56 protein-coding genes, 4 pseudogenes, 1 riboswitch and 1 other annotated feature (2 of these 62 cut by a window edge) are annotated in these 57,671 nt (G+C 32.0%); of the genes and pseudogenes, 13 read left to right on the top strand and 47 right to left on the bottom strand.

What is annotated here, in order from left to right:
• A protein-coding gene (locus ILT06_RS23670; protein ID WP_064475359.1) for a cytochrome P450 crosses the window boundary here: on the bottom strand, positions 1 to 264 show its 5' end (the start). Its footprint begins 951 nt before the window's first position; only the first 264 of its 1,215 coding nucleotides appear in the window; its start codon is at positions 262 to 264; the stop codon falls past the left edge of the window.
• Positions 265 to 404: 140 nt separating this feature from the next.
• Here ILT06_RS23670 and ILT06_RS23665 point away from each other — a divergent pair, with 140 nt between their 5' ends.
• Positions 405 to 902, top strand: coding sequence for a PadR family transcriptional regulator (locus ILT06_RS23665; RefSeq protein ID WP_222655594.1), 498 nt, complete (start codon positions 405 to 407; stop codon positions 900 to 902).
• 102 nt (positions 903 to 1,004) lie between these two features.
• On the opposite strand, the gene ILT06_RS23660 is transcribed toward ILT06_RS23665, so the two are convergent.
• From ILT06_RS23660 to ILT06_RS23630, 7 genes and pseudogenes are all read right to left on the bottom strand, one after another.
• A complete protein-coding gene (locus ILT06_RS23660) occupies positions 1,005 to 1,160 on the bottom strand; it encodes a DUF1540 domain-containing protein (protein ID WP_000046093.1) in 156 nt (51 codons plus the stop codon).
• A gap of 73 nt (positions 1,161 to 1,233) precedes the next feature.
• On the bottom strand, positions 1,234 to 1,863 hold the full coding sequence (locus ILT06_RS23655; protein ID WP_064475357.1) for a Vat family streptogramin A O-acetyltransferase: 630 nt from the start codon (positions 1,861 to 1,863) through the stop codon (positions 1,234 to 1,236).
• Positions 1,853 to 3,136 carry an MFS transporter gene (locus ILT06_RS23650; protein ID WP_064475356.1) on the bottom strand — a complete coding sequence of 428 codons (1,284 nt, stop codon included), beginning with the start codon at positions 3,134 to 3,136 and terminating at the stop codon, positions 1,853 to 1,855. Before ILT06_RS23650 ends, ILT06_RS23655 begins: the two co-directional genes overlap by 11 nt.
• Before the next feature lie 266 nt (positions 3,137 to 3,402).
• Positions 3,403 to 4,638: a cytochrome P450 gene (gene cypA / locus ILT06_RS23645; protein ID WP_064475355.1), complete on the bottom strand. Its 1,236-nt coding sequence runs from the start codon at positions 4,636 to 4,638 to the stop codon at positions 3,403 to 3,405.
• A 158-nt stretch (positions 4,639 to 4,796) separates the two neighbouring features.
• On the bottom strand, positions 4,797 to 5,201 hold the full coding sequence (locus ILT06_RS23640; RefSeq protein ID WP_064475354.1) for a hypothetical protein: 405 nt from the start codon (positions 5,199 to 5,201) through the stop codon (positions 4,797 to 4,799).
• 148 nt (positions 5,202 to 5,349) lie between these two features.
• Positions 5,350 to 5,631, bottom strand: a pseudogene (locus ILT06_RS23635) (hypothetical protein); the annotation flags it as partial.
• A 177-nt stretch (positions 5,632 to 5,808) separates the two neighbouring features.
• The gene (locus ILT06_RS23630; RefSeq protein ID WP_098101525.1) at positions 5,809 to 6,810 is read right to left on the bottom strand and encodes a DUF1835 domain-containing protein; all 1,002 of its coding nucleotides are present in this window, start codon (positions 6,808 to 6,810) and stop codon (positions 5,809 to 5,811) included.
• Between the two features lie 228 nt (positions 6,811 to 7,038).
• On the opposite strand from ILT06_RS23630, the gene ILT06_RS23625 reads away from it, so the two are divergent.
• The gene (locus tag ILT06_RS23625; protein ID WP_000409414.1) at positions 7,039 to 7,251 is read left to right on the top strand and encodes a hypothetical protein; all 213 of its coding nucleotides are present in this window, start codon (positions 7,039 to 7,041) and stop codon (positions 7,249 to 7,251) included.
• 249 nt (positions 7,252 to 7,500) lie between these two features.
• On the opposite strand, the gene ILT06_RS23620 is transcribed toward ILT06_RS23625, so the two are convergent.
• From ILT06_RS23620 to ILT06_RS23560, 13 genes and pseudogenes are all read right to left on the bottom strand, one after another.
• Positions 7,501 to 7,704, bottom strand: a complete 204-nt coding sequence (locus ILT06_RS23620) for a hypothetical protein (protein WP_000878362.1) — start codon at positions 7,702 to 7,704, stop codon at positions 7,501 to 7,503.
• Between the two features lie 139 nt (positions 7,705 to 7,843).
• The gene (locus ILT06_RS23615) at positions 7,844 to 8,260 is read right to left on the bottom strand and encodes a DUF3995 domain-containing protein (RefSeq protein ID WP_098102616.1); all 417 of its coding nucleotides are present in this window, start codon (positions 8,258 to 8,260) and stop codon (positions 7,844 to 7,846) included.
• 130 nt (positions 8,261 to 8,390) lie between these two features.
• The gene (locus tag ILT06_RS23610) at positions 8,391 to 9,155 is read right to left on the bottom strand and encodes a DUF3959 family protein (protein ID WP_064475350.1); all 765 of its coding nucleotides are present in this window, start codon (positions 9,153 to 9,155) and stop codon (positions 8,391 to 8,393) included.
• 204 nt (positions 9,156 to 9,359) lie between these two features.
• Positions 9,360 to 11,750, bottom strand: a complete 2,391-nt coding sequence (locus ILT06_RS23605; protein ID WP_222655593.1) for an RNaseH domain-containing protein — start codon at positions 11,748 to 11,750, stop codon at positions 9,360 to 9,362.
• Positions 11,751 to 12,079: 329 nt separating this feature from the next.
• A pseudogene (locus tag ILT06_RS23600) lies at positions 12,080 to 12,349 on the bottom strand (thiaminase II/PqqC family protein); the annotation flags it as partial.
• Between the two features lie 386 nt (positions 12,350 to 12,735).
• Entirely contained in the window at positions 12,736 to 14,268 is a 1,533-nt protein-coding gene (locus ILT06_RS23595) for an alpha/beta hydrolase (RefSeq protein WP_222655592.1), read from the bottom strand.
• Between the two features lie 831 nt (positions 14,269 to 15,099).
• Positions 15,100 to 15,432 (bottom strand): DUF898 family protein, encoded by a 333-nt coding sequence (locus ILT06_RS23590; RefSeq protein WP_000402399.1) that lies wholly within the window; start codon positions 15,430 to 15,432, stop codon positions 15,100 to 15,102.
• 516 nt (positions 15,433 to 15,948) lie between these two features.
• Positions 15,949 to 16,263 (bottom strand): heterocycloanthracin/sonorensin family bacteriocin, encoded by a 315-nt coding sequence (locus tag ILT06_RS23585; RefSeq protein ID WP_154131494.1) that lies wholly within the window; start codon positions 16,261 to 16,263, stop codon positions 15,949 to 15,951.
• Positions 16,264 to 16,708: 445 nt separating this feature from the next.
• On the bottom strand, positions 16,709 to 17,398 hold the full coding sequence (gene tenA, locus ILT06_RS23580) for a thiaminase II (RefSeq protein WP_098112046.1): 690 nt from the start codon (positions 17,396 to 17,398) through the stop codon (positions 16,709 to 16,711).
• Positions 17,399 to 17,522: 124 nt separating this feature from the next.
• Positions 17,523 to 17,628, bottom strand: a riboswitch (TPP riboswitch).
• Positions 17,629 to 17,700: 72 nt separating this feature from the next.
• Complete coding sequence (gene ddlB, locus ILT06_RS23575) at positions 17,701 to 18,615, bottom strand: D-alanine--D-alanine ligase (RefSeq protein ID WP_222655591.1); 915 nt, start codon at positions 18,613 to 18,615, stop codon at positions 17,701 to 17,703.
• Positions 18,616 to 18,619: 4 nt separating this feature from the next.
• Complete coding sequence (pdxR, locus tag ILT06_RS23570) at positions 18,620 to 20,068, bottom strand: MocR-like pyridoxine biosynthesis transcription factor PdxR (RefSeq protein WP_000471626.1); 1,449 nt, start codon at positions 20,066 to 20,068, stop codon at positions 18,620 to 18,622.
• 160 nt (positions 20,069 to 20,228) lie between these two features.
• On the bottom strand, positions 20,229 to 21,272 hold the full coding sequence (locus ILT06_RS23565; protein WP_064475345.1) for a homoserine dehydrogenase: 1,044 nt from the start codon (positions 21,270 to 21,272) through the stop codon (positions 20,229 to 20,231).
• Positions 21,273 to 21,360: 88 nt separating this feature from the next.
• Positions 21,361 to 22,602 carry an esterase/lipase family protein gene (locus ILT06_RS23560; protein ID WP_222655590.1) on the bottom strand — a complete coding sequence of 414 codons (1,242 nt, stop codon included), beginning with the start codon at positions 22,600 to 22,602 and terminating at the stop codon, positions 21,361 to 21,363.
• A gap of 268 nt (positions 22,603 to 22,870) precedes the next feature.
• Between ILT06_RS23560 and ILT06_RS23555 the strand changes: the two genes are divergently transcribed.
• A complete protein-coding gene (locus tag ILT06_RS23555) occupies positions 22,871 to 23,212 on the top strand; it encodes a DUF3914 domain-containing protein (protein ID WP_098102331.1) in 342 nt (113 codons plus the stop codon).
• Positions 23,213 to 23,287: 75 nt separating this feature from the next.
• On the opposite strand, the gene ILT06_RS23550 is transcribed toward ILT06_RS23555, so the two are convergent.
• The 5 genes from ILT06_RS23550 to abc-f all read right to left on the bottom strand — a co-directional run bounded on the left by ILT06_RS23550 (position 23,288) and on the right by abc-f (position 29,224).
• Positions 23,288 to 23,959, bottom strand: coding sequence for a lipoprotein BA_5634 family protein (locus ILT06_RS23550; protein WP_142328896.1), 672 nt, complete (start codon positions 23,957 to 23,959; stop codon positions 23,288 to 23,290).
• A 68-nt stretch (positions 23,960 to 24,027) separates the two neighbouring features.
• A complete protein-coding gene (locus ILT06_RS23545) occupies positions 24,028 to 25,962 on the bottom strand; it encodes an ABC transporter permease (protein WP_064475341.1) in 1,935 nt (644 codons plus the stop codon).
• Entirely contained in the window at positions 25,937 to 26,707 is a 771-nt protein-coding gene (locus ILT06_RS23540) for an ABC transporter ATP-binding protein (RefSeq protein ID WP_222655589.1), read from the bottom strand. The genes ILT06_RS23545 and ILT06_RS23540 overlap by 26 nt, the downstream gene beginning before the upstream one ends.
• Before the next feature lie 274 nt (positions 26,708 to 26,981).
• Positions 26,982 to 27,575: a GNAT family N-acetyltransferase gene (locus ILT06_RS23535; RefSeq protein WP_098102334.1), complete on the bottom strand. Its 594-nt coding sequence runs from the start codon at positions 27,573 to 27,575 to the stop codon at positions 26,982 to 26,984.
• Positions 27,576 to 27,595: 20 nt separating this feature from the next.
• On the bottom strand, positions 27,596 to 29,224 hold the full coding sequence (gene abc-f, locus ILT06_RS23530) for a ribosomal protection-like ABC-F family protein (protein WP_222655588.1): 1,629 nt from the start codon (positions 29,222 to 29,224) through the stop codon (positions 27,596 to 27,598).
• Between the two features lie 516 nt (positions 29,225 to 29,740).
• Between abc-f and ILT06_RS23525 the strand changes: the two genes are divergently transcribed.
• The gene (locus tag ILT06_RS23525; protein WP_222655587.1) at positions 29,741 to 30,730 is read left to right on the top strand and encodes an aldo/keto reductase family protein; all 990 of its coding nucleotides are present in this window, start codon (positions 29,741 to 29,743) and stop codon (positions 30,728 to 30,730) included.
• Between the two features lie 72 nt (positions 30,731 to 30,802).
• On the opposite strand, the gene ILT06_RS23520 is transcribed toward ILT06_RS23525, so the two are convergent.
• The gene (locus ILT06_RS23520) at positions 30,803 to 31,702 is read right to left on the bottom strand and encodes a LysR family transcriptional regulator (RefSeq protein WP_222655586.1); all 900 of its coding nucleotides are present in this window, start codon (positions 31,700 to 31,702) and stop codon (positions 30,803 to 30,805) included.
• A gap of 367 nt (positions 31,703 to 32,069) precedes the next feature.
• On the opposite strand from ILT06_RS23520, the gene ILT06_RS23515 reads away from it, so the two are divergent.
• Positions 32,070 to 32,696 (top strand): DUF6518 family protein, encoded by a 627-nt coding sequence (locus tag ILT06_RS23515; protein WP_098111716.1) that lies wholly within the window; start codon positions 32,070 to 32,072, stop codon positions 32,694 to 32,696.
• A 465-nt stretch (positions 32,697 to 33,161) separates the two neighbouring features.
• Here ILT06_RS23515 and ILT06_RS23510 read toward each other — a convergent pair whose 3' ends face one another.
• The 3 genes from ILT06_RS23510 to ILT06_RS23500 form a co-directional block, all read right to left on the bottom strand.
• Positions 33,162 to 34,145: a sensor histidine kinase gene (locus ILT06_RS23510; protein WP_064475336.1), complete on the bottom strand. Its 984-nt coding sequence runs from the start codon at positions 34,143 to 34,145 to the stop codon at positions 33,162 to 33,164.
• Complete coding sequence (locus tag ILT06_RS23505) at positions 34,142 to 34,849, bottom strand: response regulator transcription factor (protein WP_088046637.1); 708 nt, start codon at positions 34,847 to 34,849, stop codon at positions 34,142 to 34,144. The genes ILT06_RS23510 and ILT06_RS23505 overlap by 4 nt, the downstream gene beginning before the upstream one ends.
• Positions 34,850 to 34,975: 126 nt before the next feature.
• Positions 34,976 to 35,890, bottom strand: a complete 915-nt coding sequence (locus ILT06_RS23500; RefSeq protein WP_098111717.1) for an acetamidase/formamidase family protein — start codon at positions 35,888 to 35,890, stop codon at positions 34,976 to 34,978.
• 156 nt (positions 35,891 to 36,046) lie between these two features.
• On the opposite strand from ILT06_RS23500, the gene ILT06_RS23495 reads away from it, so the two are divergent.
• Positions 36,047 to 36,475, top strand: coding sequence for a cell wall hydrolase (locus tag ILT06_RS23495; RefSeq protein ID WP_064475333.1), 429 nt, complete (start codon positions 36,047 to 36,049; stop codon positions 36,473 to 36,475).
• A 57-nt stretch (positions 36,476 to 36,532) separates the two neighbouring features.
• On the opposite strand, the gene lysS is transcribed toward ILT06_RS23495, so the two are convergent.
• Together lysS and ILT06_RS23485 are read right to left on the bottom strand one after the other, a co-directional pair.
• Complete coding sequence (lysS, locus tag ILT06_RS23490; protein ID WP_064475332.1) at positions 36,533 to 38,086, bottom strand: lysine--tRNA ligase; 1,554 nt, start codon at positions 38,084 to 38,086, stop codon at positions 36,533 to 36,535.
• Between the two features lie 83 nt (positions 38,087 to 38,169).
• Positions 38,170 to 38,426 (bottom strand) — a binding site (T-box leader).
• Between the two features lie 66 nt (positions 38,427 to 38,492).
• Positions 38,493 to 38,657, bottom strand: a complete 165-nt coding sequence (locus ILT06_RS23485) for a DUF2197 domain-containing protein (RefSeq protein WP_064505453.1) — start codon at positions 38,655 to 38,657, stop codon at positions 38,493 to 38,495.
• A 236-nt stretch (positions 38,658 to 38,893) separates the two neighbouring features.
• On the opposite strand from ILT06_RS23485, the gene ILT06_RS23480 reads away from it, so the two are divergent.
• A complete protein-coding gene (locus tag ILT06_RS23480; RefSeq protein ID WP_064475331.1) occupies positions 38,894 to 39,595 on the top strand; it encodes a class I SAM-dependent methyltransferase in 702 nt (233 codons plus the stop codon).
• A 146-nt stretch (positions 39,596 to 39,741) separates the two neighbouring features.
• On the opposite strand, the gene ILT06_RS23475 is transcribed toward ILT06_RS23480, so the two are convergent.
• From ILT06_RS23475 to ILT06_RS23450, 6 genes are all read right to left on the bottom strand, one after another.
• Complete coding sequence (locus ILT06_RS23475; protein ID WP_064475330.1) at positions 39,742 to 40,374, bottom strand: type 1 glutamine amidotransferase family protein; 633 nt, start codon at positions 40,372 to 40,374, stop codon at positions 39,742 to 39,744.
• Between the two features lie 54 nt (positions 40,375 to 40,428).
• Positions 40,429 to 41,910, bottom strand: a complete 1,482-nt coding sequence (locus ILT06_RS23470) for a UDP-N-acetylmuramoyl-L-alanyl-D-glutamate--2,6-diaminopimelate ligase (RefSeq protein ID WP_064475329.1) — start codon at positions 41,908 to 41,910, stop codon at positions 40,429 to 40,431.
• Between the two features lie 283 nt (positions 41,911 to 42,193).
• Positions 42,194 to 42,823: a class I SAM-dependent methyltransferase gene (locus tag ILT06_RS23465; RefSeq protein WP_064475328.1), complete on the bottom strand. Its 630-nt coding sequence runs from the start codon at positions 42,821 to 42,823 to the stop codon at positions 42,194 to 42,196.
• Positions 42,824 to 43,140: 317 nt separating this feature from the next.
• Positions 43,141 to 43,638 (bottom strand): DUF421 domain-containing protein, encoded by a 498-nt coding sequence (locus ILT06_RS23460; RefSeq protein ID WP_064475327.1) that lies wholly within the window; start codon positions 43,636 to 43,638, stop codon positions 43,141 to 43,143.
• A 211-nt stretch (positions 43,639 to 43,849) separates the two neighbouring features.
• On the bottom strand, positions 43,850 to 44,017 hold the full coding sequence (locus ILT06_RS23455) for a hypothetical protein (RefSeq protein ID WP_048560991.1): 168 nt from the start codon (positions 44,015 to 44,017) through the stop codon (positions 43,850 to 43,852).
• Positions 44,018 to 44,234: 217 nt separating this feature from the next.
• Complete coding sequence (locus tag ILT06_RS23450; RefSeq protein WP_064475326.1) at positions 44,235 to 45,161, bottom strand: zinc-dependent alcohol dehydrogenase; 927 nt, start codon at positions 45,159 to 45,161, stop codon at positions 44,235 to 44,237.
• Between the two features lie 111 nt (positions 45,162 to 45,272).
• On the opposite strand from ILT06_RS23450, the gene ILT06_RS23445 reads away from it, so the two are divergent.
• Positions 45,273 to 45,515, top strand: a complete 243-nt coding sequence (locus tag ILT06_RS23445; RefSeq protein ID WP_081257247.1) for a hypothetical protein — start codon at positions 45,273 to 45,275, stop codon at positions 45,513 to 45,515.
• Positions 45,516 to 45,542: 27 nt separating this feature from the next.
• On the opposite strand, the gene ILT06_RS23440 is transcribed toward ILT06_RS23445, so the two are convergent.
• The 3 genes from ILT06_RS23440 to ILT06_RS23430 all read right to left on the bottom strand — a co-directional run bounded on the left by ILT06_RS23440 (position 45,543) and on the right by ILT06_RS23430 (position 47,661).
• The gene (locus tag ILT06_RS23440) at positions 45,543 to 45,746 is read right to left on the bottom strand and encodes a hypothetical protein (protein WP_064475325.1); all 204 of its coding nucleotides are present in this window, start codon (positions 45,744 to 45,746) and stop codon (positions 45,543 to 45,545) included.
• 176 nt (positions 45,747 to 45,922) lie between these two features.
• Positions 45,923 to 46,270, bottom strand: coding sequence for a hypothetical protein (locus ILT06_RS23435; protein ID WP_064475324.1), 348 nt, complete (start codon positions 46,268 to 46,270; stop codon positions 45,923 to 45,925).
• A gap of 11 nt (positions 46,271 to 46,281) precedes the next feature.
• On the bottom strand, positions 46,282 to 47,661 hold the full coding sequence (locus ILT06_RS23430) for an aminotransferase-like domain-containing protein (protein ID WP_064475323.1): 1,380 nt from the start codon (positions 47,659 to 47,661) through the stop codon (positions 46,282 to 46,284).
• A 127-nt stretch (positions 47,662 to 47,788) separates the two neighbouring features.
• On the opposite strand from ILT06_RS23430, the gene ILT06_RS23425 reads away from it, so the two are divergent.
• Both ILT06_RS23425 and ILT06_RS23420 read left to right on the top strand, forming a co-directional pair.
• Positions 47,789 to 48,727 (top strand): DMT family transporter, encoded by a 939-nt coding sequence (locus ILT06_RS23425; protein ID WP_064475322.1) that lies wholly within the window; start codon positions 47,789 to 47,791, stop codon positions 48,725 to 48,727.
• Between the two features lie 17 nt (positions 48,728 to 48,744).
• Positions 48,745 to 50,436 carry a M3 family oligoendopeptidase gene (locus ILT06_RS23420; RefSeq protein ID WP_064475321.1) on the top strand — a complete coding sequence of 564 codons (1,692 nt, stop codon included), beginning with the start codon at positions 48,745 to 48,747 and terminating at the stop codon, positions 50,434 to 50,436.
• A 14-nt stretch (positions 50,437 to 50,450) separates the two neighbouring features.
• Here ILT06_RS23420 and ILT06_RS23415 read toward each other — a convergent pair whose 3' ends face one another.
• Positions 50,451 to 51,539 carry a helix-turn-helix domain-containing protein gene (locus ILT06_RS23415; RefSeq protein ID WP_154131493.1) on the bottom strand — a complete coding sequence of 363 codons (1,089 nt, stop codon included), beginning with the start codon at positions 51,537 to 51,539 and terminating at the stop codon, positions 50,451 to 50,453.
• 192 nt (positions 51,540 to 51,731) lie between these two features.
• Between ILT06_RS23415 and ILT06_RS23410 the strand changes: the two genes are divergently transcribed.
• Positions 51,732 to 52,679 (top strand): phosphotransferase enzyme family protein, encoded by a 948-nt coding sequence (locus ILT06_RS23410; protein ID WP_064475319.1) that lies wholly within the window; start codon positions 51,732 to 51,734, stop codon positions 52,677 to 52,679.
• 83 nt (positions 52,680 to 52,762) lie between these two features.
• Here ILT06_RS23410 and ILT06_RS23405 read toward each other — a convergent pair.
• Together ILT06_RS23405 and ILT06_RS23400 are read right to left on the bottom strand one after the other, a co-directional pair.
• A pseudogene (locus tag ILT06_RS23405) lies at positions 52,763 to 53,513 on the bottom strand (aminoglycoside phosphotransferase family protein).
• A 116-nt stretch (positions 53,514 to 53,629) separates the two neighbouring features.
• Positions 53,630 to 54,424, bottom strand: a complete 795-nt coding sequence (locus tag ILT06_RS23400) for a VOC family protein (RefSeq protein WP_064475318.1) — start codon at positions 54,422 to 54,424, stop codon at positions 53,630 to 53,632.
• A 250-nt stretch (positions 54,425 to 54,674) separates the two neighbouring features.
• Here ILT06_RS23400 and ILT06_RS23395 point away from each other — a divergent pair, with 250 nt between their 5' ends.
• Positions 54,675 to 55,118: a carboxymuconolactone decarboxylase family protein gene (locus ILT06_RS23395; RefSeq protein ID WP_064475317.1), complete on the top strand. Its 444-nt coding sequence runs from the start codon at positions 54,675 to 54,677 to the stop codon at positions 55,116 to 55,118.
• Positions 55,119 to 55,258: 140 nt separating this feature from the next.
• Here the strand turns inward: ILT06_RS23395 and ILT06_RS23390 are convergent.
• From ILT06_RS23390 to ILT06_RS23380, 3 genes and pseudogenes are all read right to left on the bottom strand, one after another.
• Positions 55,259 to 55,426: pseudogene (locus ILT06_RS23390) on the bottom strand (alpha/beta hydrolase); the annotation flags it as partial.
• Positions 55,427 to 55,468: 42 nt separating this feature from the next.
• Entirely contained in the window at positions 55,469 to 56,221 is a 753-nt protein-coding gene (locus ILT06_RS23385) for a class I SAM-dependent methyltransferase (protein WP_064475315.1), read from the bottom strand.
• Between the two features lie 266 nt (positions 56,222 to 56,487).
• Positions 56,488 to 56,826, bottom strand: a complete 339-nt coding sequence (locus tag ILT06_RS23380) for a winged helix-turn-helix transcriptional regulator (protein WP_088047089.1) — start codon at positions 56,824 to 56,826, stop codon at positions 56,488 to 56,490.
• Positions 56,827 to 57,011: 185 nt separating this feature from the next.
• Between ILT06_RS23380 and ILT06_RS23375 the strand changes: the two genes are divergently transcribed.
• A protein-coding gene (locus ILT06_RS23375; protein WP_222655585.1) for an SDR family oxidoreductase crosses the window boundary here: on the top strand, positions 57,012 to 57,671 show its 5' portion. 57 nt of this gene lie beyond the right edge of the window; 660 of the gene's 717 nt are visible here — the first part of the coding sequence; the start codon lies at positions 57,012 to 57,014; its stop codon lies beyond the right edge, outside the window.

The following is a 57,671-nucleotide window of genomic DNA, read 5'->3' as shown; positions in this document are numbered from 1 at the left end:
AGTAGAGTTTATATTTATCCTAGTTTCTAAAGGAGGGATTGAGAATTGCCTTCGCTCCCTTCTACTTGAAAATAAGCGATAATCCGATAAAACTCGATTTACATCATCGTATAAAAAAACATTCCATACATCCTGCTCCTCATCATAATGAACCGGATGATTATCCCTCATAAATTGATACCATTCATACGGATTCCACAATTCTTCTTTTGTTTTCAGCTTTGAAATTTCATGAACTAAAATCACATTTTCCGGCGAAGCCATAGTTCTTTCCTCCCTTTTCTTTTACAATAAAAGTGATAGGTCGGCAGTTCAAAGTTGTATAATCTAACATATGTTATTTTAACATATACAAAAGGAGATTTTTCATTGGGGAACTTGAGAAATATATAAGGGGGATTTTTATGTACGTTGACATTTTACTATTAGCAGAATTAACAACTGGACCAAAACATGGATATGAAATAAAGAAAAATGTTCAAAACCGGTTAGGTGAGAATTTCGAATTAAATCATAACACACTTTATCCCGCTCTTCGGCGCTTCGAAAATATGGGTGCTATAACGAAAAAAATACATAAACAAGTCGGAAAGCCAAACCGAAATATGTACGATATAACTGAAACAGGTGAAGAAATTTTTTCAGAAATGTTAAGAAAGTTTCCTGAAAAAATTGCGACAAATAACGCTGAGTTCCTTGTACGTATCGCTCTATTTGAAAAACTTGATTACGAAGGTAGAAAAGAAATTTTAACAATACGCCAAGACGTACTACATAAACAGCTTACTGCTATTCAATCTTTAGATGTTAGCTCATCTTTTATTACAGAAGTCATTGCATTTAGTAAATCACGTATTGAACATGAATTGCTCTGGATTACATCACTTATGAACAAAATATGAAAAAATAACAAGAAAAGTTAAAAACAATGAATGAAAATGATATTTATTATCAATACTATAATTAATAAAAGGGCAACCACGATTTGGCTACCCTTTAAAAGTTTATATTTCTGGATCGAAAGTTTTGCAATCTGTTTCTTCCGTAGTTGATGCTTGTTTCCCTTTATTACTTACTACATAAATTGCATCTGCACTACATTTATTGCCGTTAGCCCAAAATTTACAGTTGTTTACTTCACATAAAACGTCTTGTGCCATAGTATCACACCTCCTTGTTCTATTATCATTAACAAAATTCGGAGGTATGATACTCTTTGTCATGCATTTTTTATTACCTTTTTAGCTTTCTTAATGGTTCAATATCTCCTCGTACAATAGCATCTATATTTTCTGTTATTTTTTCAATGTCAAAATGCCACCATTGAATTTGCAATAATTCTTCTATTATTGTATTTGTAAATCGTTCCTTTATTTTATTTGCAGGGTTTCCGCCAACAATTGTATATGGTGCTACGTCTCTAGTCACAACAGATTTAGCTGCAATAATTGCACCATCCCCTACTTTTATTCCTGGCATAATAGTTGTATCCATACCAATCCAAACGTCATTTCCTATAACTGTATCACCTTTGTAAGGTAAATCAGACAAATTAGGTGTATACTTCTCCCACCCATTTCCAAATATATTAAATGGATATGCCGAAAATCCATCCATCCGATGATTCGCTCCGTTCATAATAAAGGTAACTCCATTTGCAATACAACAAAACTTTCCAATAGTAAGATGATCTCCAAGAAATTCATAATGATGTAATACTCGATCTTCAAATGTTTCTCCATCTTTCGCATCATAATAAGAATAGTCACCAACAAGTATATTAGCTTTCGTTATTGTATTTTTTATAAAATGGACATTTTGATTTCCTTCAATAGGATATTTAACATTTGGATTAGGATTCATGTTGTACAGCACTTCCTTTACCATTTATTTCACTTTCTACAGCTATTACTGGTTTTAAATTGTATATAGGTAAAATAAATAATAATCCAATTATAAATAGTAAAGCTGTGCCCTCATACATCGTACTTAATGAGAACACCTCTTTTAATGAACCAGCAATACTCATTGTTACTACCATTGAACCGGTGAATAGTGGACTTAAAATGCCATTTACACGACCAATAAAATCTGTATCGCTGTTTTGAATAATGAGCGTATTAATACCTATTTGGATACATGGAAGAGCTAACCCACTAAAAAGTTGTGCTGTAAGTGTCACCCATAAATTCGTCGAATAACCTATAATACCAATGCCGATCGCCTGACCGAACATCCCTACAATTAACATCTTTTGCGGAGCAACATTTTTCGCAAATACCATCGCTAAAGCGCCGCCAACAATCATTCCTGCACCATTTACTGTTAGTAACCATTGTAAACTCTCTTTTGATAGTCCTAACTGCTCAGTTACAATAAATATACCAAGTGGCTGAATTAAACCAATACCGAGTCCTGCTGCCATAAAACAAAGCCCTAGCAAAGTTAATGCTTTTTTCTTTTTTACGTATTTAATACCGTCTAGCATTTCCTGTAACAACGTGATTTCTTTTTTCTCATTTTTATTCTCAAGATCTTTCGGGAGAAATAACAACACAGCTGCTGCCAGTAAAAAAGCGATACCTGTTATGATAATTGAAATATAAATTCCAAAACTATGAAAGATAAATGTTCCAAGAATCGGTCCTAACACCATAAAAATCGCAAATATTGTTTGATATATAGACATCGCTAATTGGATTTGTTCCGTTGATAAATGCTGTTTAAACAATTTCATACCTGATGGTTGAGAAAACTGCGAAAGGATTGCAGAAATAAGTGTAACAAAAAACACGATTTTCCATGTTCCAAACATAAGTGTAATTAATACAGCGAATACTGAAATGGAACTTAACGTTTCACACCATATCATTGTCTTCTTTGGTTTCCACCTATCAGCAAAGGTTCCACCTATAAAGGAAAAGATGAAGATTGGAGCAAACTCAGCAACCGAAATCATCGAAATAGCAAAAGCATCACCTTTCGTCATTTCCATTACATATAGTAATACCGCAAAGTTCCGAACCCATATTCCAATTTGTAAAAATAATGCTGATGCAAGAATTCCTTGCACAAACCGATTTTTTAATACTTGTGATACCCCATTGTTTTGTTTCGTTACTACATTTGTCGACATAAAAAAGCCCCCTATTTCATGTTCTGAACAGGAGGCAGCACAAATCATATAAAAAGACTATATTTTCGCAGAGCGAAATACATCCCTTTTCTATAAATGCACAGACTAATCCTATTCAGAAGAATATTTCGTTTTTTAACGAAGATCTCTTACAAATAGAATTAGTTGATCATTGGGATGTTTTCACCCTTCCGTTTCGAATTTAAATAACACATACATACTCTATGTAAATCATTTTCTATGTATGCATGTCTACAATAAATATTCTAGAATGTTAATGGTAATTCCTCTAAAGAACGCATTAAATAATTACCCTGCCATTTAATGTCTTCACGTTTCCCTTTTATTTGTAGTTCAGGCATTCGATTAAATAAAGTAGTAATGGCAATCCTTGCTTCTAACCTAGCAAGCGGAGCACCTAAGCAGAAATGGCTACCATGGCCAAAAGCAATATGACGATTATTCTCCCGAGTAATATCGAATACTTCCGGATTTTCAAATACCGTTTCATCACGGTTTGCAGAAGCTAATGCAATGACAACCATATCTCCTCTTTCGATTGTTCGGTCGTGAATTTGAAAAGGTTCATCTGCCCATCTTGAAGTTGTAACCTCAACTGGAGAATAATATCGTAATACTTCCTCAATAGCTGCATCAATTAATTTTGGATTTTCTTTTAATAACTGTAATTGATCCGGATTTTCGAGAAGTGCTAATACCGTATTTGTTATTAAATTTACCGTTGTCTCATGTCCCGCCACAATTAGTAACATGATCATTGAATATAGTTCTCGGGCGCTAAGTTTATGCCCTTCATTTTCCGCAAGTATTAATGCACTCACCAAGTCTTCTTTTGGCTCTTTTCGTTTATTATCAACTAAATATTGAAGATATGTAATAAACTCAGATAGTTGCTTTTCAGTTTCTCTTATTTCTTCTGGTGTTTCTGGGGAAGCAATGACAGCATGAGACCAAATTCTAAATTTCGCTTGATCTTCTTTTGGAATGCCTAGCATTTCACTTATTACAATAATCGGTAAAGGAAACGAGTAATCATCAACAAGATTTAATGAACTTTTTCGCTCGACTTCATTTAACAAATCATCTGCAATATCCTGTATTCTTCCTTCCAATTGCGTGATCATCTTCGGTGTAAAAGCTTTTTGTACGAGTGATCGTAAACGATTGTGGTTAGGTGGATCTGAATTTAGCATGTGCGTCGTTAAATAATCACTATTATCAACAGTAAGAAAGACATTCAATGTATCTTGAGAAAATACATTGGCCGGATCTTTTTTTAAGCGATTATCTTTTAATAGTGGCAAAGCATCTTCATATCTTGTAATAAGCCACTCTGCACCTAATTCAGTTTTATTCACAAATAAGATAGGTTGCACTTTTCTAGATTCTTTATAAATTTCATACGCATCTTCTTTAAACTGAGCTGAAGCTAAATTAATACCATCTTCTATTCTTAGCCCAACTTTGTTTTTCATTGACATTGTATTCCCTCACTCTCATTTGTTTTTGAAAACCAACCAACATATGCATTATACTCTAATAAAAACGAGAAAATTGTAAATTTTCATTCGAAATCTTACTTCTTATATTGAAAAATAAAAAGTGAGAGAGTAAAATGCTTTTACTCTCTCACTTTTCTTTACGCAAAGCACATGAAATTACTAATTTGTTGATAGCGATAACTTACTTTACGACGGCGACCACCTTGCCAAGTGTAACCTGAAACCCCATTTCTCCTCACTTCAGTCGGGAAGAACCATAAGTCTCTTCCGAAAGGTCCAGGACGATGCAAACGTAAATAGCCCCATCTTCCTAGACAGTTACACATCCATGATTTCATATTCCCTGCTTGAGCTGGAGAAGCAAATGTAGACGGTAACGACGGCGCTTGTGACGGTGGTGGTGACGTTGGAGCATCTTCCGCATCATCTGGTCTATAATCTTCTTGTTCCAATTCTCTCATTTCATTTACAGATTCATACCCGTAGTTTTGCGGATTATAATACATCCCTTGATCATATGGATAATTTTGCTGGTTATACATATTAACAAATCACCTACTTTTCATTTAGTACCTTTAACATTCATATGTGATATGCCCCCTATAGGAAGCTTATGTATAGCCTAAATTCATAAAAAATGTTGCAAACTACAAATAGAAGAGATCAAAAATAAATCTCTCCTATTTGCCACTATGCAAAGCACATATAATTACTAATTTGTTTATATTGGTAAGTTTCCTTAAAACGATGACCATCTTGCCAAGTATATCCTGATACATCAAACCGGCTAACTTCTGTTGGGAAAAACCATAAATCTCTTCCAAAAGTAGCAGGTATATTTAACCTTAAATAGCCCCATCTTCCTAAACAATTGCACATCCATGATCTCATTTGAGATGTTGGTACAGGAGTAGCAAATGCAGAAGGTAAACTGGGGAGGTTCGATGGAGGTAGTAACTTTGGTGCATCATCTAATTGACATGAACAAAACTGATTGTTCAATGAGCTACTCCTCCTAATTATTAATAAATTCTATATGATATATGAATTTTCTTTTTATATAAAACTTCCATAAAGGAAAAACTTCTCTTTTATTCCCCAAAAAATCCCCTTCTAATTCTTTATTAGAAGAGGATTTTTGTTTAATTGCTATTTCAACTTCACACTATAAAAACGCATTTCATTTAACGAACCTTCAAATTCAAAAACTTCTTTTTTAATTAATTGCTTTAAACGATATTCTAAAAATGTATCGCCAACCAACTGATCAGCAAGACCAAGTGCCTCACCAATTACTCTAGGAGCTTTTAGGAACTCACAATCAGCACCTACACTTTTCGCGCATTCAATAATAAATTGATCAAAATAATCTTCTTGTACCGAATACACTTCATTTTCATTCCAAACTCTTAAAAACTCCGTACTATTCGATAATTTATCCCATTCATATTCATACTCCATTCGCTTTTCTTTCGTTACATACGGAAATGCTGCAAAACTTTTTTGCAATAGAGCTAAACTGTCAGGCGATAATTCTCCTGTTCCACGAATAGCATACTCTTTTTTTAATATTTCTTTACTTGCTTCAGACGTATTAATAACGCGAATGTTTTTCTTATCTTTTAATTGCGCCATTACAAAACATAGGCCTACATGTTCATGTGCGTTATTAGCTTTCCAAATTGTAATAGGTGTTTCAATAGGAATAGTGTGTAGTTCTTCCATAGTTTCTAAAAACCTTGGTAAATACTCTACTTCAAAATAATTATCATAAGCAGTTAAATTGTTTACTAACCATTTCTGTCTTGCAAGTTGTCCCTCATGCATATGTAACTTGTTTATCGGCCCAATTGAAAAAAATTCAGAAAAAGCGACAACCCTCTCTTCCAATTGTTCTTCTTGACTAAGCATATATTTTAAACATCCAGCTGTTGAATCATCAAACGCAATATGTACGTGTGTGCTTTCTTTTACATTTCTTATATATGATGTATTACTCGTTAGTTGCTTAGGAATATCCATCAAATTTTTAATTGCATCTTCACTATAGTTTTCTTCTAACAAATTTAACTGAATTAGAATATTTTGAAGTAAATGTTTTGCTTCATCTTCATACATATCCTCTACAACATTTTTGATTTTGTCTATCATACAAATCCCTCTATTCATTTCATAAATAACGTATATTATAGTGTATCATTTTAGTATCATTCTTTTAAAGTTTTTTTAAGTAAAAGCATTTATTATTCAGATTGCTACAGCTATCCACATTTTCAACAAAATCTCTCCTACAATTCTTAATTACTAAATATTCTTTTGTAAATCCTTTTATTTAAATGTATAATTATATAGAAAATAAAAAATATAGGAGCTATATGCATGGAGAAAGCGATTACTACTTATAAACATTATTTAAAAAATTGGAGATTTATATTTATTTGTATATTACCTACTATCGCCATATTATATGTTTTCGATGTCATCTTTGAACTACTATTTCATCAAGATTTCTATTTATCAAACTTAATTTTTGCTATTATATTATTTTTAATATTTATTAACATCAAAGATATGTTTAAAATTGAAAGTTAAAGAACGGGATAAAAAAAGAGCACCCTGCAATTGGATGCTCTCATGTGATAGAGGTTTTTTCTGAGTATTAAGTAGGACACGAAGGTCTTGTCCTACAATATAATATATGCTTGTACTTATTTTATTGTGCATCTATTAAACATCAAATGTATACGTATTGCTAAAAATTCTGCTCATTTATTAATTGTGTAATTATTATATTTACACATAAAAAAACATCCTTATGGATGTTTTTTTATGTATCGATTTTTAAGCTTCCATAAACTTAGCCGGTACACCAATTTTTTCAACTACAGAAGATATATTAGTAGGATTAATCATTACATTTTCAATACTAACTAATTTATTTTCTAATAGTCCATTCTCTGTAGTAATAAGTTCTTCAAACCGATCTAAAGTCATCGAGAATTTGTGTTCACTTCCGCCATTCATACAGACTTTTACATACTTCATAGTGTCACCGCCTTTCATAATAATCTATATTTCGATAAGAAGACGCTTACATCCTTTTTATTTACTACTAGATTTCTCACTTTTACTCCTTGCTAATTCACGTTTATTTATTTTAGAAAAAGCAGCTACTATTTTATGTTCACGTTATAATTGCTAGTAAGAACGATAAAGATAAAAATGCACAAAGTGGTATATATAAAACAGTATCCATTTTAGCAAAACGCGTATCTTTTTTTCGCTTAAAGATGCCAAAATAATGAAACTCACCAATTACTCTTATAAAAAAAACAATCATACAAATCCAGGAGCCCAATTGAACAATACTATTAGGAACTTCGAAATGAACAACATTTGTTTGTTGTAATAAAATCATTGCTGCCATACTTAATAATAACGCAATGAACAATGTCATCCCTACACCTGGTATAAATGCCTTTTCTCCAGATTTTGTTGGAATGACACTATTTGTCGCCCACTTACCTCCGAAAGCCCAGTAAACATGTAAAAAGCTAACTAAAAATAATATACAGACAGAAATATATGTAATAATCAACATTTTGTCCTCCCATTATTTTATTTAATTGCTCATCTTTAGAGTATGCTATGAATTCCGTATTGGCAATCTATATTTAATTACATAAAAAAACCCTTTAATGATACATCATTAAAGGGTTTACTGAAATTTCTTATACATTATACCTATTTCTACGACGTTCCATCCTCGTTTGTCCTTGAGCAGTACCTTGTTGTATTTGCTCTGCCATTTCATATGTTGCAGCTGAAGCTGGTTCTTCGTAATTATGCTCACGTATTTTTTCTGGCGTTTTTCGTTTTGATGCTTTTCCACCAAACTTAAATAATTTGATCTTTAATTTCGGTAATCTAGGAAGTGGAATCTTAAATGATAATTTTTTGCGCTTCTTTTTTTGTTGAAATAGATTTATATTTTCTTTATTATCATCCTGCTCTTTACGATGTAATAACATCGCAAGTAATCCACCTAATATAAGTCCTCCAACTAACAGTAGAAGATATAAGTAATGACTTGTCATTAAACTCGACATACGTTCAAGTATGACTAAAGACTGTACTTCTTTAATATCCCAAAGTAAAGCGGCCCATAATGAGAATAAACCGAAAGTAAGTCCATATGTACGAAAACGGAATAAACATGGAATTAAAGCGATACAAGCGGCGATTTTCGCATTCCCTATTATTGAACTTGTTGAAATATCTTGATGCCAAATGACTAACAGTAGTGTTATAAATGGCGCATACGCTATCCAACTACATATACGTGAATATATTTTTTTCGCAAAATAGCTACCAAAACTAGTAAAAAATAAAAGGCCCCCGATATATAAAGATTGTTCTAGTGGGATTTTCTTTATAATTCCTGCAACCGGAAAGAGGCCGCTCAATAGCATTAATAACACATCTAATTTCTTCACAATTCCTCATTCCTTTCAAATTTCTTTTGAATCAATTCATATTGCTTTCCCAAATGATGTAGTTTTTTATTTCTAAAAAACATCTTAATCCTGTATGTAAATAAAGTAAATACGTAAAAGAGAAGATACATGACAAAAGATATCCTTATTTACATGGAAAAATGACAAATCCTGACCGATATAATGAGCAGGATTTGTCTACTATTATTTAGAGCAGAATATTGAATCTTTCTTTTCTATTTTCATAATATCTACATCCAGTTCATCATCAAACTCTTTAAACTCTCTTGCATCTATATCCGTCATATAGCCCTTTACTACTTTCGCCATATGCATGGAATACGGCATGTGTACATCCTTTTCTAACAGCATACTTGAATTACAGCACATGTAATGTATCATTTTGGCGATATAATTCCTTTCTACAGATTTTACACCTAAAGGTAAAATTTCAAGTATGTATCGCTGCAATGTTTCACTATCATTCAAAGAATATTCACCAGCGCTATAATACATCCCCTTTTGATCTGTATATAAACTTGTGCCATCCGGAACATCATCACGTTCTATCACACCGTATTTTGGTGTATCAAAAGCTTTATTTATTCTTATAATATTTAAGTTTGGAACCTTTAGCACATCAGGAACAATCTCAGGGAAAGTATCTATATCAATTTTTTTATTTTGTAACTCTTTTATCCAATGTTTTCTTAAATTCGCATCTATAATGAAATACACTTGTTCATTTTGCTCTTTTACATGTTGTAAAATTCCTGATAATGTTTCAGAAACAAATTGTTTAAATAGAATCTCCATATCATTTCTTTTTGAAGGCTGCGGTAAAAAGGCATTATGTTTATTTATATTTAATAATAAACGATCAATCGTTTGCCACTCTGTATTCCCATATAGTTTATATGAAATTTCTTTTCCTTTTATTTGTGAAAAAATAGGTAAGAAATCAAATTTCGAGATTCGCTCAATTGATAAATTAACATATGTACAAGGTAAATTTATTTTATTCCAACTACGTTTCAAAAATCCTTTTTGTTCTAATAAACTAAGGATACAATTAATAATTGTTTTACGAGATACACTTTGGCCAATAAATAAATTAATAAATGCTGAAATACGGTTAGTTCGTGCAAACCCTTCTCTAACGATTTGCTTTGGATCAATTTTTTCACGCCCATCACAATTTTTCATTGCGATTAACGCCAACGTCGCATCATTGCGCTCACCTGCAGTAGCATAAACGGCTTTCATAACATCCTCTACTAAATTTGTTTTGTATTTCTGACAATATTGCATTTTATATGGATTTTGCAATACTTTTTCAATATTATATCTTACTATTTTTAATAATACTGGAGAATCTGCATTTAATACATATGATGACTCGCCAATTTGAGCTAACACAATTTCATTTTCAAATAACGCTTGTTCAACTTCCAACGATATTTTTTCAGACCATAGTTCTAACGTTATAGTCTCTAATCCTTTTGGTGCAATTAAAGGGAATAATTCATTTTCATTATTTGTTGCTAGCTTATTACATTCTGGTAGTAATGTGAAATGAGAGAATTTTTGCTGAAACCATTTAAAAAGATACTCACTTTCCTTTACTTTTATACCAGGTTTTATTTTTGTACCTTGAACTTTATATATTCTCTCATTGTATGGAAGCAACACCCTAATGTTTGCTCCTAGCATATAATCTTTCGGATATTGAAGAATATGCTCTAATTCAACTTCTCCACCTATATGAAAATCATCTTTTAAACTTCTAAATATTTTAATCCATTTTATGCCGTTTGTAGCTTGTTGTACTTTTAGTTTTACAAATCGTAATTTTGTATTATTTGATGAAAATTCTGGAGTAGAAACCAATATCATGCCCCGTTTTCGTCTTAATAGCAAAGGAATATCTGGATGATTATATTCTTGATAAAACCTCCGAATTCCTATTGAAACATTTAATAACGGAATATTCTCGCCACCGCGCGTGATACATTCGAACCGATATACGTAGGCGAAATAATCTTGTGTTTTTTCATCTTTAATAGGCTCTGACATTGCCTCACAAATATTTTGTGATCTAAGCGGAGAAAAATATATATCTTCTTCGTTAATATTCTCTAATCGTACAGATTGTTCACAAAAAATATGTGAAATTAAAGCGGGCAACCACTTAGAATATACTTCATTATCATGTAGTACTGTTAAATTAGAAATTAAATCGTAATGCCATTCATATTTTGGCGATTCTATTAATTTATTAGGTTTCCAATCATGTATAACCTCATACCAACTTTGGAAAATATAATCGAGTTGTTCTTTTCTAATAGGTTCTTTGCATACAATCCATGGTGTATTTTCATTTAATACATATGGATTGTGCTGAATAAATAATATATCAGAAAACATATCATATAATCTTTCATTCAATCTTTTTAACTTACTTGTTAATAAAAATGTCTTATAATGTATTTCTACAATATCAAGCCATTCGATAGGAAAGTATATAAATGATACACTTTCATTTAAAAGCGGCTCTACAATATTCTCAAATGTTAATAACCGTAGTTTTTCCATGTAATGGATACTTCCTTTCTACATTTGCCTTGATCATCTAAAAACTAGAAGAAACCGTTACGTTACATAATCTAATCAATTAAAACCCGGTTCTTTAAAATTTAATTATTATTAATTTATTCGAATAATACATTATAATTAAAAAATAATAATTGTTTATCTTCTATACTTTATAAAACACAACATATACATCACCACCTACTAATATTAAATATAGTACATTCGAATTATACAATATAAATAGTGTATTGTATTTGCAATTTACAATAACTTTACAAAAATAACGATAAAAAAGGTATTGTTCATTCCTATGTTCAACAATACCTTTTTTATCCAATTACTTCTTTTACATCTGTATTCACTGGCCACTTTTCTAAAGTATAAGCCATTTCCCAAAATGAATATTCATATTGGCTGCTAATAATAAAATGCTGTTTCATTCGATTTCGGTCTGCCTCTGTTACTTTTTCAGCTATTGCATCTAATCGTGTAATTTGCTCTTCAACTAAAGTACGGAACCAACCCGATGTAGAAATCCATTCTTTATAAATTGGCTCTTCTGGCTGACGCTCTTTTAAACATTCATCAATTGAGTAGAAATCAATATCATGCCCCGGTTTCGACTCAATAGTAAAAAAATATCTGATTGGTTAAACTCTTGATATTAAGAATGTTTTTATGATTATTTGGTATTAGTGTGTTCTAAATGATAATGGCTATTATTGAAGATGACATATAAGCGATTATTAAACGATAGTCCTTCTACATCATAGATAGAAAGAATACCGTTTTTTCGTTTAGAGTATTTGTATATACTTCAAAATATTAAGACGCTAGGCATAGATCATGCCCCAAGGTTTGAGAATCTAAAGTATTTGAATAAGAAACTTTACTCCGTTCGTTATAGTTATTCACATCATAATATATTATTATTATTTCTACCTTAAGAACTGAAAATAGCTATTTAAAAATATGGCTGCTAATTTCAGTTCGATCTTCCTTGCACCCAAGTAGCAATATCATTTATAACATACTCAGGGATATTAGCGGGACTATAATATTCATCCGGTTTACTTAATTCTCCATCTCCTTCTGTAAAGAAGTGATTTAACTTTGGATATAGTCGATAATCAATGTTATCTCTCTCTTTTAATTGTTCTTTCCAATAAGGAATTTCAATTTTTGATAGAACTTGATAGTCTCTTTCTCCTTGAAGAATAAGAAGCGGTGTTTTTTGTTTTTTTGACAGTTCTGCTGCTTTAATTTTACGGATAGAATCCCAATATACTGGTGGTCCTAAAGAAAAACCCTTTGGCGGATTCTGACTAGAGAAATTAGGATCCTTTAATAATTCAAACTGCGATTTGTAAAATTTATATTCTTCTGGTTTCATTTCTCCAATAGAAAGACGATACTCCAGTTGATCTAAAACATTGTCTGTGAATGCCTTGCCCGCTCCTCCCATCACAATTGCCCCAGCAATATTTTGATTTTGATTTTTTTCAATTATCCTCGGAATCATCATTCCACCTTGACTATGACCAAGAATATAAATTTGATTCTTATCTATCATAGGTTCATTTTGAAGAAAATGAGTCACAAGAAGTGCATCATCTGTTGTCTCTTTATCAACTGTATAAAAAGGACTAAGTTCTGTTTTCAATCTATGTTCATAGGTTCGTTTATTATAGCGAAGAACAGCAATTCCTTTCGAGGCAAGACCTTCAGCTAAATCACGAAATGGTTTTAAAGCATACGTTGCTGAATCCTGATCGGCTGCTCCAGCTCCATGAACAAGAATAACCGCTGGAAAAGGACCCTTTCCCTTTGGAACAGATAATGTTCCTGGTAATGGAAATGCACCACTTCCAACTACTACTTCTTTATCAACAAATGATTTAGGATTACTATATGATGGCCGATCTGCAACAGGACTAAACGGCATACTGAGTTGAAAATCATCTATTTTTCCAGATGGATCTAGTTTTATTAGTAAAGGTACAGTAATTTGTTCAAAAACTAAGTTAATCTCTACATTTGTATGAACAGAATTTGTCTCTTTTTGTGTAACCTCTCCAATTTCTATAAAAGAACCTTTTTGTAATTGCGTAGGAAGTTCTTCCCAATAGTTCTTCAACCATTTTTCAGATATTATTTTCTGTAATGATCGAGAAGTTAAATCAAATGCAGATTTATAATCTTCAGTATGCATAGAACAGACAAATGAAAAAGCAGTAGATATAACGGGATTTCCCTCTTCAATATTGTCTATTTTTTTTATATTTGTGTTTGTTTCCTTTAATGTCGATTTAATTTGGTGACTAAACGGATTATTGTATGTATTTGGATATAAACTTCTTTTCAATACGTCCTTATTCCGTCCCTCAAACAAGTTTGAATAATCCTCAAAATTTTTAGGTGACATTACTTCCTCCGCATATGAAACCGAAGGAATAGTTATCGCACAAATTGCACTGACAAGTAATAACTTACTACCCATTCTTTTTTTCGTACTCATATATATTAATTCTCCCTTCAAAATTAAAATTTTTAATACAGCATGCCTAGTACTATAAGGTCATAGATATTTTCAAGGCGATTAATAATCTACTTTACGATCCCCCTAACAGGTTAAAAAACTATTATAAACAAACTTCAATTTAAAATGCCTTCGCTCTCTTTTCCACATGTATGTTAACTCTAGAAATTACTTATTTTCTTTAAAACACTCTTGTTACTGGTTTGTTTTTCATATATAAGTCGTACCCTTTTCCCCCTTCGCGCCACTTTATATTTTTATCATATACAATGAAAATCTCTTTTTCCTTACCTATTACTTACAAATTCCTTACATCCGAAATTGCTTTTATAATAGTACTGCAGGAACCACTGTGCCCGAAAGCGCAAAAAAAGAAACACCAATGTAATTTGCTTTGGTGCTTCTTTTTCAGGCTTTAAATTTTGATTATTTTTCTTGCTATGTAACACAAATTACATTGTGCTATATGATACAATCCTAATGTTGTTAGAATCACTTTTTTAAATGGTAAATTTATACTAGAAGGTACTCATATCCAACAGTTTAAGAAAAAGAAAAGTCTCAAAATAACTAAATGTAGAGACAGAAAATTTTCATTTAAGGATGACTTCAAAACCATTAACTTAAGAAACGGATATTCTTCAGAGCGAAAAATAAAAAGGTTTCTTTCAAAATGTATGGAATTTTTGTTCTGTAGGTATTCATATTTGTTAACTGAATGAGCATGGGCTATTTATCTATATTTTCGTTTTTCATACCATAAATAAAAATACCAGTCGTTATAGACTGGTATTATAAAGCTAATGTTTTTTAATTGATAAATGTAGTATTTTTTACTTTCCAGTCTTCAAGTTTAATGAAAACCCAGAATGAGTAGATTCCTAGAGTGATAATTGATAAGAGCAACCATTTTATCCAATTACCAAACAAGCCTACAGCAGAACCATTGAATTTCATACGGTGCCCGTTAACTACTGTATGATTTATTTTCCAACCGTAAACCATACATAAAGCCCAAGGGTAACAAATACCAAGGGTAAAAACTGTAATCAGTACACCAAGGATACTCCAACCAATAAAGCTGAATAATCCACCATCAAAAAATGAGTGGCGACCATTTTTTAATTCAGAACCAATTTCCAAAAAAAAACTCCTAACATATATATATTCATAATGACAAAAACAAATTATATCACAATAAAATGGTTTCAGGTCTATAAATCGTAATATAAAGTAAAACAAAATTTAAAATTCTTTTTGGATGGAGATGTTTACTTCAGAAACGTAAATATTTTCATTGGATTGGTTTTGTTCTTAGTGGAAATGGATTCTTAGCCTTGGTTGTAACAATTTATAAGGTGGTAAGATTTTTTTTATGATTAAGTTTAATTATATGAGAAATATGAAAAAAGAAAGAAGGGCTGATAGCAGCCCTTCTTTTTGGTTCTGGTGCAATAAATTTACTTACGAAAGTCCAAGATCGCGTAAAGGGTATAGAACATAAAAAAGACATTTGATTGTTGATTTGAAATAAAGTCACAATGTTTATAAAAAGGTGGGATAACTTGTTTCTTTAAATGAAAGGATGCTACATGTGTTTTGATTGATTTTTTACAAAAATTGTATAATACTTCACTGATGGATTCCTTTTTTCTCTTATCAATATTCATATGTTACAATAGTACCAGTTGTATCAGTAGTACCATTAAAACCACTAAAACAATTAGAACAACTACCACAACCGCCACAACCAAAACAACCGAAGCAACCAATACAACGGAATCCACCACAACGAAATCCACCACAGCGACCGCCACAACCACCACAACGACCACAACCGCCACAGCGACGAGCATCATCTTCAATATAGTAATATGGATATTGGTTTTGCTGGTCCCAATACACAATATTTCCAGATTGGTAATCATTAAGGCTTAACGCTTGTAGTTCTTGTTGAAACTTATTCATTTTCATGACCTCCGTTTATAAACTTCAACCTTTTCAATGCTTCCCTATATTTCTGTTCGTTCAATCTAAGTAGAAATAGCGCTATAAAGTGAAACTTTAATCAGTGGGGGTTTTGTTCATCCCCCACTGATTATTAGTTGAACCAATCGGACGTTTACGGACAGTTGATCTCCCACTTAACTTCTTTGCTCCAACTGAATTTTGAGGTGGGAGTTTTACTGTCCGTTAACGTGGGATAAATTAAGTTCAATACGTACACCTACAAAATATGACCTATCACTAGATAATGCACCTTGTTCATATACCTATTTTTAGGTTATTTTTCCATAGGCTCATTTTTATAAATTGAAAAAAGACGCACTTAGATTGATGCGTCTTTTTGCGATACTTCTTTTATGAAATCATATACATAGGTATTATCCATACCTATGTATAGCAATACCCCTACTCATTATCCAATGACATCTTCTACTTCTGTATTCACTGGCCACTTTTCTAAAGTATAAGCCATTTCCCAAAATGAATATTCATATTGACTGCTAATAATGAAATGCTGTTTCATTCGCTTACGGTCAGACTCTGTTACGTTTTCAGCGATAGTATCTAATCTTGTAATTTGCTCTTCAACTAGCGTACGGAACCAATCAGATCCATAAGCAGAAATCCATTCGTTATAAATTGGCTCTTCTGGCTGACACTCTTTTAAACGCTCACCAATTTCATAATATAACCAATAGCAAGGTAAAATTGCTGCAATGATATCACCTAAATGTCCTTCATACGCAGCACGATACATATGTGACGTGTACGCATATGCAGTTGGAGCAGGGATAAAATTATCTTTTTCTTCTTGTGTAATCCCTAGTTTCTTCGCAAAATTCTCATGTAAAGATAATTCTGCTTCATATGTATTTTGAGCATGGTGTGCCATACGAGCTGTCGTTTCTAATTCTAGAGCCTTTGCAGCTCCTAAAGTTTGTACTCTAGCGAAATGACTCAAATAATATGAATCTTGAAGCACGTAATAGCGAAAACTAGCTAAATCTAACGTTCCCTCGCCAAGTTTTTTTACAAAAGGATGATGAAAACTAGCTTCCCAAATTGAATCTACTTCTTTACGTAATGATTGTGAAAAAGTCATTTAAATCCCTCCAAGTAATTTATTTATTATACGTATTTATCCACAGTTATTAACGCTTTAAAATAAAAAAACTTTCTTTACAGACGTAAAGAAAGTGAAATTGACAGTATTTATTCATAAAATAGTAATGTCTTTCCCACTTCCCTACGCTGGCATTAACCAGATCAGGTACTAAGAGTCTCAAATTCTCATTTGATCTCAGCCTATATTAGGCCCCCCTAGTGGATAAATATTAAGTTTTCATATTGTATTCATCATAACATACTTCATGTTACTGTCAAAAGTATTCATGATACCGCTACTTAAAATCCTTCTTCTTTTCTTACTCTCAATGAAGTTTCAATAATCATATCTAATAGTTTACTATAATGAATACCAGCTGCATCTGCACTTTTCGGTAGTAAACTTGCTTGTGTCATCCCTGGTAATGTGTTAATCTCCATTACATATGGAGTACCATCCTTCACCATCATATCCACTCTTGCATAAACGCTGCATTTTAATGCTTTATAGCAAGCCAGTGACGCTTCGTTTACACGTTCCTTCAATTCTCTTGGAAGTTCGATAACTTCTTCAATTGTACTAACATCATCATATTTTGCATTGTAATCAAAGAACTCAGCTGCATGTCGGATTGAAATAATAGGTAACTGTTTTCCATCAAAAATGGAACATGTAATCTCATCACCTTTTATATACTTCTCTATTACTACTTCAGAATCCCATTCAAACACAGTTTCCAGCATTGAAATTAATTCATCTTTATCATATACAATCTTTACCCCAACACTTGATCCGCCAGAGTTGGGCTTTACCACTAACGGAAATCCTAACTTATCTAATTCATCAAGATTTAGATCCGCCATTTTTGTAAGTTCAATCCAATCGGGTGTTTCTATACCTTCATAGCGTAAAATCTTTTTCGAAATATTTTTGTCCATACATATACCGCTAGATAACATATTGCTCCCGCTATAAGGAATCCCTAAACTTTCAAGCGTGCCTTGAACCGTCCCATCTTCCCCGTATTTTCCGTGTAATGCGAGGAGCGCAAAATCAATGTCTTTCGCTTTTTCGATTAAATCCATTTTTTCATTTAATGTAATTGGTACGATTTCATATTTATTTTTATCTAAATTTGCAATCATTTCATTTCCAGTCATAATTGATACTTGTTTTTCAGAGGATACTCCACCCATAATAACGCCAATTCTCATTTCCTCAACTCCAAATTTCATTTTTTATTGTATCACCGATTATTTTTATTCCACGAACTATTTCTTCTTCTTTCAGACGTGAAAACCCTAATCGAAAAGTAGTCGCTCCTCCTCCATCAGAATAAAAAACATCTCCAGGAGAAAATGTAACCCCTTGCTCATAACACTTTTGTAAAAGTGTGCGGGCATGAATTTTTTCTTCTAACTCTATAAATAAATGAAGTCCACCATCACCGGTCATTCTTTGAAACGGAATGTACTCGTTACACGCCCCAACAGCTAACTCATATTTTTTCTTATAAACTGATCTTGCCTTTTTTAAATATTTTTCAAAATATCCTTCATGTAAATATTGAAATAGAACAGCTTGATCTAACGTAGATGTGTGAATCGTTCTTGCTCTTTTTACACTTTCTAAATGATGAATCAGTTCTTTATCTGCGATAATCCAGCCTACACGTAAACCAGGGAAAAGTACCTTTGAAAAGCTACTAATATAAATTACATTATTACCAGCTCCAGCAAAAGTTAATAATGGTGCTAAATGCGAACCTGAATAACGTAGCTCCTCATTAAATCCATCTTCTATAATAGGAACCTTATATTTTGAGAATAATCTCATCAGTTCCGTTCTTTTCTCCGAACTCGTAACAATACCGGTTGGATTATGATAGGAAGGAATTAAATACGCGAAATCAAACTCTTTTTCACGCAAACTTTTTTCTACTTCGTTTGTATCGATGCCATCTTCATTCATATTAATTCCGTGAACTTCAAGTCCATGTAAACGGAAAAGCTTCAATGCCGCATGGTGAGTTGGATTCTCACAAATAACCCGCCCTGATTTCTTCGATAACGAGGATAGTACGATGTCTAATCCTTCTGTAAATCCATTTGTAATTAAAATATCTTTGTTCGAAATATCTACACCTTTCATTTCCATATAATGAAGTAGATAATTCATTAAAGGTCTATAACCTTTTGCGTATCCGTAGTTTAATACGACATCCCCTTCAATGGACATACGAGTAAGAAAAGCTCTTTTGAAATTTTCCACATCAAATAGCTTTTCGTCCGGAGCAATGCTATTAAAAACAATCATTCCTTTTTCCCAGCGAACACCATGTTTCATTAAATCTAATTCATCCGCTAATAAGGTAACTGTATTAAGTTTATTTTTCCAATCTATTTCAACAGACGAAGTGTTCGATATATCAACCTTCGCTACAAAATTCCCTTTACCTTTAACTGCATAAATGAGTCCTTCTTGCTCTAAATCTGCATAAGCAGCGAGCACAGTATTTCTGCTCACACTTAGTAATTCACTTAGTTCCCTAGTTGAAGGGATTTTTTGATCCCCGAGCAAATGACCTTTCATAATCATCTTTTTCAAATAATCTTTCAATTGAATATAAACAGGACGATCTTTCACAACTTTAAAATCTTTAAACAATTCCTTACCCCCTGCAATCATTTTTGCATATTTATTTCTTTCTCAAAAGGTCCACTACATATGTATTTTTTATAAAGGGCGGTACGGTCTTATAAAGTGGAACTTTAATCAATGGGCTGTTTATCGCCCACTGATTATTATCCCTCACGAACCAGGTGTTTTACTGCCTGTTACTAAGTGATAAATCTTTACGGTATAAGTTAATTATATCTTTTAAAGCTGCTGCTGCGGCTCCGCGTGGATTTGATGCACCACCAATTGTAGTAACTTGCCCCATCGTATCAGTAAAGAAGGTAATTCCTTTTTCTGTCCCATTTACATTTGCTAGCGGATGATCTTTATCTATTTCGTGTGGTTCCACATGAAGAGCCACTTTACCATCCTTATCCGTATATGCTGAAGCTATTAATTTAATATATTTATTATGGTCTTTAGCATTTCGAATTAGTTGTTGTGTAACATGTTCGATTCCTTTTATATGTATATCGGTAAGCGTATTTTCTGTTCCCATTAAACTGTTTGTCAAAAGTAACAATTTACACGCACTATCAGAACCACTTACATCTAATATTGGGTTCGTTTCAGCAATTCCTTTACTTTGCGCTTCTTTCAGTGCTTCTTCAAACGTAATATCTTCCTCATTCATTTTTGAAAGAATATAATTTGTAGTCCCGTTTAATATTCCTTCTATTTTTTCAATATGGCATCCAGCTAAACTAAATTGCCCAATATCTAGTGTCGGTAATGCCGCAGCAGTTGCACCACTATATCGAATTCGTACATTTGCGATTTTTGCTGCTTCATTTATTTCTCTCCAGTTTGTAACGAGTGCGCCTTTTGAAATTGCGACAATATCCATATGTTTCTCAATCGCTTGTTTTATATATTGTTTTCCTGGATTTCCATCTTTAAGGTTTGTAACTGTTGATTCTACTAATACAGTTCCACTTATGCTAGTTGTTGCTCGTTCCTTCGGATGATGTTCAATATATTCTTCAATTGCAGCGCTACCGCCACCATACATTAATAAGTGATGAATAGATAATCCGTCCTCATTATGTATTGCAACATTTCTACCTAATACACCACTTACCACTAAATCTATTCCATATATTTCATTTATATATAAATTTTTTTCATTTAATAATTTTATAAACTCTCTTCCTACTGTTCCATATCCTGATAATACAACTTTTATTTTCATAATATACCCCCCATATTTTTCTACCATATCCCTCTTTCAATATAATATAAAGCGCTCTCGAATTCCATCGAGAGCGCTTTATTATTACCTATTTTGGTAATCTTGATAACTTTTCTGCAATTGTTCTATAAAACTCTTGAATGCTAGAAAAACCTAACGTGTCTGAAACACTAAGTCCTACCATATCGAGATGGTCCCAATTTGCTTTCGTTTCAATATGATTCCATTTTCCAATCTGTAAAGTCTCATTATTATTTACCGAAGTGTTAGAAGAAGGCGCGATCATAGAATTTGTATTTACTACACCATCATTTTGCCACCAAGAAGTATCAATGAATGGACGGTTTTCTTCATATCTTGCATAGGAACCTAAGAAAAATGCATTACCCATTAACACTTTATTCATCGTTATATGAGGTAGATGTAAACCTGTAATAGGTGCTGCTTGTGATGCATGTCCACTATAGGATAAGTAATACACATCTGATTGCGTCTTTACCCAATTATTAAGCTCCTTTGCACCATCTGTACTTAAATCCCATTGACTTATATCTTTTGTATCTTTCCAAAGTGAACTATTTACAATACGATCAGTGTATTGGAAAAAAGACTCTCCAGTATTCTTTTTTATACCCCATTGATCCAATTTAAAATCATATAACGATAAATTATTATTCCCTCCAAAACTTGCAGCTGTAATAAGCAAATCTTTAACGAACGGTACTAGAAGACTACCATCCGCAAGTGTCGTGCCATTGTGAGGAGTTGCTAATGTTGTCACACTATGAACAAATGATTTCTTGCCCTCAAATAGTGGTGAAATATTCGTGTTCGGATGATTTTTCACATAATTTTTTTCTTCAAAACTACCTTCTTTTAATAGCTGTACTAATGTTCTAATCGTTTGTCCACCCATGCTATGCCCAACTAAATGAACTTTATTTGTTTCACTCCAATTCGATGCAAAACCACTATAAGTTCTGCCAAAACGATTATGTCCATGTTTCTCAGCATGTGCGGCACCGTAGTCTACTGTACCACCGTTAATTTGCGCATATAATTCACATGCGCGATCCCAGTTACTAGAAACAGGTCCAACAGCAGCAGTATGTACTGTATAGCCACTTCTTTTTAAATCTTCTTGTATATCATGAACACCACCCCAATATTTAACCCCTAACATTTCCTCTCTACCCCACCCTGCAAATCCATTCACTAGTATGATAGGGTAATTATTTTGTTGCTTCTCTTCAGCGTATGTTGTTTTTACTGTGAACGAAAAAACAGTCACTAATGCGAAAAAACATATTTTTAAAATTAACTTCCCCATTCTTTCTCCCCCTTAATAAAACGTTTACATATTTCTATTAAAAATAAGTTTTTAACTTAAACATAATGTAAAGTATTTTATATACATTGTATATACAGAAAACATACACAAATGTTGATAAATATTAATCCAAGTAAGCATTTACCTTTTACAATACAACTTGTAAATCTTATTATTTGAATTTATAATTAGGTTTAGTTTCCTCAAGTTAAATAGCTTTAAAAATTATAAGAAAGCTAATTTCATTACTTAAGGAGGAGGAAAAAGCATGCAAATCGGAATAAATACTCATACACTACCTCAACCTACTAAATTAACCCCTACTTCTCTTGAGCGTAATATTATCTCTTCTAGTAAACTTGAAGATAAAAAATCAAATGATCCAATCAAGTTTGATATTCGTTCATCTGAAAAAGAAATGAAACAACCTGAGCATAAATTTAACGAATTAGATTTATGGAAGATGTTAAAAGATAAAGGTGTTCCTTTATGGATCATACTTGAAATGCTACAAAGGTCTCGTAAGGAAAAAGAATCTCAAAATAATTCAGTTCAAAATTCAAATGCGATTGAAGAACCGAGCGAGACGCGATTAAATGAAGTAATGTAAATTATGTTATCTAAATGGTCTAAAATAAAAAAGGGTTCAAGACTGATAAAATCGCTATCAACCTTGAACCCTTTTTTATGATTTTTCTCCAATCGTGACAAATTGAACTGATACTTCTTCCTCAAAATCTTTAATTAACTTTCTTACTTTTACATATTCATTAGTCAATATATTATCTGTCGACATTTTAGGTTTTTCGTCACCTAAAGATTTTTTCAGATGAAGAAGTTGCATTTTTGTTTCATTTGCCTGTATTTCTTTATATACACTATTGCTCGCCACAATTACATACCATAGTGTTCCATAATTTCGATTATTACCAAGCCAAGCATCACTATCATATGTAACTGGTATCACTTTTCCTTCTATTTCAATACTTTTTATATTCTTTTCTTCTTCATTTATAAATAATAGTGAACTTTCTTTTGGAAAATTCGGTAACGTATCTAAAGGTTTAGAATGAGATGAATGATCTCTTTTACGAAAAATTTTTGCTTTAATCATCGCTTTTGCAGTAGATTCATTTAACATTAAAACCCTTTTTTGGTCAAATTTACCTGTTTTCACCGAAAAAACTTCAAGTTCTTTCGTATTTTCCTTATAACGATTCATAATTGTTGAAGTATGATTCTCATCTCCAATGATTAATACGCCGTTAGTTGGAAATCTGTTTTCATTTTTAGAGCATGCACTTAAACTTATTAAAATTAATATACTTAATATGAAAATAGAGAGTGTTTTTTTCATCACAGTTCCTTTCATAACTCAAAATGTTTTTTTACATGCTTTTCTGCAATCTTACTTGCTGATATTCTCTACTGTTCCATAGTTTTATAAAGCTTTTGTAAGTAACGCCAACGAGTTATAAAGAAATATAAAACTTGTATACATATAAATGAAATTAAAATTATGATAGAGCTATTCATAATAGAAAAATCGACTAATTGTTGTAATGCCAAATAAGCGACCACAGTATGAATCACTGCAATAACAATCGGTAAGAAGAACATTAATACTAATTGTCTTGTTACAACTTTTTTCAACTCTCGTTTACTTAATCCCATTTTCGAAATCATCTTATATTGCTGCTGATCGCGGTCCAAATCAGTATATAACCGGAAATAAATAAAACTAGCAGCGAAAGTAAAGAAGACGATTCCAACTAAAACACTTGCCATAAGTAATAACCCATTCGTTTGTTTTGCACTTAACAACTCTATAGTTAGTGCTCTAAATTCAAAATGTATGTCTCTAGGATCTTGATCGAATATGTCACTTAATTGGTTTGAAATCTCTTTTGTTTTTATCCAATCATCTACAACAAATCCATAAGTTCGATATTGAATAATATTTTCAAAATCTAGATTACTATTAAGCGGAATTTCATCATACACATGATCTTGAATCGCAATATTAATCCCTTCCGTATCGTGTGGCAAAACTAAATTATCTACAGTTTTTTTCACATGAAATGTCTTTGTCCAATCGCCTTGAATGACTTCAATATTCTTTTTATAATCACCATTTTTAAACTCTTGTTTTTGTGATACAACTCCAGGGATTAATAACATTTCATCTTCTTTTTCAATCGTTTCTTGTTGGTACCCGAGTGCTCTCGCAAGTTCGTTATATTCACTTAACTTCATTACATTTACATTACTTTCTGTATAAATATCTGAAGTGGAAGCCATTCGATATGGAATATTAGAATCAGCAAGATGTTTTTTTATAATCGAGAGATGTTTATCCGTTATTTTATTTTTATCAGGAGCTGTATACAGAAATGTATACGGGTTTGTCATCCTTACCAAATCTTTGTTTCCAAGAGCTGCTGTCGTGCCAATTGCTGTAAAAGCAACTGCTGAAATAATAGATACTATAAAAAACATTGTTGCATTATCTTTCATACGGTATATTAATTCTGAAAATGTTAATATATTGGTTCTCTTTAAAAAGAAAGATTCACTCCTTTTCACAAGATGCAATATATAAACGCTACACTGTGTATATAAAAAGTACGTTCCTATAATTACTAGGAGCACACCCATTCCGAGCGTAATAAAACTATAACTTGGGATAAAGCGAAATACTAAAATATAGCCATATCCTATACTAAATAAAGAAAAAATTGATAATAAAATTGACGATTTCGGTTCAGGCTTTGGCTTTTCCCCTGCTTGAATAAGTTCCACAAGTTCTGTTACTTTTATCATTTTAAAAGTAACTAGCGAAACAATTAAAAATAAGAATAGAAACGTGATGCCAGTTAATAATACCGCCTTCACTGGCATATAAAAAGGTAAGCCGTTACTAATCATTAATACACTGGCACTTATTAATAAAACTAGTTTAGAAAATACGAGGCCGATAAGAATCCCAATACAAATCGAACCAAGTCCAATTAACATATTTTCAATTAACAATAACTTCTTAAGCTGTCTCATTGACATACCTTGCATCATTAAAATGCCAAATTCTTTCTTACGCGTTTTTAAAAACGAACTCACTGAATATAGAATAAAGAAGAATGAAAAGACAAAAATCAAACCTTGAGAAACTTCAAATCCTAATGTACCAAATGTACTTATTGTTTTACTTGTCGATTTCAACTCCCCCTGTAAATCAGGATGGAATAATAAAAGAGCATACGTAAAGAAAATCATAATAGAAAATGCACTACTTAAAAAATGGGCAGCATATGTACGCTTATTGCGAAAAATATTGTTAAATGCGAACTGACGAAAAGTCATGCCTTTTCCCTCCTAACAAAGAAAGGACATCCATAATCTTTTGATAAAATGTTTGCCTGCTTTCGCCACAATAAATTTCGTTATATAGTTGACCATCTTTAATAAAGATTACTCGGCTGCAAAAACTCGCTGCATACGGATCATGAGTCACTAACATCATCGTAGCTTTTTCTTCCTTATTTAGAGTATCTAACATCTCCATTACATCATTTGAAGATTTAGAATCTAAATTCCCTGTTGGTTCATCTGCAAGTAATAATTGCGGCTTATGAACAATTGCACGAGCAATTGCTGTTCTTTGAGCTTGGCCTCCTGATATTTCAAACGTTCTTTTATTCAATATATCTGTAATATTTAATTTCTCTGCGATTTCTTGTACGCGTTTGTTCATTTCTTGCACAGAAACGCCATCTAATGTCATCGACAATACGATATTTTCCTTCACTGTAAGCGTGCTAAGTAAATTAAATGATTGAAAAACAAATCCTAATTGTTTCCTACGGAATAAAGCTAAATCTTCTGATGATAACTGGAAAGGATTTGTACCGTTTATTAATATTTCTCCTGAGGACGGAGAATCGATAGTAGATACCATATTTAATAATGTAGTTTTCCCGCTACCAGATGGCCCCATGATCCCTATAAATTCACCTTCTTGAATTGATAAATCAATATCTACTAATGCTTTAAAAGGTATTTTCCCTTTATATACTTTACTAATATTTTTCGCATGTAAAATTTCCATTTCTATTCTCCCTTCATTTGCACTTCTCACAATAGAGTGTAAATGAATTGTCTTAATGCTCATATTGATTCATCTTTCATTTATCTTACACGCTTGTAAGATTTCTAAAAAAACTGACAATAAAACTGTTTTCAAACTAAAATTAACGCATAACTATCTTATAATAATTGTATAGTGGTAGAAAATACAATTGTATATCAAATCTTTATTATATAAATGCAAAAAAGCTTAGAGTTTTAGTTCTAAGCTTTTTTGCATTGCATAATCGCTCCCTTTAAAGAGCACTATTTTTTATCCATCCGGATTTACTCAATACATAATGATTATAAATTTGATTTTCTATCATCTGTTGACCCAAATAAGTAAACCCGCATTTTTCAATAACTTTATTTGATGGCACATTTTTAATTAAAGCAATTGCGTTAAGGACATCCACATTTGTATTTTCAAACAAATAACCGATCAAGCCTTTTGTCGCTTTCGTTGCATAACCATTATTATGATATTCACTTGAAACAGCATACATAATTTCTCTGTTCGGTGAAGGAAGCTCATCTTTCATACCTGTGCAGCACCATCCAACAAATTCATTTGTGGTTTTCTTAAATATTCCTAGTCTTAATATGTGATCATCTATGTTAGTCCTAGTTCTAACAGCATGAAGAAACGCTTTGTTTTCTGGTATTTCATCATTTGTAACCCAATTAACTCTTTGTTCTATCGTTGATTTCCAGTCTGGTAAAAACTTTTCTATTTCTGGTTCATTTGATATTTTATAAATACTCTCTGCATCTTTGACCGCAAACTCTTGTAGGTATATATCACCACAATCTATTTTAAATAACTTAGTCAAGCTCTCTTCTCCCATTTTAATCCCCCTTCCTTACGTTAAAGCGCCTTAATCTGCTTCGTAAGGTCCATAAACCGTTCATCTAGTTCTTTATATTCTTTGTCTTTAGAAGTTAAAAAGCTTAATTTCCCTAATACTTCTTGTCTTTCTGTTTCTAACGTTAAACGTAACTCTTCAATTTCATCTCTTGTTTTCGTAGGTTCATCGAGCTGCTTTTGTATCGTATTGTTTAAAAACACGAGTTTTGTATTAGTTATTTTCTCCAGAAAATATCGATCGTGAGAAACGATAACAAGTGTTCCGTTATACTCAGCTAATGTATTTTCAAGCTGTTCACGTGAAGGAAGATCAAGGTGATTCGTCGGTTCATCTAAAATAAGTACATCTTTTTCATCTAAAATATAAGCCATTAGCTTACACTTTACTCGTTCACCCATACTCATATGTCGAATCGGCTCTTTCCATTGGGAAGATTCAAATCCTAAACGTTTCATTAAATTTTGGACTTTTCCTCTTTCTTCAAATGTCTCTTTATAAAATAAATCTTCTGGTGTTTTATCAAGTGGTAAATCAAATACTTCTTGTGTTAAATAGCCGATATTTGCTGAAGGTGAAATCCATACTTCTCCTTCAACAGTTTCTGTTCCCATAATCATCTTCAGTAAAGTTGTTTTCCCGCTGCCATTTGGTCCAATAATCGCAACCTTCTCACCGTGCTGAATTGTAAAATTAACGTTTTCAAATAATGTTCGTCTATTAAATTCTTTCCGCAATTGTTTTACTTCTAAGAAACGTTTTCCTACTTTTTTACTCGCTTGAATAGAAAATTCAACTGAATACTCCTCTTTCACACGTTCTATTTTCGTTTTCTCCAACTCTTTTTCAAGACGTTTTCGTTTCGATTTAACTTGCGCGTCCATTCGCTTCGCCTTTACACGATAAAATTCCTTCACTCCTTCTTGTTTTGTAGACTGCGCATGTGCCTTTTGTGACCATGAACTTAATTCTTTTATATGCGTTTCTACTTGTTCTATCTTTTTTTGTTGTTTTTCATATTCACGCTGCTGCGTCATTCTTTTCTGCTCACGTGCTTTCATATAACTCGTATAATTCCCACTATGGTCAATTAATTTCTTATCCTCAATTGACCATATTCTAGTTGCGACAACATCTAAAAAGTATCGGTCATGCGATACGACGATAACTGTACCTTTCATATTTTTTATTTGTTTAATGAGAAATTCCGTACTCATCTCATCTAAATGATTTGTCGGTTCGTCTAATATTAATACATTAGGATTTTCAGCAAATCCTTTTGCTAATCGAACTTTTAGCTTTTCACCACCACTTAAAGTTAGAAAATCGTTCGTTGGCACGCCCCACCTTGCAAGAAGTTCCGCTTCTTTTGCAATCATATCCTTACTAACGAAAAATTCTTTTTCTTGTTCAACATATGCTGTTGTCATATTCATTTGCATCCATTCAACAGTACCTTTTGATGGTTCAATCTTCTCATTTATTAATTGAAGTAACGTTGATTTACCAGCCCCGTTTTTACCAATTAATCCGATAACATCCCCTTGTTTTACTGTCACATTCATTTTCTCTAACAAAATGTTTTCCTTTATTTCAACATAAACATCATTTAATTTTAATAGTTCTTTCATAATACCGATCCCTTTCATTAAGGGAGAATAAAAAAATCCTCCCAAATAAATTTGGCAGGATTAGTCGTTAAAATATTCATACCCAAATAAGCTATTGCACAACATAAATAGCAATACCGTTGTATGGAAATTGGGCAGACTAATCCTATTTTTTAGAAATTGAAATTTATTGAATTTCAACATTTAAAAATAAGATTAGTTAATCATCGTCCACCCATCATTCCTTTCCGTCGTTAGTAACCATATTGTACCATGATAGTACTTTATGAGTAAATGCAATTATATGTGCTATTATAAAATTTACTTTCTTCAAGGGCTATTTATCATTTCTTAACTTCAAATTGAACAAGCACAAATTACATTTGTTGTACTACTTGCTTTAGATTTCCCTAGCAAGAAACTTCTAAGCACCCCCTCTTATATAATTTTTATATAAATTTAAGATTAATTATATATTATACAGACTACATTTCAGTTCTTATAATAAAGTTATCATTTTTAAGGAGGGATTCTACAATGGAATTTAGCAAACTAGGAAACAGTGGATTAACAGTAAGCAAGATTGCATACGGGAACTGGATAAACCATGGCGGAAAAGTAAATGAAGATACTGCAAATGAATGTGTGAAAGCCGCATTAGATGTTGGAATTACAACGTTCGATACTGCAGATGTTTATTCGGACACTATTGCCGAGGAAGTACTTGGTCGCTCTTTGAAAGGAATACGCAGAGAAAGTATAGAACTTTGTACAAAAGTATGCCATCCGACCGGACCTGGAAAAAATGATCGTGGATTATCACGAAAACATATTATAGAAAATTGTAATGCATCGTTACAACGGCTACATACAGACTACATTGATGTCTATTATGCACATCGATTCGATACAACAACTCCTCTGGAAGAAACGATGTTAGCTTTTTCAGATCTTGTAAGACAAGGTAAAGTCCTTTATTTAGGTGTAAGTGAATGGACATCGGAGCAAATCACACGCGGTGCAGCACTTGCCCGAGAATTGAACATTCCTCTTATCGCTAGCCAGCCTCAATATTCGATGTTATGGCGAGTGATCGAAACAGATATAATACCTACATGTCAACGTGAAGGACTTGGTCAAGTTGTTTGGTCTCCCCTCGCACAAGGTATTCTCACTGGAAAATACCAACCAGGTAAACCAATTCCTTCCCAATCACGTGCTAATTCAGATGCGGGAAAACCGTTTTTTAACAAACTCGTACAACGTTGGATGAGTGATAATGTACTTACTACTATACAAAAACTTATTCCTATTGCACAAGAAAATCATCTCACCCTACCTCAACTTGCAGTTGCTTGGGTACTACAAAATCCAGCTGTTTCCTCTGCTATTATTGGCGCTTCCAATCCGGAGCAAATAAGAGAAAATGTAATTGCTTCTAGTATTACATTGTCACCTGAAATTATGGGTCAAATTGATAGTGTGCTACAAGGTTTCATTGAGTATGACCCAAGTAAAACAGGTTAAATCGTCAGTGACTTAACAATAAATATAGTACCTTTCCCAAATCACTACTGCCCATCCAATCAAGATGGGCCTTTACTTTTCAAATTCAAATTGTGAAGTCGTATAAATCTCTCTAACAACTGATAAGAAGTTCTCGAGCACGACAGACTTTTCATCCTGCCTCCATCCAGCGTATAAGTTTATTTCCGGTGTATGTTCCTGAATGTCTTTATATATGACTCCCGATTTTTTATAACTCTCCACCGATGATGGAACGACAGAAATCCCCATTCCTGCTGCAACTAAATTAACAATCGTCTGCATTTGAATTGCTTCTTGAACAATATTTACACTTACTCCATGTTCCCAAAAGTAACTAATAATTAAATCATAAAAGTTAGTACCGAAATGACGAGGAAATAAAACAAATGGTTCATCTACTAGTTCTTTAATAGAAATATTAGGTAACGAAACTAATGCGTGATTTTCATATAAAACCAATTTTAAACGTTCTTTAGAACAAACTTCGGAAGACAATATTTCATTATTCTGCTTAGAACGAATAAATCCAATATGAATTTGTTTTTCATAGAGTGCTTTTATTTGCTGGTCTGTTGTCATCTCGCGTAATATAAGCTGAATTTTTGGAAACCGTTCTCGAAATGTTTTTAATATGTCTATAACAGTTTCTGTAGAATCGACAAAACCGATGATTAAATGTCCTACCTTTCCTTCATCCGCAAGCTGTGTTTCCTTAATAGTTCTATCTACTTGAAGCAGTGTTTGTCGCGCGCCTTCTAAAAATATTTTGCCAGCATCGGTAAGCTCAACTATTCTTTTTGTTCGATGAAAAAGTTGGACCCCTAATTCATCTTCTAATTTACGAATTTCTTGGCTTAAAGGAGGTTGTGCCATCATAAGACGTTCTGCTGCACGACTAAAATTTAATTCTTCTGCCACCGTTATGAAATATTTCATTTTTCGAATATCCATTACAATCCCCCTATCATTCACAACTAGTAAAAAATATCTCCTTCTAATAAATTGTAAATAAAAACAGGAAGAAACTATATCAGTCCCTTTTCGTTTCTTTTTTATCATAAATCATTTCATCAAAATACGAGAGATTTATACTAAGTTGAATTACATGTTTTGGGCAATTTCATTACTTGCATATATTATTTGATTTACCATTTGGTTGAGTAACGAGTTCTTGATATTTTATTCACCTAATTATAAAAACAAAATGTTATTCGTTACCCAACAATCTCTTATTGTTTTTCGATAAATTTTTATTGATTATCCCCCTACAATAAGCTATTATATGTTTACAGAAAATACTAATGTAAGGATTGAATTTATGGACAGGACATTAAAAATCACAAAGTTAACTATGTTTTTAAAGATTTTTCTCATCCCAATTATAGTAGGGATTATTGTTGGTATACTAACTAAATTGGGGCAAAGTATACTTCCAGGACATTGGAATTCATTAGCTAATCTAGGAAGCGTTTGGTTAGTTCCATCCTTTTTTGTGGCTAGCTTTAGTTATTCTAAGCGTACAGCTATACTTTCAGGCACCCTTGCACTACTCGGTATGATATTAGGCTACTATGGTTATGCAATAGCTATTAAAAATGTAGCTCACTCTATTTATTTTATATCTGTATGGATTGTATGTGCATTTATAGGAGGAACTATCTTTGGAATCGCAGGTTTTCTATGGAAAGATACTACAAATCCACTTCATAAATTCGGAAGCGCGCTTATTAGTGGAGTTTTTGTAACGGATGGACTTCACATTCTTTTAAATTTTGAAGACTATAGTCACATGTTACCTGTTGGATATACCGAAGTGATAGTGGGGATTATCTTGATTCTTGTGTTAGAACGCTCTAATGCTAATCGAATTTCTTCTTTCTTAATGATGGTTCCTATCACTATTTTAGGATTAATTGGATATACATTATTAAGTTTGTTTACTTAATTACAATACTGTATCATGAAAAAACAAAAGACTAATTCTATTATAATCCACAAAACATATCACGAATTCGAACATTATACTTATTAAGGTTGATACACTTATTCATAGGATGTATTCATGAAGCTATCTCTTTCAAAGGGGTGGCTTTTTTCTTACAAAAACTATTTATCAGCTTTTTATTAAATACTTCTAATTTAACAATCGTATTTATTAGCGTGTCATTATACATACTAAGATTACCTTTTACCATTTCATATAATCGCTATAAAGTGAAACTTTAATCAATGGGGGTTTTCTCCATCCCCTACTGATTATTAGTTGAACCAATTGGACTTTAATGGGCAGTTGATCCCTAACTTCTTTGCTTTTGCTGAATTTTGAGGTGTGGGTCTTACTGCCCATTAAAGCGGGATAAAATAAGTCTATAAAACTTATCTCCAAAGTTCTTTAGCCTAGATCACTTATTTACACATTAAAAAATATAATTCGTACAACGGTACCTTTACCAACTTCTGAATGGATTTCTACACTATGCCCTAATTGTTTCGTAATTTCATATACAAGATATAGCCCCATTCCAGTTGATTCTTTAAAATCTCTGCCATTTTCCCCTGTAAAGAAAGGTTTAAATACTCTAGGTAAATCTTGCTTCGGTATCCCTACGCCATAATCGATGATTTCAAGTATAACGTTGTTATCTTCCTTACAAGCTTTTACTTTAATCTTCTCTCGACTACCAGATGAATATTTAATCGCGTTCGATAGTATTTGTCCAATTAAAAATTGTAACCATTTCGCATCACTTTCTACACTAATGTCCTTATCAATTTTAAGCTCTGGATATACAAAATTTCGGATAAAGAAGCGTTTATGTTCATGTACAGAATCATTTACTATTTTATGTAGCTGTACTTTTTCCACATAAAAATCTTGTGTAAATGCCTCTAAACGTGCGACATACAGAGCCATCTCTAATCCCTTTTTCAGTCTATCTGATTCCTCATTTATACTTTCAAAACGCTGATCGACTTCATCTTGTGTAATTAATTCTATTACAGATAAAGGTGTTTTCATTTGATGTATCCATTGATTCATAAAAGTTAAATGATCATTATTTTTTCTCTCTTGTATCTGGAGCTGATTTTGATAATGGCGATATTGTACCTCAAGTAGTTCTTGAAGCGCAGTAGATAAAACTGCAAAATCTGATTTTTGAACAGATTCATCCAAAGAGTACAACGGATTTGCTAATCTTTCATAGAACGTACGATGAGTAAAGTAACGAAATACTAAATAGCCTACCATAAAAAAGACACCTAAAAACATTGCATATAATGCCGTTGCAATATGGTTATGCCCATCAAACCAATATACAAGAAATATGGCTAGTAATTGGATTGCTGTAAAACAAATAAGTGGTATATGATCACGAATAAATAATCTTATCATTTCTCCATACCAGTATCCCAAGTAATATGTAATCTATAACCGACACTACGAATTGTTTCAATCGCATCTTCAATCTGTAAAGTTTTTAACTTTTTTCGCACACGTGTTGTATTTACACTTAATGTATTATCATCAACATAGGATTCGCTATCCCACAATTTATTCAACAACACTTCTCTACCCACAACACGCGGATAATTTTTCATTAACATTTCTAATAAAATGGCTTCATTTCTCGTTATATCAATCTCTTGATTACGCAATTTCAATACAAGCCTTTCAGGATATAAACAAAGACCTTGTTGCTCAACCATCCGTTCTTCTATTTTCGGTGCATAATCTCCATAAGCACGTCTTAAATGACTACGAACTTTAGCCATTACCACTTCGTAATGGAAGGGCTTTGAAATAAAATCATCGCCACCGTTTTCAAGCGCCATAACTTGATCCATCGTGCCTTCACGAGCCGAAATAAATAATATCGGACATGTAGAAACTCCGCGAATTTGACGACACCAATAGTACCCATCAAAACTTGGTAAATTAATATCTAATAAAACTAACTCTGGTTGTTCTTCTAAAAAAATGTTTAATACATTTTGAAAATCCGATACAATAATTCCTTCATACCCGTATTTCGCGACATGTGTTGATAATAGTTCTGCAATTTTCATATCGTCTTCTACAATCATAATTTTAACCATCATTTTACTCCTTTTTTAATCCACAATCTTATATTCAATGATATAAAATAAATACTACCTGTTTTTATATCATCCGTAAATCAAAAAAGGATACTTTTATACAACAGCATCCTTCTTCTATCATTCTTATTTAAGATGAAATTTACTCAAACTAAAACCTAGCTTCTCCACATAATTCATACTTAGTTCCATTCGTGCTGTTTTCAGTGGATCTACAACTTGGCAAACTCTTAAATCGCCTGCAGCTGATAATAAAAGTGTTGCATCAGCTTTAGACATTTCTAATTCCTTATGTAAAAATGTCACCATATTACGTACAGCGCGATTCGCTGCATCATCTAACAATTTCTCTGAAGCAATCGTCATTATTTTTTCTTTTTGGATCGCCATTGGTAGTGGCCATTTCTTTCCTTTTATAATTTGAACTGTAACAGTTACCTCACCAGCAACCTCTACTCCACTAACACCAATTTCACCATCACCCATCGCCGCGTGTAAATCACCTAATGCTAATAGGGCACCAGGAACATTTACAGGTAATAATAATGTTGTCCCTTCTTTTATTTCTTTACAGTCCATATTCCCGCCGTGATCATGCGGTGTGCCACATGAAATACTCTCTTCTTTCGGCGCAGTACCAATAACACCGATCATTGGATTAATCGGGATTTGTAGTTCATTTGAAAACAAAACATGTTCATTATGTATTGGGACGATTTTCACTGTATTTTCGTTTAGATCTTCACCCATTACGCCAAGATTCGCTCCTGTAGTTAAAACACCTTGCTCTGCAATTTTAATCTTTTCAATCATTACAACTAATATATCACCAGGTTCTGCACCATTAATATATACAGGCCCAGTCGCCGGATTAATTCGGTTCCAATCTAATTCTTGAAACGCAACATCTTCAGATTCAATTTGATTTTCAAAGCAATCATATGTTTCAAATACAAGACGACTCCCAATTTCTACTTCCATACACGGCTTATTTTCTGGTGACATTGCGTAAATAATATGGTCTTTATGAATTCGATACACGTTATCTCTCCCCTTTTACATTAGTCTACAATTACTAATTAGCTTTTTTCATAAAAGCTAATTGTGAAAATTAATGAATTTACATATAGAAAAGCACTTAGCTTATTTTCATACATACACTCTTTACTATAACAGATAAAGAAAGGTGGTAGCACTATGCCCCTTATTCCATATAACGAAAGTGATGTTGATTTACTAGCTCGTTTAATTCGTGCAGAAGCTGAAGGAGAAGGTCGACAAGGTGAACAACTTGTTGGCTGCGTAGTAGTAAATCGTGTATTTTGTGATTGCTTAGATTTTAAACAGCTTCGTTCTGTACGTGACGCAGTATATCAAAGTCCCGGTGGATTTGAAGCAGTGCAATACGGATATTTTTATCAGCGTGCTCGTGATTCTGAAAAAGAAATTGCAAGAAAAGTTTTACAAGGTGAATGGCGCTGGCCAGCACGATGGGCTCTTTGGTATTTCCGTCCAGTTGGATCTTGTCCGCCTGAATGGTATAACCAGCCATTTGCGGGACAATTTAAAAGTCATTGCTTTTATGAACCACGTGGTGATGAATGTCCGAAAATGTATTCACGGTAGCAAAATTTGAAACGCAAGTACTTAGATTTCTGAGTACTTGCGTTTCTTTTAGCATTTTTAGAAATCTAATAATGCGATGAACTTTTCAATGCCTACTACATGTATTAATAACGGTATACGTGGGCCGCTAGACTGATTTATAATGAGCCTATATATAATAAGAAATAATTGTTTTTGATTTTCTTTCATTATTTTTTTATTTTCATGATGACAAATCGAATACAATTGTTCCATTAAGTTAGAGTAATCTTTGTTAGAACGAAGTATGTTGCAAACTTCTACTAGCCATTCTTTCTGTCTTTCATCTAATGTGTTATAAAACTCTGTATTTCTTTCTTGATTTACCGAAATTAGTTTTTCAGATTGAAAGCTTCTTATCCAATACTCTGCACGGTTACATATCGCTATCATATCATCTAATACATAACTCCTATCTGTTTTTTCTAATATACCTTGTAAAATAGATGAATCAAAATTTAATAATGGTAACGTTCCTGCTACTTGATTAAATTTTGGATATTCTTTAAACCTGCCATCAACTTTAGAGAGTTTAATTGCATCAAATAAATCTTCATTTTTGAGCGTTTTATTCTCATAACCATCTTTCAATCGTTCATATTCTGTATAATTGCGAATCACATCTTCATCAAGACCGATATGAAAAGCTGCGTTTGGTCTGTATTTAGCAAACATAAATAGAATCACTTCTGGTAAATACACTTTTAACAACTCGCTAGGTGTAATACTATTCCCTGATGAACTAGACATTTTTTCATGATTCCCTTTAATTCCAATGAAATCATAAGCAACGTAATGAGGAGCTTCACGATTGAATATTTCCCTCACAATTTCCTTTGATACATTATAACTACCCGTTTCTGATGAATGATCTCTTCCGCCCGGTTCAAAAATAACATCCTCTATCATCCACCTCATCGGCCAATCGATTTTCCAATTCAGTTTCATTTTATTTGTATTTAATACTGATAATTCATTTTGATTTCCACATACACATTCATACTGAACTGTTTTTAATACTTCATCAAAATGTGTAATCGTTGTTGCATCTTTCCCACATTTCTCACAATATAATGTAACTGGATAAAAGCTCTCTCGCTCTTCTTCACTACACTCCCCAGTTTTAAATCCCATTAAAATATCATATATTTCTTTTCTTTTATATAAAGCCTCTAATATATTTTTGTTATACCTTCTACTTCTATATTCAGCATGTTGATATATGAATTCCACTTCAACCCCAAATGCTTGAAGAGATTTCTCAAACTCTTTTTCAAAATGCTCTGCATACGAATTATGACAACCATATGGATCTGGAATATCACAGTATGGTATACCAATATATTTTGCAAAAGATGGATCAATATTTTTAGGAACTTTTCTAAATCTGTCATAATCATCCCATGAGAATATAAAACGAGTCTTTTTCCCTAAATCTTGTAGTGCTTTTACCACGAAATATGTCGTTATTATTTCGCGGAAGTTCCCGATATGAACAGAACCAGATGGACTTATTCCAGATGCGCAAACAAACGTTTCTTTGTTTGGATGTTTTCTAATTAATTCATGTGCTACTTCATACGCCCAATGCATATATTACTCACCTCAATTGATTTTTTGTTTTCACATTTTCAGTTTTATGCAATAAAAAAACTCCCACCCCCAAGATTATTCATCTTGAGGACGAGAGTTGTTAGCTTCGCGGTACCACCTCAGTTTGTTAATACGTCGCCATATTAACCTCTTCAGGTACGGCAAAATATGCTTATACCCTATCTCTATAACGGGAGAACCCGTCGCACCATCCCTAAACAAATTAGTTCCTTGCGCAGCTCCAAGTCTTTTTTCATTAAGATGTATACTGCTCTTTCTCAGCTACCAGAGCTCTCTGTACGTATTCTTTCTTAACTACTCTTCTCTTCCATGCCATTTTAAATATTAGTTTTTTCATATGATAATTTATAATACTTTTATTGTCAAACTTTTCCGGACAAAAAAGTTATCTAAATAAATGCTTTATTGCTTCTAATTGAATTTTATGACTACATTCATCACAACAATATGTCCCTTTCGGTTTCTCTTTAAATCGCTTATATTTTTCGCTTCCTTCGTATACACGGAATATATTTTTACAAGAAAAGCAAACAATTTCATAAAACATCATATGCAGTTTCCTCTCCATGTTTATACATTTTTTTAATTGCTTAAGATAGTCAGTTTTCTACAGTAAAACCTTAATATCCTCTTACTAAAAGGTTTACCTTCATTCTTATCGAATTATATAAATATCTTATAAGTTGAGGTGAAAATCTTGATCAGTAATATAGAATTAGTTTTAGATGCTTTAGCAAGTTTTGCTAAAGGGCCTCGTTAGAATGAAAGTATTGGAGTTGAAATACAATGAATCGTATTAATTACATAAGACAAGAAGAAAAGAAATATCATGACCTTCGCTATGAACAATACAAACTATTTGAAACTGGCTCTTGGCTTTACAAACCGGTTAAAACAGTTATGGACTTAATGGAGTACTTTGAAGGACAAAATAACTTACAAGTACTTGATCTAGGCTCTGGCGTTGGAAGAAATAGCATTCCAATTGCACAAAAAATAAAAAATGCTAGTGGTACTGTTACATGTGTGGACTTACTGGATTCTGCGTTAACAAAATTACAAACTTATAGTAAAGAACATGATGTATTTGAAGTTATAAAAACAGAACAAGCGGCAATTGAAAATTACTACATCCAACCTGATACCTATGATTATATCGTTGCAGTATCAAGTTTAGAGCATGTTAAATCAGAAGAAGATTTAACAAACTTGCTCCATTCTATGAAAAAAGGTACAAAAACTGGTGGTATCAATTGTTTAATTATAAACTCGAACATACAAGAAATTGACTTACATACGAAAGAAGAATTAGATGCTTTAATTGAAATTAACCTTCCAACTGAACATATGATATATCTATTAAAAAACATTTATAAGGAATGGAAAGAAATAAAAATTGAAATAAAAGAATTAGCTTATAATATAGTCCGAAATGGCAAACACATTCAATTAAAAACAAATGCCATTACTTTTGTCGTTCAGAAATAATAGTATAATAAAGAAGTGACTCTTTCTCTCAAATTCATTTTTATTGTACAAAATTTGTTACTTTATATATTTATTAATCAAAACACAAAAACCATGCTTCAGTATCATTAGAAACATGGTTTTTATTATTGATCATACTAAATTGCTTAGCTATTTAATGAATTCATTAACTGGAAGAAATGTTCAGGTTCATGTGTCTTATTTAATTCATACCATGAATGGAGTGTATCTGGCGCAAATACATCTAATGTTTTTAGAACTTCCATTGCAAATTCCAAAGGAGCTACTCCAGATGCAGTAATAAGATTTTCACCAGACGCTACAGGTCCCATTTCATATAAATTTTCCCCTTTATATGTAGGACAAACCATTTTCATATAATCTAAACTATTACTTGTATGCTTTCTAGAATTTAAGTATCCGTAATTTGCAAGGCCTATTGTTGCACCACAAATTGCAGCCACAATAGTACCAATCTTTAAAACTTCTTCAACTTTTTGCAATATGGGTTTATGTATGTTTTCAGTCCAAGTATTTCCTCCAGGTAAAATCAATAAATCATTACTCTCAAGTACACATTCATCTAGGGAAATATCTGGCTTTACGTTCAAGCCTCCCATTGAAATAACCATTTCTTTATTTATTCCAACTGTAACTACTTTAAAAGGTGCTAAACCCTTTTTAAAATATCTACCTGTATTAAGTTCAGCAATTAAATGTCCGTATTCCCAATCGGACATCGTATGAAATACATATAAATAAGCTTTTCTAGTTTGCATTCAATAACACTCCATTCACAACTTAATCTAATCTAGTCTTTTCTAAAAGATAATCTATTTATTATTTATAATTGCTTGTCGAGCTTTTTCTTTATCATCAAAATGAATAGTCAAATCCTTTAAAATTTGATATGTTTCATGCCCTTTCCCTGCAATCAAAACAATATCATTAGAAGATGCCATGTTTATTGCATGTTTTATGGCAAGTTCACGATCTACTTCTACTTTATAATTCAAATTATTATTCTGTGAAAATCCTTTTTCAATATCTTTCATTATTGACTGCGGGTCTTCCGAACGTGGATTATCAGAAGTAATATAAACAAAATCGCTATAACTTCCAGCAATTTCACCCATTATAGGTCGTTTTTTTTCATCTCTATCCCCACCGCAGCCGAAAACAGTAATGATTTTACCTTTTGAAAACTCGCTAATTGTAGTAAGGACATTTTCTAACGCATCGGGCGTATGAGCATAGTCCACTATTACAAGGAAATCTTGGTTTTCGTCTATAATTTCCATTCTACCTTCAATGCTCTTTAAATCAGATAAGCTGTCACTAATATTTGTAGGCGGAATACCTTCAACCAATGCAGCTGTTATTGCTGCTAATGCATTATAAACATTAAAGCGGCCTACGAGATTTAGATTAACTTTTATTTCTCCATTAAAGGCAGAAACTAAAAACTGTATTCCTTTTGAACTTAAAGTAATATCCTTCGCTTGAACATCTGCTTCATTATGTATTCCATATGTGATACCTTCAGCTGAAGTAATTTTTTTAAAGTATTCTACCGATGGATCGTCTGCATTCAAAATAGCAATTTTTTTATCTGTAGTAGAAAAATCATTTCCCAATCTTGAAAAAAGAAGACCTTTTACATGTTTATATTCCTCAAATGTACCATGATAATCCAAATGATCTTGCGTTAAATTTGTGAAAACCGCAGTTTTAAAGTTACATCCTTTAACTCTTTCCATATGTAAACCTTGTGACGTAACTTCCATAACGCAATAATCTGTATTATGATTTTTCATCGTTTGCAAATTCCGCTGAAGTATCGGTGGTTCTTGCGTATTAATATCAGTAGGATACCATTTCGAACCAATTTTGACTCCGTTATTCCCCATAAGCCCTGTTTGAAATCCATAATCAGTTAAAATTTTTTCAAGTAAATAGGAAGTAGTTGTTTTACCATTTGTTCCTGTAATTCCAATTAGCTTCATTTTATTAGATGGGTAACCATAGAAATGTGACGCAATAACTGCCATAGCATACCTAGCATCTTTAACAATTATTTTAGGTATTTCAATAGTTATATCTCTTTCTACAATTAACGCCACAGCGCCATTTTTCACTGCATTTTCAACAAATTGATGTCGATCTTCAAGAAAACCATCGATACCTGATACACATATAAATAAATTTCCACTAGTTATTTTTCTAGAATCCATTTCTAATCCCGTAATTTCTACATTCATATCTCCAATGGTTTCTTTAATCAAAAACAAATCCGCCAGCTCTTTTAGTTTCAAATCCCTCGCCCCCTTTATACATCCTCCTATTAATTTTACCATTTTATTAAAAGTTTATGGTTTTAAATTCCATATTAGTTGAACGAAATATAATCTTCTTTAATAAACAAAAAAATAAAAGAGCACTTGTTTCCGCAAGTGCTCTTTTTGGGGATTTTGAGATGCCCTATTAACGAAAGTTAAGGTTACTTAAAGTTAATAGGTATTTATATTATATGCTTGTCCTTTTTAATTGTGCATAATCAATATATAAACATCTTTAATAATATTTAATAACTTTTATTTATAGTTCTTTCTTACATTGGAGCATTAAAAAATTGATTGAAGGTTTATTTTCCATGATCTTATTTGGCTCATCAATTTCTGAAACTTGTACTAGTCCATATTTATTAAAATCTTGTTTTATAGATTCAGAATCATAGAAGAACATTTTTACGCCTTCCATTACTTCATAATAGTCTTTATCCAACTGTTTTCCTTTTCCGTACATTGGAGCTTTTTTAGAAACAGTTGTGAAAACCATATATCCACCTGGTTTTAATTGATTATAACAATCTTTAATAAATTTCTCTCTTTCCTGCTCATTTAACAAATGAAGAAGTGCATGACTAAATATCCCATCATAAAGTTTATTATCAAAAGGCATTTCGTTTACCGAATCGTGATACATACGAACATCTTCTAGTCCGTTTTGTTTTGCTAAATCGATGGCTGTTTTTGAAATTTCAATACCTGTTACATTTATACCATTTTCGATAAACACCTTTGCGTTTCTACCGTATCCAATACCTGGAACTAATATATCTTTAACGCTCTTTTCCAGAAAAAAATCTTTTGTCAAAATTGCAGATTCTGTAGGTTCAAATCCCCACATCGTTTGTTTCTCAATAAAACTTGATTCCCAAAATTCCATTATGTTTCTATCTCCTTATTTTTATCTCATTTTTAGTATCACATAAAAGGCCTATATAATACGGCTCCCTGTGCCAATTTAATTTTTACGATTCTAATACAAGATAGTATGTGTATTGTTAATATACAGTTGTTCTTTCTTCTATTCAAAATATTTACCATAGTCACTATAGCTCCATTGAATATAGCATAATAATAGGCCTATATCTATTTTAAAGATTGGTGTAAAACCCACTCTTTTTTATTAACCCTTATGTTTTTGTAGAAAAACATAAAAGCCAATACTTCCGTTGTAGTATTAGCTTTTCTCAAGAGAAATTATCTTTTTATATTGTATTGATCTAATATTTTTTCTAACATTTCTAAAGTTATCGGTTGAGCTTTCTCTATTAATTGATAACCAATACGCCCATTCGGTTCAGCTGTAACTTGCTGCAAACTCTTTAAATCATGAATTCCTTTTTCTCTTAATTGCATATATAGTTGTTGTTCCGACATTTTTGCTTTCATCAAATTCTCTTTTACAATTTCTCCGTTTTCAACAATTACAATGCTACTGCCATTTAGGAATTGCTCCACCTTCTTTGATTTCAATTCAAAAAAATGAATGATAAGAAGTATGCTTGCAAATATTACAGCTGCAAATATAGATGGGACTACTTTCCTACTTAATACAGGCTCTACAATAATACGTCCAATGGAAACTACTATAATTATTTCAGCTCTCGTCATTTGGCTAACAGAATTACTACCTGTCATTTTTAATGCAATCATTCCAGTAAGAATTAAAATAATACTTTCCCAAATTATATTCATAATTGCCCAATCCTTTAATGGTGAATGTTACTAGCATTCCCATTTCATATAGCATTCTAAATGCATTTTAATTAAACTTTTTTGTAAAAATCAAACTTACATATACTGAAAAACAATCTATTTTGATCAATCTTTTTTCAATAAGGGTTTGATGATCCATCTTCCATTGTCAAAAAAATAAAAAGCACCCACATGGATGCATAGATTAAACTTATTCATTATTACTCTCTCCACTTTTATCATCAACTGATTTGGAGTCTAACATGCTGCCTATATCAGGCGGTAATGCTAACTCTATACCAGCTACTGGTTGATTATCTTCATTAAACCATTGTTTCTTAAATTTACTCAATTCTTCATTTTTCTTATTTTCATCCATATTACCCCGCCTTTTATGTACATGATATTAAACACTTTACTTAATATGTACATTGAGAAAGATAATATACTATTTGTACATAATGAAAGAGCAAGAATCCTTCTCTGTTTACGCAACCCGTTGTACCCAATAAAAATCCCCGTACATGCTACTCCTCGTTTTGTTATCATATTAGTGACGAAATATATGTGAGCTACGTGACCAGTACGTGGTCATTTTATTCATATGAGACAAATACTTTTAAAGGAGTAATTATCCGCTCACTTAATTCCTCAAAACATTTTTCAAGAGCAGTATAATGAATTTCATGTTGAAAAATCTCTTCTATCCATGGCGTCTGTTCTATTTGATTAAAAAACCAATCTGCATGTTTTTGATAATCATATCCGTCACTTGAACCAATGATTTGCAATTCTTTTCGATAAAAGTCGGCGATTAATGTTAAGTTTTCTATATTACCATCAGAAAGAATACATATAGCCCCATTACTTTTAATAACCTTTTGCAATGTGTGAAACCCTCTATTTGTAGCAGAACATTCCAAACCGTAATTATACGTATCTATAAGTTTCTCTTCCGAATCAAAGAGGTTTTTCGCACCAAACTTCTTTGCAAATTCTCTTCTATTTTTATTAGGCTCAACAACATCCACATGCTCAACACCTACATAGTATTTTAAAAAATAACAAGCGAGTAAACCGATAACTCCCATTCCAGTAATGAGTACTTTTTCATCCCGTCGCGGGTCTAGCTTCAATACCCCTTTAGCAACATCACACGAAAGAATAGATAATAAAGCAACTTTAGATTTTATATAACTAGGCACTCGAATTACTTTATCCCCTTTAACTATTCCTACCGTTTCATGCCCATAAAAAGAAACTACTTTATCACCTACGTTTAAATTTGTTACTTTATTACCAACTTGAATAACTTCACCATAACTTTCATATCCAGTTTTTCTTGGATACATAGGATTTGTATCTGTAACATCAGATTCTTTATACTGCGGTAACTCTGCTCCAATACTTATTGCACCTGCAATTGTTTTAATAATAATTTCCTCATCCTGTATAGACTTAATTTTACATGTTTCCCACTTAAGACGTTTTGATCCTACTAAAACTAATTTATTTTGTTCCATTTATAACCCTCACATTATATAAAAATATATTCTCACTAAATTTCAAACAATGTATAATAGATTCATCTAAAATTCAAGCTATAATGTTGGCTAGCAACCAACAGTGATAATATGATAATTGAATTTGATGGATATAGAATAAATGAGTATGTTATTGGCCGTAACTGTTCTCTAAACGAATTAAGAAGAATGTATTTACATGTAAAAAATGAAGAGATATCTAATGAAGATCTTCTAAGCTTATTTTGTGTACAGTACCATTATGAAAAACCCCCAAAATTACTACAAGAAGACGTCATGAGCGATGTTGTCATTGATTTAGATACGGACTATATTTATATCCCTAATAGATAACAGGAAACTAGATTGAATGAATAGAAATTACGATTCAGCTAAGTGTTTAATAAAATAAGTAATTGTCCAAATTACTGTCGCAAATTGAGTGACAAAATACATTGTCCATTCAAAACCAGTCAAATTTCTCTCTCGTCTTACTTTTTTTAAATATCTGTAAAATATAAATGTACTTAAAAACATTAGTAACAACGATAGTTGCTGTAAATCATCGACTAAACGTACTGCCATAGACTCGATCACCCTCCTATTCAAAATAAATGCTACACTTTAAAGTTATCATTTATTGGTAATTTATTTCCATTTATATTACTTATGTCCTAAATAAAAAGAGCACTCAGCTATTGAGTGCTCTAAAAAATATTAATTCTACACATTTTCCTTGTAATGATTTCATATAATTTCTATTACTTTTTATTACTCAGTTCTATCACTTCCGGTATATGATTACTATCATATTTCCTCGTATAGGTTTCACCATCTGGAGTAACTAATTGTAATACAATCTCACCACAAACTCCATTTAGTATTTCAAATTCGCCTTGTGTATTTGAAATACTGCGTTCCTTACTTTCGATTGAATCTTCATAAATTTTCACATTAGATATAGGTTCGTTATTTTGATTTACGATAATACCTCTTGAATACTTACCAACCGCAATGCATTGGTCATCTTTTTTATAATATTTAGTCACAACTATAGCTCCAATTATTATAGCGATACACACAAACAAGAGAATTATTTTGCGTCTCACAACAAACCCCCTTATTCATTTTTTTCTTTTTTAAATTGAAAGGTTATACGTTCCACTTGTTTGATTTCCTCAATTACTTTACGAATTCCTTCTTCAATCCTATCTTCCTTCACATTCGATACGTTTAACTTTAATAGTCTATCTTTCGGAAAACCTCTCAAATAATTTTTATCAATCGCATCAATACTTATTTGCATTTCATTTAATCTATGGAAAAACATTTCGGAAATACTCGTTTTGTATAATTTTAAACAAGTGTGGATTCCAATTGTATTTTGCTTTTTATATGTGAATAAAAGCGGGTTTTCACTATGAGTTATTTCTAATGTTTCTGCTAGTTTTTTAGATCTATCGTGATAGGAAGATTTAATTTTATTTTTATGACGTTCAAACATGCCACTCTTTATATAAATTTCTAAAGCAGCTTGGGATATCATCGGGCTATCGATATCTAAAATCTTTTTATATGTATGGAAAGCATTCGCTATTACCGGTGGGATTACTGCTATGCCCACTCGTAAACCTGGAAAAATAATCTTTGAATAACTTTTCAAATATATGACATGATTCCCATTATCCAAGCTATATAACGGATCTGCTTTTGAATCCATTTCTAAATCTGCTAAATAATCATCTTCAACTATATATACATTATATTTCTTAGCCAATAACACAATTTTTTCTTTCTCATCTTTAGAATAAGAAGTTCCGAGCGGATGATGATATCTTGGTATTGTATAAAAGAATTTTATTTTACCTGTTCGAAAAATGCGTTCCAATTCATTTAAGTCAATACCTTCATTCGTACGTTTAATACCAATTACAGGAATTTTGTTTATTTCTAGATATTCAATATATAGATGATATGTTGGTTGTTCAATTAATATCGTTTCATTTTCATTTGGAAATGGTATAGAAGTTAATATTGCTAGCGCCTGCTGTACACCTGACGTTATAAAAATATTTTCTTCTTTAGTGAAGACTTGATAGTTTACCAGTTGTTGTTGAATAACCGGAATTAAAGACGGTAAACCTTTTGGCGTACCATATACGAACAAGTCATTTTTATATGTATCAATGGCTTTATTTATACAATGTTGAAAATCTACATATGGAAAAACATCTGGATCTGGTGCTGAGGAAGCAAAATCAATTATCTCTTCATTTTCTACAACCTCCCCTGATTTTCGAACAACGTAGTATCCACTTTGAGGGACGGAATAAATAATATGACGCTTTTCTAATTCATGTAGCGCTCGTATTACTGTCGCCTTATTGCATTCATATTTCGTAACGAGTGTCCGAATAGACGGTAGTTTCTTTCCTTCTTTTATCTCCCCATTTTGAATCATACTTTCTAAGTCGTTGAAAACATGTAAATACTTATACATCATTACCACCTCAACATTTAATTTGTACCGGTACAGTTTGTGATTATTCACATTGTAGCACTAGATCATAAAGATTACTATGTACGTATACTGGCCAGTAAGAAATCAATTACTATGAGGTGAAATTATGAAACTTACAACAAAGGCATATTTATCAGCTTTACTCTATTCATTTATTATTGGATTCTCCTTTATGTTTGTGAAATTAGCATTAACTGTTACAAGCCCACTTGATACCCTTGCTCATCGTTTTACAATTGCTTTCATAGCAGCAAGCATTCCCATTGTTTTCGGTTTCGTAAAGTTAAATATGTCATTCAAAAATATACTTCCCCTTTTACCACTTGCAATATTTTATCCAGCACTATTTTTTGCTTTCCAAGCATTTGGCTTAGTGTATACAAGTTCATCCGAAGCTGGAATTATACAAGCGGCTATTCCTATATTTACGATGATGTTAGCTTCCTATTTTTTAAAAGAGTATACAAATACATGGCAAAAAATATCTGTACTCATTTCTGTTATCGGTGTCATTTATATATTTATCATGAATGGTATAAGGACTCATGAAACTAGTTTCATAGGTGTTATTCTTATTTTGCTATCGGCATTATCATCTGCTTTCTATAATGTGTTAGCTCGAAAAATGACGAAGAAATTCAAACTAATGGATTTAACTTACACAATGACAGTAATCGGCTTTATTAGCTTTAATTTAATCGCAATCGCCAGCCATATAAGCAAAGGTACTATAACGGCATACTTTAAACCGTTTACGAATGGAACATTTCTTATCTCCATCTTATATTTAGGGTTACTATCTTCCTTGCTGACGGCATTGCTATTAAATTATTCCTTATCATACATTGAAGCCGCTAAAATAAGTGTTTTTAGTAACTTATCTACACTTATTACAATTATCGCAGGCGTTATTTTTTTACACGAGCAAATTTCTTATTTTCATATCATTGGTACAATAATGATTATTTTTGGTGTAATAGGCACAAATTTTTTGGGTAAAAAAGGAATTACAGTGAAAAAGAAGAATATCTCCATGAATAAATAAAAAGTGAGGGATATGTCATGCAGCGCTTAAATACGATTGATATTAGTAACGTTCTAGAATTAGAAAACACTCTTTCTACTTTAGAAAATGAAGTGATTTCTTCAAAACTAGAACTTGAAAATTGGTTAAAAAAACAATCTACATTCATTTGGGAAATTGAAGAACAATTAACATCTCACTATATCGCCTTTCAATGTAGTACAGATAATAAAAAAATAAAAGATACTTTTGAATATGACCAACAATTTGTCAGGCCTCTTTTGAAACGTTATCAAAATTCATTTGATAATAAATATTTAGAGTCCCCTTTTCGAATGGAACTTGATCCAAAAACGTATAGCTTACTAGATAAAAAAATAAAGAATGCGCAGACTTTATTTTGTGAAAAGAACATTGATTTAGAAGTAGACGAAGACAAACTAGTAACCGAGTACTTCGAAATTACAGGTGGTTTAACTGCACTATGGGACGGTGAAGAAAAAACAATTACTGAACTACAGTCTTACTTACAAGATCCGGATCGTAATATACGAAAAAAAGCGAAAACACTCATTTCTGAAACATTCTTATCTGTTGAAGATACATTACAACAGATATTAAATGAATTAATCGTAATACGTCACCAAAAAGCGAAAAACATTCAATTAGATAATTATCGTGATTATATGTTTAAAAAACATGAACGTTTTGATTATACACCTGAGGATTGCTATGAACTTGCTGAATCTATTCGTAAATACGTAGTACCACTTATCAATAAAATATTTAATGAGAAAACATCTGAACTTCAAGTAGATAGTCTTCGTCCATGGGATCTAAAAGCAACCGCACCAAATCAAAAAGCATTAAAACCTATCGAAGACGCCAGTGAATTAATCGAAAAAAGTTCTCATATTTTACACAAACTAGATCCCGAATTTTCTAGGTTACTGGACCGTATGTGTAAAAATAATTGCTTAGATTTAGAAAGTCGTAAAGGAAAAGGACCAGGAGGATTTTGCGAATATTTACCTGCTTCTCGATTATCTTTCGTTTTTATGAATCTCAATCATACACATTATGATGTTACTACTTTCCTCCATGAAATGGGTCATAGTATTCATAATGAATGTATGAAGCAGTTAGAACTTCAAAAATATTTGGAAATCCCTTCTGAATCAGCAGAACTCGCTAGCATGACAATGGAATTATTTTCGATGGAGTATTGGGATACATTTTATGAGAATACTGAAGAATTTATAAAAGCAAAATTAGATTTCTTTATAGATATTGTTAAGTACTTACCACAAATGCTTATCGTTGATCAATTCCAACATTGGATGTATGAGAATCCTAATCATACTGCTAAAGAAAGAAATGCAAAGTATTTAGAATTACATAACACTTACCAATCGAACGTCGTAAATATTGAAGGGTATGAAAATTGGATTGCAACTGGTTGGTTACCTGTACTACACATATTCGAAATACCATTCTATTACATCGAATATGCTATCGCACAACTTGGTGCACTACAAATGTATAAACAATATAAAGAAAATCCTAAACAAGCAATAGAAAATTATAAAAAGGCTTTATCATTAGGTAGCTCTAGATCTTTAACGGAAGTATATGAAGCAGCTGGAATTCATTTTGATTTTTCTGGTGAAACAATTAAAGAACTAATGTTATTTGTAGAGAGCGAATTAGAGTCATTTGAACAATTGTAAGAAAGAAGCTGTTCCTATATTTTAGGTTCAGCTTTCTTCTTTATTTTATTTATTAGTTCTATGTACTGAGAATCACCATATCCGATTGTCGAAAAGAGTTTAAACAACTTTGTTAATAATTCTCGAGTTGATAAATCTTTATTTTTAGAGATGAATTTTACTACGATATTATCTTCTTTTAACATATTTAAATATAAGTCTATAGCTTGATAGATTACAGGTGGTACTTTATAGGATGTTTTTTTATGATTCACTACTACTTCATCGTATATAGAAGAATAATTTCCTAATTCCAGTTCAAGTTGACTTACTTTAAATTCATCTTCTCTGAAGCTATTTAAGTATACCTTCCCTTCATAACAAGATTGTTCTAAGTATGAAAGTATGGTAAGTAAGTTCATTTGGCAGAACATATCTTCACCAAACCATAAAACAATGCATTTATACTTTTTCGTAAAAAGATTTTCTAACGGATCTATAACTTTTTTTGTATAACTTTCTACTGAACTATTATGTCCTTCTGCTCTTGTTTTAATAAATTCTTCATTAAAAACTTGTGTAGTAGCCGTGTTTACACACATCGCTTCGTTAAATGGGGCATAATCAGACTCACCCATTAGCTTCTCCGTTTTAAATTCTTCATACATCATTTGACCATTCAATATGTTTAATACATCTTTATCAAACAACTCATTATTATTGCTACGTAACTGCTCAACCTCTAATTTTCTAGAAATATTCATTTTTAACTCCTCTTCTATTTTTAGTTTAATAAATGATTGAATAGGCATTTTGTTAAGTTGGAATTCTCTTGGATTCATTCCAAAAACATTTTTGAAAGCTCTACTATAAGCCTCTTGCGAAGAATAATTGTAATCCAATGCAATATCTATTATCTTTCTATCATTCATCAAATCCCCCGTAGATAAATACAGCCTTCTTAAAAGAATATAACGCCTTATACTCATGCCTGTTACTTGGTGAAATCTAAAAGAACAGTAATACGGAGAATAACCCATATAACGCGATAATTCATTTAATGAAAATTCTTCTTTTAAATTGCTCTCAATCCAATCAATCATTTGCTGTATATGTTCATACATTTACTTCACTCCTTATTTATAAGTATAAAAGAGAGTCATTTCTTTCTTTTGATATTTCTTGTGTTTTATAACATGAGCCATTCATTACTTCATGCTTCATTTTAAAGGATATCAAAAATAAAACACGAATGTTGTATATTAAGAATCTTTTAGTTCTCAAATAAAAAATTAAAGTTTGGAAAGGAAGTTACAATGAACGAGCTAGAAAAAGAAATACTCCAATTAATAAATGAACGATATCCATTAAATTTTATTAACATTAAACCCATAACGAATGAAATGTATCAATGTAACGCACAACAAGGTACTTATTTCATTAGAATTACAAACTACAAAACATATGCAGAACAATTAGAAGAAGTTACATATACGAATTTTTTATATCAAAATGGCTTAGGTGTTCCACCAATAATCCCTTCTTTACAAGGAAATTTTGTAGAAAAGTTTCCATTAGACAAGGAGATTTTTGCTGTATTATATAAAGCTGCTCCTGGTATACATTTACCGAGGTGTGATTGGAATTCAAATATATTTAAAAAGCTTGGTAAACAAATTGGAAAATTACATCGCATTTCTAGAAGCTTTGAACAGACTAATCCGGTTAAACATATAAACGATTGGTATGAAAATGAAGAATATAATTTTCTTAAGTATATCTCTAAAGAAGAAACTACTATAAGAGAAATTGCATCTGACGTTTTAACTTCTATAAAAGAGCTACAAAAATCCACTTCCAATTACGGCTTAATTCACGGAGATTTATGGCTGGAAAATATATTAGTTGAAAACAATTCAAACATAACAATGATTGATTTTCAAGACTGCGAAAAACATTTTTACATATTTGATTTAGCCGTTCCTATTTATAGTGCGATAGAATATTCATTTGCTGGAAATGGGAATATCGTTAACTATGAGCATTCTATTACAAAAGCACTATTTGAAGGATATAAAGAAGAAAATGAACTCCCTAAAGAGATGATAGACAAGTTTCCATTGTTTATAAAATTAAAGGAGATTTTTGAATATAGCTTAATGCATATGTATTGGGGTAAAGAAGAATTAACTGAGGAACAAATACGGATAATAAATCTTTATAGGATGAAGATCGAAACTAAATATACCTATATCAATGTTTAAAAATGCTATTGTTTAACTACAAGGAAACTTAGTTTAACAACAGCATTTATTAATTGGCTACTAGACAACCTTTGTTTTATTACTTATAAATACTGATTCAATAATTTGTTTAAATCCACTTCATTTTGCGGAGATACTTTCTCTGAAAATCTAGCTCCAATCATAATAGGAGCCCATTGAAAGATCTCATCTCTTGTTAGATCGGTATTACTGCAATATATTCGCAAATACATTTCCGCTAATTCTATATAAGACTGCGCATACAATAAATATGTACGAAACACATCTGCACGAATATCACCTGAACAAGCATCTACCCAGTCTATAATATTTACATTCTTTTCACTCAAAATTAGATTAGATGGATGGAAATCACCATGGCATAATCTAGGTTCAAATTTGATTGAATATAACTTATTCAATATACTTTCCTTTTGTTTTTCATCCAATTTATGTACATATTTAATTTGAAGCTCTAACCTTTCCCCCATCGCTTCCATTTCATCCGTATTCACACGTATGGCATGAATCTTTTTTTTGTTCATTAACACAAATATTTATGTAATGCTCTGCCTCATTTAGATTATTAAGCAGGAGATCCCCCATACTGTCACCTTTTACGTATTCCATAATAATTGCCTGTCTATTTTTTATCTTTGTCACTTCAAATACGTTCGGAACTGATAGTCCACATGAATAAGCATATTTTTGTTTTTTTGCTTCATTCATAGACTCTGTATCAGGCAGATATTCATTAAATAATTTTACAACCTTAGTATTATAGAGATAGATTTCTGCTGTATTCCCTTTAGCTATCGGATTTCCTAAATTCAATTCATTTCTCTCCTTACTGTAAATTAAGCTGACACATTATACTCCCCTATAAATTCAGTGTAATTATGCTGAAACCCTTCTCCACGAAAATATAAAAAACTTACCACTTTCTATCCTTAAATAGAAAGTGGTAAGTTTAATTTACTAGGAATATCGGAAGGGAAATTTGGTGTATGCACAATTGAAAATGCATATCCCTGCTCAATAAATGATACTTCATTATGTTTACATTGAAATGGGACACTATTTTTCTTAAAGTTAATTTGGATTTGCTGTAAAAATGCTTGATCTGTTGTTCCGAAAGATACGTGTACTTTTGGTGGTAAAGCTTTCATCGCAATCGGGATCCAAGGTCGCTGCCACCAAGTTGCAACGATGTATGCAGTGCCACCTATAACAAAGTTGAAAATATCCCCATCTTTCATCGTTTTCATATTTAGATTGGATTTTAACCATTCTGTAAATACAGGTACACTTTTAACAGGAAGTCCGATTTCCCTTACATATAAAATATTTAAAGGGGACTGCGGTACTAATACATCTTCTTTAACATAACTATGTGCGATAATTTCGAGTAGATTTCCATCCCCGTCTTTAAAGTATACATTGTATAAACCATTCTCTTCACCAATTACATTTCCATTTTGCCATTTCACAATGAGTAATCCAGAATCCTTTAGCCATCTTACTGTTTCAAGAAATTTTGAATATGGAATCTCAAAAGCAAAGTGAGCAGGTGCAATTGGTTCATATACTTCTTGAAAACTAATTGTTGTATAAGGTGTTACTTCAAATTGAATAAATGATGCTGTTTCTTTTTTTATTGGAAAAGATAATATGTCCTTATAAACTTGTTTTACCCCTTCTATGGAAACCGTTTGTAGTTTTATATCTGATATATGTGTAATCATTGTAATAAACCTCCAAATTCATAATATCTATTAGTATTGTATTTCAAAAACTAACAGGAAGAATCCATCTGGAGATTGAAACTTTAATTAACAAAATAATACTTTTGTATTAGAGCAGTTACGCTAACATTTCCGGCTAATGCAATAAAATTTTAACTTCAAGCGTTTTGCGCTATAGTTCAAATAATTGGTATAAACGACCATATCAAGATATAATGAACAATATCTTAAGCTAAAGGAGTGATGTTTTGTGAACCAAAGAATTTCTTACTATGATGCTGCACCTAATGCTATGAAAATTATGATGGACATGGAAAAGTACACAAAGCAATCAACGATTAATCGAATGACTAGAGAGCTTATTAAAATTAGAGTTTCTCAGATCAATGGTTGTGCTTACTGCTTAGATTTACATACATCTGATGCGCGAAAAATGGGAGAAACTGAACAAAGGATTTATTGCTTAAGTACTTGGGATGAATGTACTTTTTATACAGAAGAAGAAAAGGTCGCTATTGAACTAGCTGAACATATTACACTAATTCCTACTAAAAGAGTTCCTAATTCCCTATACAAACGAGTATGTGAACATTATGATGAAAAACAATATATTGACCTTGTCTTGATTATTAATCAAATTAATAGTTGGAATAGAATTTCTATCGCGATGGGAAATACACCTGCTAAAAAATAAAACTGTAAGTAAAAATCTTACTTACTCTATACGTTATTTCTATATTACATACGCTCCAAAAGGTTGATTTTTATATATTACAAAAATCAACCTTTTGGATTTAACTTTACCGATGTTTTCTTATTTCTTCTACTATAACTTTCGGATAATCCCAATGTTTCGTCCTTATGCATACCTCTTACAATATTAACCGTTGTTGTACCTCTCGCATGCCAGCAGACTTTATAATTTATTTCTATACCCAGGTCCTTAACTCCAATCTCTAGTAATGAAGACCATCTTGTATAACCTTCTTTTCCACACAAAAAGCTGCTTTTTTTAAAGAAAAGCAGCTTTTAATCTATAACACATTATAATTTAACAGCAATAATCATAAACCTTTTTGAATTCGTACGAATCCCTTTTTCAGAACTATTTGCATCAATGAACTTTTGTAAAATAGTAAAATCCTCTTCCTCTTCTCCAAATCTAGGAATAATAGGCGTATGTTTTAACAAGAAAATAAGATCTTCAGGCGTACTGTAATAATCAGTAATATTATATTCACGTACTTGCACGAATTCAAATCCTGCATGAATAAGTTCCCTCATATACTTTTCTTTTAAAATTCCATCTTTTTCGCCTAAGCATTGCCCTCTTCCAAATGCTTCTTTCAAGTTCAATTTATCATGTTCGCTAACTTGTTGTGTTAAGAAAATAGCACCTTTTTTCATTACTTTTGCTAATTCAGATGCTATAAACGGTGCATGACAACTTGAAGCTATATCAAAATGCGCATGCGGAAACACTAAAGCTTCAGAATCCATTTGAAGAAACTCAACATTTTGTACACCTGATTTTTTCAAGTTAGAATGTGCTGTTTCTATCATTCCGTTAGAATTATCTATTCCAATTAACAATTTAGCCGAAGATGCTATGTTAAGTACATTCTCTCCTCCACCTGTACCAACATCAAGTAATATATGTGATTGCTTGCATCTTTCTTTTACCTCTCCATAAAAGTCCCATGTATCTCCTACAGTTTCACATTTTATTTTACTAAAATCCCATCCATTTAATCTTCCTACTTTATCATAAAAGTTTTTGTACTCTAATTCGTTCATTTCATTATTTCCCCTTTGTTAATGTGCATGAAATGTTTAATCCTGATCATCATCGAAATAGACTCATAGTTTATATTCTTATTAATCTCCTTTTATATCTGGTACGCATCTTTCAATCCCAAACGACTACTTACTTCGAGTAATACATAAATTCATCCCACTACAATTAAAAGAAAATATGTACGATAACATCATTTAATTCAGTATATTATAAAATACAAATTATCGAAATAGCAGCTTTATACATTTCAGTTTACATAATATATTTACAGTTCATCTTCATTAATATATTCTAAATGTCTTCTTCCCCAACCACACATGCTATCTAACACAGTACTTACTGTTTTTCCATGTTTAGATAAACTATATTCCACTTTAGGTGGTATTTCTTGATAAATTTCTCGTTTTATTAGTTGATCTTGCTCTAATTCACGCAATTGCTTCGCTAACGTCCCTTGAGATATATCTGGTATTAATCGCTTTAATTCACCAAACCGTTTTGTTCCGTCTGTTAATAATATAAACAAAATAAGTGGTTTCCATTTCCCACCAATTATTTGTAATGTCGCTATTACTCCTTTTAACTTCGGTTCTTGTAAATCCATTTTTCACACCTCTCCTCTGACATCACAAATCTTTTTTCACATTGCATATCCGCATGAATAGTGATTAGTACGAAATATGCGACTATGTACATAAAAAGTGCGTACTTTTCACTTGCTATCTTTTAGCGAATAATAAAGAAATAATAGTTTTATTTTAACGTTTTTATTAAAGGAGTGGCTTAAATATGTCTATTACTACATTAAAAGGTAGCCGTATCGTTATCATTGGTGGGAGTTCTGGTATTGGGTTTGCAACAGCAAAACAAGCAATTGAACAAGGAGCACATGTTATTATTGCAGGGCATTCGACTGAAAAATTAATGATTGCTCAAGAAGTAATAAATAACCTTCATCTTCAAACTTATGTATTGGATAACCAAAATAAAAACCAATTACAAGATTTTTTCAAGAAAGTTGGGAATTTTGATCACTTGTTCACACCAGGAGCCTCTTACACACTTGGACCTATAACCGCTACTGATGATATTGCTGAAAGCAGCTTTATCGGCAAGTTTTGGCCACAATATTATGCCGTAAAATATGCAATTCTTTTTCTTTCAGACTCCGGATCTATCGTATTAATGTCCGGTGCATTTAGTCAAAAACCGCTTAAAGGGGCACCTGCTTATGGAGCTTGTAATGGTGCTATTGAGAGTTTAGGGAAAGCTTTAGCTGTTGAAATAGCTCCTATAAGAGTTAATGTTGTTTCCCCTGGAACGATACGGAGGGAAAATGAACAAAACGAAAATAGACTAGCTGCTTATGAAGCTTATAAATCTCTTTCTCTTCTAAAGAGGCCTGGGCATAATGATGAAATTGCACATACTGTTCTATATTTAATGCAA

This window comes from Bacillus sp. 17RED48, assembly GCF_019837545.1.
Lineage (GTDB): Bacteria > Bacillota > Bacilli > Bacillales > Bacillaceae_G > Bacillus_A > Bacillus_A wiedmannii.
The sequence above is the reverse complement of the archived record's forward strand: the minus strand, read 5'-3'. Positions and strand labels throughout refer to the sequence as shown.

Bases quoted from the DNA above. Each gene is read 5' to 3' on its own strand.
- ILT06_RS23665 (WP_222655594.1), top strand. From the start codon at position 405: ATGTACGTTGACATTTTACTATTAGCAGAATTAACAACTGGACCAAAA.
- ILT06_RS23660 (WP_000046093.1), bottom strand. From the start codon at position 1,160: ATGGCACAAGACGTTTTATGTGAAGTAAACAACTGTAAATTTTGGGCT.
- ILT06_RS23655 (WP_064475357.1), bottom strand. From the start codon at position 1,863: ATGAATCCTAATCCAAATGTTAAATATCCTATTGAAGGAAATCAAAAT.
- ILT06_RS23650 (WP_064475356.1), bottom strand. From the start codon at position 3,136: ATGTCGACAAATGTAGTAACGAAACAAAACAATGGGGTATCACAAGTA.
- cypA (WP_064475355.1), bottom strand. From the start codon at position 4,638: ATGTCAATGAAAAACAAAGTTGGGCTAAGAATAGAAGATGGTATTAAT.
- ILT06_RS23640 (WP_064475354.1), bottom strand. From the start codon at position 5,201: ATGTATAACCAGCAAAATTATCCATATGATCAAGGGATGTATTATAAT.
- ILT06_RS23630 (WP_098101525.1), bottom strand. From the start codon at position 6,810: ATGATAGACAAAATCAAAAATGTTGTAGAGGATATGTATGAAGATGAA.
- ILT06_RS23625 (WP_000409414.1), top strand. From the start codon at position 7,039: ATGGAGAAAGCGATTACTACTTATAAACATTATTTAAAAAATTGGAGA.
- ILT06_RS23620 (WP_000878362.1), bottom strand. From the start codon at position 7,704: ATGAAGTATGTAAAAGTCTGTATGAATGGCGGAAGTGAACACAAATTC.
- ILT06_RS23615 (WP_098102616.1), bottom strand. From the start codon at position 8,260: ATGTTGATTATTACATATATTTCTGTCTGTATATTATTTTTAGTTAGC.
- ILT06_RS23605 (WP_222655593.1), bottom strand. From the start codon at position 11,750: ATGGAAAAACTACGGTTATTAACATTTGAGAATATTGTAGAGCCGCTT.
- ILT06_RS23595 (WP_222655592.1), bottom strand. From the start codon at position 14,268: ATGAGTACGAAAAAAAGAATGGGTAGTAAGTTATTACTTGTCAGTGCA.
- ILT06_RS23585 (WP_154131494.1), bottom strand. From the start codon at position 16,263: ATGAAAATGAATAAGTTTCAACAAGAACTACAAGCGTTAAGCCTTAAT.
- tenA (WP_098112046.1), bottom strand. From the start codon at position 17,398: ATGACTTTTTCACAATCATTACGTAAAGAAGTAGATTCAATTTGGGAA.
- ddlB (WP_222655591.1), bottom strand. From the start codon at position 18,615: ATGAGAATTGGCGTTATTATGGGTGGAGTATCCTCTGAAAAACAAGTA.
- ILT06_RS23565 (WP_064475345.1), bottom strand. From the start codon at position 21,272: ATGAAAATAAAAGTTGTATTATCAGGATATGGAACAGTAGGAAGAGAG.
- ILT06_RS23560 (WP_222655590.1), bottom strand. From the start codon at position 22,602: ATGGGGAAGTTAATTTTAAAAATATGTTTTTTCGCATTAGTGACTGTT.
- ILT06_RS23555 (WP_098102331.1), top strand. From the start codon at position 22,871: ATGCAAATCGGAATAAATACTCATACACTACCTCAACCTACTAAATTA.
- ILT06_RS23550 (WP_142328896.1), bottom strand. From the start codon at position 23,959: ATGAAAAAAACACTCTCTATTTTCATATTAAGTATATTAATTTTAATA.
- ILT06_RS23545 (WP_064475341.1), bottom strand. From the start codon at position 25,962: ATGACTTTTCGTCAGTTCGCATTTAACAATATTTTTCGCAATAAGCGT.
- ILT06_RS23540 (WP_222655589.1), bottom strand. From the start codon at position 26,707: ATGGAAATTTTACATGCGAAAAATATTAGTAAAGTATATAAAGGGAAA.
- ILT06_RS23535 (WP_098102334.1), bottom strand. From the start codon at position 27,575: ATGGGAGAAGAGAGCTTGACTAAGTTATTTAAAATAGATTGTGGTGAT.
- abc-f (WP_222655588.1), bottom strand. From the start codon at position 29,224: ATGAAAGAACTATTAAAATTAAATGATGTTTATGTTGAAATAAAGGAA.
- ILT06_RS23525 (WP_222655587.1), top strand. From the start codon at position 29,741: ATGGAATTTAGCAAACTAGGAAACAGTGGATTAACAGTAAGCAAGATT.
- ILT06_RS23520 (WP_222655586.1), bottom strand. From the start codon at position 31,702: ATGGATATTCGAAAAATGAAATATTTCATAACGGTGGCAGAAGAATTA.
- ILT06_RS23515 (WP_098111716.1), top strand. From the start codon at position 32,070: ATGGACAGGACATTAAAAATCACAAAGTTAACTATGTTTTTAAAGATT.
- ILT06_RS23510 (WP_064475336.1), bottom strand. From the start codon at position 34,145: ATGATAAGATTATTTATTCGTGATCATATACCACTTATTTGTTTTACA.
- ILT06_RS23505 (WP_088046637.1), bottom strand. From the start codon at position 34,849: ATGGTTAAAATTATGATTGTAGAAGACGATATGAAAATTGCAGAACTA.
- ILT06_RS23495 (WP_064475333.1), top strand. From the start codon at position 36,047: ATGCCCCTTATTCCATATAACGAAAGTGATGTTGATTTACTAGCTCGT.
- lysS (WP_064475332.1), bottom strand. From the start codon at position 38,086: ATGCATTGGGCGTATGAAGTAGCACATGAATTAATTAGAAAACATCCA.
- ILT06_RS23485 (WP_064505453.1), bottom strand. From the start codon at position 38,657: ATGATGTTTTATGAAATTGTTTGCTTTTCTTGTAAAAATATATTCCGT.
- ILT06_RS23480 (WP_064475331.1), top strand. From the start codon at position 38,894: ATGAATCGTATTAATTACATAAGACAAGAAGAAAAGAAATATCATGAC.
- ILT06_RS23475 (WP_064475330.1), bottom strand. From the start codon at position 40,374: ATGCAAACTAGAAAAGCTTATTTATATGTATTTCATACGATGTCCGAT.
- ILT06_RS23465 (WP_064475328.1), bottom strand. From the start codon at position 42,823: ATGGAATTTTGGGAATCAAGTTTTATTGAGAAACAAACGATGTGGGGA.
- ILT06_RS23460 (WP_064475327.1), bottom strand. From the start codon at position 43,638: ATGAATATAATTTGGGAAAGTATTATTTTAATTCTTACTGGAATGATT.
- ILT06_RS23455 (WP_048560991.1), bottom strand. From the start codon at position 44,017: ATGGATGAAAATAAGAAAAATGAAGAATTGAGTAAATTTAAGAAACAA.
- ILT06_RS23450 (WP_064475326.1), bottom strand. From the start codon at position 45,161: ATGGAACAAAATAAATTAGTTTTAGTAGGATCAAAACGTCTTAAGTGG.
- ILT06_RS23445 (WP_081257247.1), top strand. From the start codon at position 45,273: ATGATAATTGAATTTGATGGATATAGAATAAATGAGTATGTTATTGGC.
- ILT06_RS23440 (WP_064475325.1), bottom strand. From the start codon at position 45,746: ATGGCAGTACGTTTAGTCGATGATTTACAGCAACTATCGTTGTTACTA.
- ILT06_RS23430 (WP_064475323.1), bottom strand. From the start codon at position 47,661: ATGTATAAGTATTTACATGTTTTCAACGACTTAGAAAGTATGATTCAA.
- ILT06_RS23425 (WP_064475322.1), top strand. From the start codon at position 47,789: ATGAAACTTACAACAAAGGCATATTTATCAGCTTTACTCTATTCATTT.
- ILT06_RS23420 (WP_064475321.1), top strand. From the start codon at position 48,745: ATGCAGCGCTTAAATACGATTGATATTAGTAACGTTCTAGAATTAGAA.
- ILT06_RS23415 (WP_154131493.1), bottom strand. From the start codon at position 51,539: ATGTATGAACATATACAGCAAATGATTGATTGGATTGAGAGCAATTTA.
- ILT06_RS23410 (WP_064475319.1), top strand. From the start codon at position 51,732: ATGAACGAGCTAGAAAAAGAAATACTCCAATTAATAAATGAACGATAT.
- ILT06_RS23400 (WP_064475318.1), bottom strand. From the start codon at position 54,424: ATGATTACACATATATCAGATATAAAACTACAAACGGTTTCCATAGAA.
- ILT06_RS23385 (WP_064475315.1), bottom strand. From the start codon at position 56,221: ATGAACGAATTAGAGTACAAAAACTTTTATGATAAAGTAGGAAGATTA.
- ILT06_RS23380 (WP_088047089.1), bottom strand. From the start codon at position 56,826: ATGGATTTACAAGAACCGAAGTTAAAAGGAGTAATAGCGACATTACAA.